Here is a 54,913-nt window from a genome sequence, read left to right on the forward strand (position 1 = left end):
ACAAGCCCCCGCGTGACACAGGCAAGCCCGCAAAAAACAAACCCATAAACGCGGACAATCGCCACAAAGCAAAAGCTTAAAAAACAAACCCGCCGGAAATCGACGGGTTTGTCAGCAGTCTGAAAAGGCCCTGAACACAGTTCAGGGCCTTTTGTCATTGCGTCGACGCTGCGCCACCGGGACGCTTGCGCACGATCTATTTTTTTCCGCTCAATGCCATGAGTTGCGCCTGCATGGCAGCCATCTGCTTTTTCATCTCATCCAGATCGGATGAAGTATCGGCTTTTGGCGCAGGCTTTTGCTGCGCTTCCTCACCGCCGGCAGCAGCCCCGCTCTCTGCCTGTGCAAACGGCATGAACATCTTCATCGCCCGCTCGAACATCTCGGCATTGCGCTTGACCTGATCTTCAATCGCTTCAAACGCACCACCGCCGAAGGTATCGCTCATCTGCGAGCGCATCTTCTCCTGCTCCTGGGTCAGCGACGTCATGGAGTATTCCAGAAAGCTCGGAACCATCCCCTGCATGCTATCGCCGTAGAACCCGATCAGCTGGCGCAAGAAAGGGATTGGCAGAAGGTTCTGCCCCTTGCCCTCTTGTTCGAATATAATCTGCGTCAGCACCGAGCGGGTAATTTCATCTCCCGACTTTGCGTCAAAGACAACAAAGTCCTCCTGCCCCTTCACCATCACCGCCAGGTCCTCCAGCGTCACATAGGTGCTGGTGCCCGTATTGTAGAGACGGCGGTTGGCGTATTTCTTGATGATTGTCGGCTCGTCGGTCTTGGCCATTCCCATCTTCCGTCACAATTGCCATCACGCGCCTTTTCTGCGCCTGAGGTATGTTCCAGTTCGGCAGCGCACCAAGTAGCGCACCACCAACTCCTCCGACTTTCAGACTATGCCAAGAACCGGGAGGCTGGCCAGTCTTTTCATACGCCTACAGGATCTTAGCCAACTGCATCGACCGCAATGCAGCACAGCCAAATGGATGAATTGCTGCAGTCCGAACAACGGTTGACATCCACTTAACCACGTCTTCTAGTCGTTGCAGACGAGGGCACGCGGATCGCAGGGAGGAACAATCCTGCCGACTGCTTGCCCTTCCAGGAGGACGAACCCGGAGTAGATCATGAGTGCTTCCAACGATGTCGTGATAGTCAGTGCCACCCGGACCCCTGTCGGGTCTTTCAATGGCGCCTTTGCCTCAGTCGCAGCCCATGAGCTTGGCGCGACAGCCATCAAGGCCGCCATCGAGAAGGCAGGCGTATCCCCTTCAGAGATCGACGAAGTTGTCTTCGGCCAGGTCCTGACAGGTGGTCAGGGGCAGAACCCGGCCCGCCAGGCCGCAATCGGCGCCGGTATTTCCGAAGGTGCGACGGCCTGGGTCCTGAACCAGGTCTGCGGTTCCGGTCTGCGTACCGTTGCGATCGCCGCCCAGCAGATCATGTGTGGCGATGCCACCATCATGATCGCCGGTGGTCAGGAAAACATGTCCCAGTCGCCGCATTGCGCGCATATGCGCTCCGGCTACAAGATGGGCGATTTCAAGATGATCGACACGATGATCAAGGATGGCCTGTGGGACGCCTTCAACGGCTACCACATGGGTCAGACCGCCGAGAATGTCGCCAGCAAGTGGGACATCTCCCGCGATCAGCAGGACGCTTTCGCCGTCGCCTCGCAAAACAAGGCCGAAGCAGCCCAGAAAGCCGGCAAGTTCAAGGCCGAGATCACCCCCGTGACCGTCAAGGGACGCAAGGGCGACACTATCGTGGAAGACGATGAATACATCCGCCACGGTGCCACCCTCGACAGCGTTGCCAAGTTGCGCCCCGCCTTTACCAAGGAAGGCTCCGTCACAGCGGGCAACGCCTCCGGCATCAACGATGGCGCTGCTGCTCTGGTAGTCATGAGTGCCGCTGAAGCCGAGCGTCGAGGCCTGACACCGCTGGCCCGCATTGCCTCCTGGGCGACCGCTGGCGTCGATCCTGCAATCATGGGCTCCGGTCCGATCCCCGCTTCCCGCAAGGCTCTGGAGAAGGCCGGCTGGGCCGCCTCCGATCTCGACCTCGTGGAAGCCAACGAAGCCTTTGCCGCTCAGGCCTGTGCCGTCAACAAGGACATGGGCTGGAACCCGGATGTGGTCAACGTCAACGGTGGCGCCATTGCGATCGGTCATCCGATCGGCGCCTCTGGCGCCCGCATCCTGACCACCCTGTTACACGAAATGGGGCGTCGCGACGCCAGGAAGGGCCTTGCGACCCTGTGCATCGGCGGTGGCATGGGTGTCGCCATGTGCCTCGAGCGCTGATCAACAGGCGTTGCCGGTTGCGCGGGACACCACTCTCGCCGCGCCAATGAGACACGCAGGACGGGGTCACCGGGAACGTCCCCGGCTCCGTCCTGGACCAAAAACACAAGGGGAACGACCGGAACAGGTCACCATGAAAATCCGAGGAGGGTAGAATGAGTAAGGTCGCACTGGTCACTGGCGGCACGCGCGGAATTGGCGAAGCGATTTCCAGGGGATTGCAGGCAGCAGGCTATACCGTCGCTGCAACCTATGCCGGCAACACCGAAAAAGCCGAGGCTTTCAAGGCGGAAACCGGCATTCATGTCTACAAGTGGGACGTCGCCAATCCGGATGAATGCGCCGATGGCATTGCCAAGGTCGAGGCCGAACTCGGCCCGGTCGAAGTGCTGGTCAACAACGCCGGCATCACCCGCGACGGCATGTTCCACAAGATGAGCTTCGACCAGTGGCGCGCCGTACTCTCCACCAATCTGGACAGCATGTTCACCATGACCCGCCCGGTCATCGAAGGCATGCGTGCCCGCGCTTCCGGGCGCATCATCAACATCTCCTCGATCAACGGCCAGAAGGGCCAGATGGGTCAGGCCAACTACTCTGCTGCCAAGGCCGGCGTGATCGGCTTCACCAAGGCGCTGGCCCAGGAAAACGCCTTCAAGGGCGTGACAGTCAACTGCATCTGCCCGGGCTATATCAACACCGACATGGTCGCTGCGATGCCGGAAAAGGTGCTGGAGAAGATCGTCGCCGGCATTCCGGTCGGTCGCCTCGGCCATCCGGAGGAAATCGCCCAGACGGTGGTCTACATCGCCTCTGACGCCGCCGCCTTCATGACCGGCTCGGTCATGACCGTCAACGGCGGCCAGTACATCGCCAACGGCTGATCAGCGTCTCGTACGCCCAAGATCTCGGCTTCAAACGAAAGGCGCCACAATGGGCGCCTTTCTGCATTTGGCATCATTCTGCCGTTTTCATGACCCATCAGAGCTTGACCCCGCCCCTCCCGGCTGCCTATCTCCGGGACGAAAGCTGACTGAACCGATCCGGAGCCGCACCAGACCATGGAATTTGAACACGCGCCGAACGACCCGACCCGCAAAGAGATCTCGCCGCTTTTGAAGCTGGCACTGGAGCTCGGCCCGCTGGGGGTCTTCTTCCTGTTCAATGCCAAGGGTGCGCAGATTGCAGAGCTGTTTCCCGTCCTTCAGACACTCGGCAAGCCGATTTTCCTGGCGACAGCCGCCTTCATGGTGGCGATCACCGTCTCGCTGGCCGTCTCGCTGTGGCTGACCCGGCGTCTGCCGATCATGCCACTCGTCACCGGCGTCGTGGTGCTGGTGTTCGGCGCGCTGACGCTCTGGCTGCACGACGATCTCTTCATCAAACTGAAGCCGACCATCGTCAACGTGTTGTTCGGCTCGGTACTGCTCGGCGGTTTGCTTTTCGGCAAGTCGCTGCTCGGGTACGTCTTTGACGGAGCGTTCCGTCTGTCGGAACAGGGCTGGCGCATTCTGACGTTTCGCTGGGGCATCTTCTTTTTCGTTCTCGCCATCATCAACGAGATCATCTGGCGCAATTTTTCGACCGATTTCTGGGTCAACTTCAAGGTTTTCGGCGTCATGCCCCTAACCTTGCTGTTCACCATGACCCAGCTGCCGCTGATTCAGCGCCACGCGCTCGCAGACGAAAAAACCGAAGCCTGAGAAGGCTTCGGTCGCTTTGGTTTCAGCAGATGATGTCTTTTACCGCTCAGTAAGGGCCTTCGCCAGAACCGAAGGTCACGTCGCGCCGCGCGCCTGTAATGGAAATTGAGAACCCGGCGATCACATCGACGAGGGAAATCACCATCAGGATGAAGAACAGCGACGTTGCTGCCTGAGGCAGGATCAGGAATTCCACCAGATAGGCGACAAACACCAGAACCGACAGGATGTGGTCGATCAGCGCTGCCTTGCCGATCTTTGTCGCCTTCAGAATTTCAAAGAACAGCAGGATCAGCGACCCCGCGACCAGAAGGTCGGCAAAGGTCATGGCGAAAATCGCCCCCGATACCATCGGAATGGAGAACATTTCCGATTGGAACGACAGGCCCGGCCCGCCGAACAAGGCCAGCACATTGTAGATGAGAAACGGGATAACCGTCAGCGGCAGGGCGGCAAGAAGGGCCATGGACATTCCTTGATCTTGAAGTCGGTAGCGGCAATTTACCGCCAGTCTACAGATAAACCGAAAGGATGACAGTCGGTTGCGCGCTGGACCCGCCCAGGAAACGCCCGCAAGCAACGGACAAAGAAAAAGGCCGCCCGAACCGGACGGCCTTGAACTTATTGAGAAGTCACCATCCAGCGACCCATCAGCTTTGGCAGACGATTAGTCTTCCTTCGGCGTCAGAATCTGACGGCCCCGGTACATGCCGGACTTCAGGTCGACGTGGTGCGGGCGACGCAGTTCGCCCGAATCCTTGTCTTCCACATAAGCCTGCTGCTTCAGGGCGTCCGCGGAACGGCGAAAACCGCGCTTCATGCGCGACGTTTTCCTCTTTGGTACGGCCATTTTATTCTTCTCCGTGGTCCATAGTTGCGCGGCCCGGACCGGGGTAAGCCCGGGGCGTGGCGTCACGCAGCGTGTTGGAATGGGCGGCGTTATACAGGTTAGATCCGTACTTTGCCAGTCCATCGACTAAAATTTCTTCTGTGCGTCTTTTATCTGGAATTGAGCTGAGGTCAACCGTCCAGAACACAGGAAAATATCGGACCGGCCTGCGCGACCCTCGCAACGTTGGTCGCAGACAATTTTCGATGCCCTGGCGAAGGTTTGGCCGGGTTTCTTCCCAACGGATCCGGCAAGGCAGTCGCCAGTCTCGCTGCCTCCGTCCGGGTCAGATCTTTCGCCGGCTTGCCGAACCAGGCCTGAGCGGCTGCTTCCGCCCCGAAAATGCCCTCGCCCCATTCCGCCACGTTGAGATAAATCTCCATCATCCGCCGTTTGGTCAGGATGCCGTCGAGGACGAGCGCCAACGGCAGCTCCAGCCCTTTGCGCACATAGGAGCGCCCATTCCACAGGAACAGGTTCTTGGCAGTCTGCATGGTCAAGGTGGAGGCCCCGCGCGGCGCCTCGCCTTCGCTCAACACCTCGACCTGTTTCTGCAGCGCCCGCCAATCCACCCCGTCATGCTCGCAAAAACGCGCATCTTCGGAGGTGATGACCGCCTTCACCAGATTGGGCGAGATGTTTTCCAGCGGCTCCCACTGCCGGTCGACCCACAGCAGCTGCGCCCAGCGCCCGACCATCAATGTGCTGATCGGCGGCACGATGGAATAAACGATCGTCAGAAAGATCGGGGCGGCAACGATCAACGCCAACACAAAAGCACTGAGCTTCGCCCATCCACCCTTCGATGAAGGAAGTCTCATGCCACGTCGCCGCGTTCCCGAGCTTGCGGTCGCGCCGCCCCGGTTTGTCCTTGCCTGCCCCATATAGGCCCCGACCCCTTGCCCAGGCGGACCGGCCACACTTGCCGTCCGCACGCCATTTTCACCTGTTCCAAAACCTTCGCCAAGGCTGGATCGCGAGCCTACACGAGCTCTTCGTTCCAGCCTAGAGAGGCAAATGGCAAAGCCCGCAGCGTGGTTTCCATCACGGCACGAAGGCTTCGCGAGAGACTCAGGCTTGACCCGAACCGTATTTCGGGTGAGGGAACACAGGAAACTCAGCTCCAGTCGACCACTGGGCGAAAGCTTGCACCGAACTGGACTGATCTTGACTGAAATCCTCACTCTTCGCCTGCCGCGTTTGGGCGCCCGCATGGAGCCGGTGCTCGAATCCCTGCTTGCCGACGCACCCCTGTCCCAGGAAAACGAGCGTCCGCCACGTCTCATGGCGGCGATGCGCCATGCGGTCCTGGCTGGAGGCAAACGCCTGCGACCGATCCTCGTCATGGAAGTCGCTGAGCTCTTCGGCCGTCAGGACGATGGGGTGCTGACAGCAGCTGCGGCGCTGGAATTCATCCATTGTTACTCACTGGTGCATGACGACCTGCCAGCCATGGATGATGACGATCTGCGACGTGGCCGCCCCACTGTTCACAAGGCGTTTGACGAAGCAACAGCCATTCTGGCTGGCGATGCCTTGTTGACCCTCGCCTTCGACGCCATCACCGCTGACCCGGTGCATGAAGACCCTGCGGTGCGACTGGTTCTGACGCGCGAGCTGTCCCGCGCCGCTGGTATCGGCGGCATGGCGGGCGGTCAGATGCTCGATCTGGAATCTGAAAGCCGGGCACGCTCCGAACAGGAGATCCGTACGCTGCAAGCGATGAAAACCGGCGCCTTGTTGCGCTATGCCTGTCGCGCCGGCGCTCTGCTGGCCAACGCACACGAAGGCGACGTCGACCGCCTGACACGTTTTGGCGAAATCATAGGTCTGGCGTTTCAGCTCGCCGACGATCTGCTGGATGTGGAAGCCAGCGCGGAAACGACAGGCAAGGCAACCGGCAAGGATGCTGCTGCCGGCAAGGCAACCCTCGTCGGCCTGCACGGGGTGGACGCAACCCGCGCGGAACTGGCGAAGCTTCAGGCAGAAGCCACAGCCCTGCTGCAGCCGTTTGGTGAGAAAGCCAAGCCCTTGATCGAGCTGGCAGACTTCATCTCCAACCGCAACCACTAGGGCGTGGGTGCAGCGTCTCAGTCTTTCGGGTGATGGCGCCCGAAATCCGGCTCGTCGGTTTCCTGGCCCGCCTCGATGATCGAACGGCGAATGCCGCGCGTGCGGGTGAAAAGGTCAAACAGCTGATCGCCATCGCCCCAGCGCACAGCCCGCTGCAAGGCGGCCAGATCTTCCGAAAACCGGCCCAGCATTTCCAGGATGGCATCCTTGTTGTGCAGGCACACGTCTCGCCACATGGTCGGATCAGAGGCCGCCAGGCGAGTAAAGTCACGAAAACCCGACGCGGAATATTTGATCACTTCCGACTTTGTCACTGTTTCCAGATCATCTGCCGTGCCGACGATGTTGTAGGCAATCAGATGCGGCAGATGCGACACGATGGCCAGAACCCGGTCGTGATGATCCGGGTCCATGATGTCGACGGTCGAGCCCAGGCCCTCCCAGAAGCGGCTGAGCGCAGCAATTGCTGCTGCATCGGCGTCGGGCTGGTCCGGCGTCAGAATGCACCAGCGGCTCTCAAACAGGCTGGAGAAGCCCGCATCTGGGCCGGACTGCTCAGTCCCTGCCAATGGGTGACCGGCGATGAAATGCACGCCTTCGGGAACATGTGGGCGCACTTCACCGACAACAGTGGCCTTCGTCGATCCGACGTCCGACAGAATGGCACCGGGCTTCAGGAAAGCCCCCATCCGCTTCGTCAGGGCACCACTGACGCCAACCGGCGTGCACAACAGCACCAGATCAGCCCCCTCGGCAGCCTCTCCCGCGTCGCCACAATATCGATCTCCGAGCTCGAGCTCTTCGGCCCGGGCCAGATGCACCGCAGACTCATCGCAGATGGTGATATGGCGCACGACACCCCGAACCTTCGCGGCCCGGGCAATGGAGGACCCGATCAGACCAATGCCGATCAGGGTCAAACGTTCAAACAGGGGCTCGGACATAGACTGGCTGATGCTGCCTTATTTCTTCAGGAAATCGCTCAGAAGGGCGACAATCTCGCGATTGGCCTCTTCCGAGCCGATGGACATGCGCAGGGCGTTCGGCAGGCCGTAGTTGGTCACACGACGCAGCACGCAACCACGCTCCAGAAGCCATTCGTCTGCAGCGTCCGCGCCCTTGCCCGCTTCATCAGGGAAGTGAATCAAGACAAAATTGCCGACACTCGGCGTCACTTTCAGGCCAAGACCTTCCAGCTCGTTCGTCACCCATGGCAACCAGGTTTCATTGTGCTGCACGGCGGCTTCAACGAAGGCCTTGTCTTTCACCGCCTCGATACCGGCAACAAGCGCCGGACCGTTGACGTTGAACGGACCGCGGATCCGGTTGAGCGTGTCGATGACATGGTCCGGACCGAAACACCAGCCAAGGCGCAGGCTGGCAAGACCGTAGATCTTGGAAAAGGTGCGCGACATCACGACGTTTTCCGAGGTGGCGGCCAGCTCCATGCCGCTGTCGTAATCATTGCGGCGCACGTATTCCGCATAAGCCGCGTCAAGCACCAGCAGAACGGTCGACGGCAGGCCCGCGTGCAGGCGGCGCACTTCGTCAAACGGCAGATAGGTGCCTGTCGGATTATTCGGATTGGCGATAAAGACCATCTTGGTCTTGTCGGTAACCCGCGCCAGGATCGCATCAACGTCGGTGGTCAGATCTTTTTCCGGCGCAATCACCGGCGTCGCACCGGCGGCCTTGATGGCAATGTCATAAACCAGAAAGCCGTGCTCGGAGTAGATCGCCTCGTCACCCGGCTCCAGATAGCCATAGGCCAGCAGCGACAGCACCTCATCCGATCCGGCACCGCAAATGATGCGGTTCGGGTTCAGACCGTGCACCGTGGCAATTGCATCGCGTAGCGCCGTGGAAGACCCGTCAGGATAAAGCTCCAGCGCACCGGCCAGATCAATCAAGGCAGCCTGCGCCTTGGGACTGGCGCCAAGCGGTGTTTCATTCGACGAAAGCTTATGCCGGGTGACACCATGGCTGCCTTTGGATTTTCCCGGCACATAGGCGGCAATTTCCATCACGCTGGCACGCGGCTGCGGACGGTTTGTGGTCACATCGGCAAGAGCACTGGATGTCTCGGTCATCAACGAAATCCCCGGGAACGAAGACCGGAGACGCCGGCCTTCTGCAAAACTGGACGAACCGGCCCAACACCCGCTCCGTGACGGGATTTAACAAGCCAACCGTTTCGGGGTCTATACCCCGCAGCTTGCTCTGTAAAAAGAAAAACTTCGCGTCACCAGCTCCTGAGCTTCTAAAATTGCCGCTGCACGGTAGAGATCAAACTCCGGCGAGACCCGCAGCAAACCATTGACTTGCGCTCCCCCTCCCCCTAGGTGCTGATAGCTTGCCCATCCCGTTGCAGCCTGCACCCAGGACCTGTCGGCGAAAACGGCATCGAACTTCGGAAACCAGAATTGGCAGACCATGGCCGACGAGACATCCGCACCTACACTTCACGCCCTCTCCATCGCCGAGGTTGATCGACCGAGCAGCCAACTCGCCAAGTTCGGCGTCGACGATCCTCTGCATCTCGACAGCGGCAAGAGCATCGCCCCCTGGCAGATCGCCTATGAGACCTACGGCGAGCTGAATGCGGACAAGTCCAACGCCGTTCTGATCTGTCATGCCCTGACCGGCGATCAATATGTCGCTTCCAACAACCCGGTCACCGGCAAGCCCGGCTGGTGGGAGCGCATGGTTGGTCCGGGGCGGCCGATTGATACGGACAAGTATTTCGTCCTTTGCGCCAATGTTCTTGGCGGCTGTCTTGGCACCACCGGTCCTGCTTCCATCAACCCGGCCACCGGCAAGGCCTATGCCGTGAGCATGCCCGTCGTGACGATCCGCGACATGGTGCGGGCTCAGGCCAAGCTGGTTGATCGTTTCGGCATCGATACGTTGTTTGCCGTGGTCGGCGGCTCGATGGGCGGCATGCAGGTGTTGCAATGGGCGGCAAGCTATCCGGAGCGGGTGTTCGCTGCCGTGCCGATTGCCACCGGCGCCCGCCATTCGTCCCAGAACATCGCCTTCCACGAAGTCGGGCGCCAGGCCATCATGGCAGATCCGGACTGGTGCGAGGGCGCATATATTGCAGAAGACAAGCGGCCGCTGAAGGGCCTGGCGGTGGCCCGGATGGCGGCGCATATCACCTATATGTCCGACAGTTCGCTGCATCAGAAATTTGGCAGAAACCTGCAGGACCGGGAAGATCTGACCTTTGGTTTCGATGCCGATTTCCAGATCGAGAGCTATCTCCGCCACCAGGGCATGACCTTCGTCGACCGGTTCGACGCCAATTCCTATCTCTATGTCACCCGTGCCATGGACTACTTCGATCTGGCGGCCGAATTCGGCTCGTTGCCGCTGGCGTTCACCGGCACAACCACACGGTTCTGCGTCATGAGCTTCACCTCCGACTGGCTGTTCCCGACATCCGAGAGCCGCAATATCGTCAAGGCGCTGAACGCAGCCGCCGCCAACGTTTCCTTCGTCGAAGTCGACAGCGACCGTGGCCACGACGCATTTCTGCTGGATGTGCCGGAGATGTTCTCCACCATTCGCGGCTTCATCACCGGGGCGGCGCGGGCCCGGGGCATTCCTGCGCCCGGAGGAGCAAACTGAGATGGTTGAAGTGTCCCTGAACTACAATGGCACAGCCATTCGCGGCGATCATCACGTGGTTGCCAGTCTGGTGCCCGAAGGCTCCCGCGTGCTCGACATTGGCTGCGGTGATGGTGGACTGCTGGCGCTGCTTCAAGCCGAGCGCAAGGTCGACGGACGTGGCATCGAGTTGTCACAGCAGGGCGTAAACAAGTGCGTCGAGCAGGGCTTGTCCGCCATTCAGGGCGATGCCGATACCGATCTGGAAGACTATCCGGACAACGCTTTCGACGTGGTGGTGATGAGCCAGACGCTGCAGGCGACCCGTGACCCGGAACAAGTGATGAACGAGCTGCTGCGCATCGGCAAGCAGGTGATCATCTCGATTCCGAATTTCGCCCATTGGCGCAACCGGATGCAGCTTGGGTTGCTTGGCCACATGCCGGTGACCAAATACTTGCCTTACGAGTGGTACAACACGCCGAACATCCACTTTTGCTCGCTCAAGGACTTCGGCAGTCTCTGCGATCAGCTGAATGCGACCGTGGAGCAGGCCATTCCGCTGAATTCAGGCGGCACCCGAATCAACTTTCCCGCCCCATGGAAAGTCTGGAATCTGCTGGCCAATCAGGCGGTCTACGTACTGCGGCGCTAGGTTTCAGGTGTCGGAAGCGCGGTATTCCGCCTTCATGCCGATGGCCGTGCCTTCCGGAATGAACACCGGGCGCAGCACCCGCAGCGGATTCTTGCCCTTTTCCGCCGGAATGCCCCGGTAGACCTTCTTTTCCGCCTCGGCGATCAACAGCCCACTGAAGGCCGGCCAAAGCCGACGCCCGACGCCTTCCCAGGTTCGCGCCGAGCGCAGCACGAAAGGCGCCTTCGTTGGCGGCAGGAACAACGCTTCACGATCTGCCACCACATCGAACTGGCAGGACCGCAACAGCCCCTTGAGCTGCGAGCGGGAGTAAGGACGGGCATAACCGAAGGGCGAGATCTCCGACTGCGACCACAGGCCCCGCCGGTTGGGAACCACCGCGATCAGCCGCCCACCGGGCGCCAGCACACGCCGCGCTTCTTCCAGCAGATCGGTCGGGTGCGAGGAATGATCCAGCGCATGGACCATGATGACCTTGTCGAAAAACGCGTCGGAGAAGGGCAACCGTGCCTCTTCCACCAGGGTCGCGGCATTCACGGTCTCACGTGGCCAGCCGACAGCGCCTTGTTGCGCCGGCATAGCCGCAATGCACCGTTCCGCCGATCCAAGATAGGGACGCATGAACGGCCCGGCATACCCCAGCCCGAGCAGCGTTTGTCCCTCCAGGGTCGGCCACAGGGTTCGGATCTGCCCCCCGATAAGCACCCGTAGCAGGCGCCCGATCGGCAAATCGTAGAAGGTTCTTAAGTCCGCAACGTCCAGATACATGAAGAGCCCATCGAAACTGAGCCGCGATTGAACCTTGATTGCCCGTCCGGCGCAAGGCCCTTGCGGGAAGCGGAACCCTTTGCCACTCTCCCTGTTGACTACATGCAATTCCCTCAGGACCGAGGTTGTCCATGTCCGACGAAAATACCATTGAAATCCGCCAGTTTTCCTGCCTTTCCGACAATTTCGGCCTGCTGATCCGCGACCACGCGAAAGACATCACCATTGCCGTCGACGTGCCCGAGGCCGCGCCTTATTTGAACATCCTTCAGGAAACCGGCTGGAAACTGACCGAAATCCTGATCACCCACCACCATTGGGACCATGTGCAGGGGCTCAGCGAGCTGAAAGAGAAGACCGGCGCCCATGTCACGGGCCCCGCCCGGTCCTTCAACAAGATCCAGGGCATGGACCGGATGATCGAAGACGGCGACAGCATCCGCGTTGGTGAATACGAAGTGCGGGCAATCTCCACCCCGGGCCATACGATTGATCAGATCTCCTGGTACATTCCGGAGCTGCAACTCGCCCACACCGGCGACACCTTGTTTTCGCTTGGATGCGGCCGGGTGTTTGAAGGCGACCTGGAGATGATGTGGTCGTCTCTCGACAAGCTGAAGCGCAAGCTGCCGCCTGAAACAACCATCTATTGCGGCCATGAGTACACCCAGGCCAACGCCAAGTTTTCCCTGACCATCGAGCCGGACAACGAGGCCCTGCAGAAGCGCGTCCGCGAAGTGTCAGCCCTGCGCGCCGATGGCAAACCGACCTTGCCGACGACCATGAGCCAGGAACTGGCAACCAATCCGTTCCTGCGGGCCAGCGAGCAAAGCGTCAAGGATGCGCTTGGTATGAGCAATGCGAGTGATGCGGAGGCCTTCGCCGAAATCCGCACCCGCAAGGACCAGGCCTGAGCCGATGCCCGAAACCACCATTGCTCTGCACTCCAGCCTGACCGCAGATGAAGTGGTGCAACTGCTGCAGATGTCTCCACATCCGGAAGGGGGTTTTTATGCCGAGACCTTTCGCGATGAGATGACCGACGCTAAGGGGCGTGCCGCCTCGACCCTGATCTACTTCCTGTTGCCGGCGGGGATCGTTTCCCGCTGGCACCGGGTGGATGCGGTGGAGACCTGGCACTTCTATGCGGGAAGTCCGCTGGAACTGTCGCTCAGTCGGGATGGAAAAGAGCTGACCGTGATCCGGCTGGGTGCCGATCTTCTGCAGGGCGAACGTCCTCAGGGAATCGTTCCGCGCAACGCCTGGCAACAAGCCCGTTCGCTCGGTCCCTGGACGCTGGTCGGCTGTACCGTCGCACCCGGATTCCAGTTTGAGGGTTTCGAGATGGCACCACCGGGCTGGCAGCCCGGATAAACGCCCTCAACCTGGAAATCGCCAGAGCTTAGCCAGCGAATTATCTACCCTGAGGTACGGCTGAACTCTGACCGATCCAAAGATCCAGAAAAGAATTTAGCCAGCTTCGCACCGAGCCATCATAGACAAACCGACCGGCAAAATGGTCATGGCGCTGCTGTGCGCCCGGCTGCGCCATGCGCGGTGCGCCCCTGGTCGTCCAGCGCACCATCATGGAATGGGTCAGCTCCGGATGAAATTGTATTCCGAAAGCATTTTTGCCGTAGCGGATGGCCTGATTCGGATAGGTTGGTCCGCCTGCCAGAAGCGTCGCGCCGTCGGGCAGGGAAAACCCCTCGTTATGCCACTGATAGACCTTTTTCGGCCAGTCCATCAGGTCCTTGCCGGCTTGCGTCGGGACAATCGGATAATAGCCGATCTCAACATGACCATCGTCCGCCGCAGCGACCTTGCCGCCCAGCTGCTTGGCCATCATCTGCGCGCCCAGACAAATGCCGAGAAACGGCTTTTCCTCACGCAAAGGCACCTTGATCCAGTCGATTTCCTTGCGCAGGAAGCCATCCGGATCATTGGCACTCATCGGCCCGCCGAAAATCACGGCCCCGGCGTGATTATCCATCGTGTCCGGTAGTGGATCACCAAAGCGCGGCTTGCGAATATCCAGATGAAAACCACGCGCCTGCAAAGCCTGTCCGACCCGACCGGCAGAGGAGTTTTCCTGATGCAGAATGACAAGGATACGCGGCTGGTCGGAAAGGAAGTGCTCGTGTCTCATGAAGCCAGTCTACCGCAATAAAATCGCCCGTCGAGAGGCCTACTTCCGGCGCTGCGCCGTGAGAAACAGAAAATCGTCGCCAAACCTGTACCAGCCTTCAAAATCAATTGGCGTTGTCTTCGTTTTGCGTGCCTTCAAGACCCAGACTGTCGGCGACCTTCTGGCGCAACAGCATACGATCCCGTGAGGAAATGCCCAGCAACTCGGCCACCCGCCAGATCGTGTTGTCTTCGAACTCGTGGACATAACCGTCCGCATAAACGATCTGCCACATCATTTCGACAATCGCCAGGCGCTCGGCCTCATCCGTGCTGCGCTTCAAAACGGAGGTAAAGCCGTACAGGTCGACGGCTTCCTGATCACGCTGCTTGGCGGCATCGATCAGCTTCGTCGTTTCCGCCTCGGAGAGCCCGTAGTGCGACTTCAGGATCTCCCGCAGCGTGTTGCTCTCGTTGTCGTCAACGACGCCATCGACATCCACCAGGTGGAAAAGCAGGGCCGCAGCAGCAAGCCGGGTCTCATCCTCAGCAAGACCGGCCTTGCGTTCTTCGCCGACGGTGATCTCGCGGATGAATTGTTTCAGAGCGTTGAGCATAGGGTCCTTCCTGACAAACGCTGGCGATGGCGCACTTCACCAAACCTCATCGCATAAACCTAGTGTCTTGCGACGCCAACGGCAATGCGCCTGATTGATCAAACGCTTGCAGATGCAGCGGGGTTCCTTGCCCGCTTCCAACCCCGCATGTCCATGCTTTCGAATGATTCTAAACTATTGAAATATCGGCATTTATTACTTGACTTAAAGACTAAGGTATTTAATTCGTGCCGCAAGGGCGCTTTAATGTCCGCAGGGGGGATCACGTGCAAACCGGTCTGAAGGCCAATCGGGCCACCACGGCCGCGATCGTTTGCACAACGATCAGAGCTCCCCTTGAAAACCAAGATCATTACGTGGTTTGGCCACATGACCGTTCTCCTGTCGTCCAGTTGTCCGGACACTCCGCTAGAGGAAACGACCCAATGAAAACTGTAAAATATGCTCTTCTGGGCGCCACCGCCCTCTTCTCCCTCCCGGCACTTGCTGCCACTCCGGCTGAAGTTCTCGATACTTACGGCGATGTCGCCCAGGCCGGTTACACGGATTCCCTGGAGACTGCGAAGTCTCTGCAGAGCGCCATCGAAGCTCTCGTCGCAACCCCGACCGCTGAAACTCTCGACGCTGCACGCGCCGCATGGATCGCATCCCGCGCGCCTTACCAGCAGACCGAAGCCTACCGTTTCGGCAACGCCGTTGTTGATGACTGGGAAGGCAAGGTAAACGCCTGGCCGCTCGACGAAGGCCTGATCGACTATGTCGATGTTTCCTACGGTGAAGAATCTGAAGAAAACGCCTTCTACAGCGCCAACGTGATTGCCAACCCGACGCTGGAAATCGCCGGCGAAACCATTGATGCCACCAACATCACCGCCGATTTCCTCGCCAACCAGCTGCAGGAAGCCGGCGGCGTTGAAAGCAACGTGGCAACCGGTTACCACGCCATCGAGTTCCTGCTTTGGGGCCAGGACCTCAATGGCACCGACGCAGGCGCCGGCAACCGTGCCGCAACCGACTTCGATCCGGCAAACTGCACCAACGGCAACTGCGAACGTCGCGTCGCCTACCTGCAGGCCGCAACCGAACTGCTGATCAGCGATCTTCAGGAAATGGTCGACGCATGGTCCGAAGGCGGTGCTGCCCGTGAAGACCTCGCCTCCAAGGGCGAAACCGGCGGTCTGGCCACCATTCTCACTGGCATGGGCTCCCTGTCCTACGGCGAGCTGGCAGGCGAACGCATCAAGCTTGGCCTGATGCTGCATGACCCGGAAGAAGAGCATGACTGCTTCTCCGACAACACCCATGCGTCGCATTACAACGACATCGTCGGCATCCGGAATGTCTACTTCGGCTCCTACGCCAGCGTTGGCGGCAATGACGTCGATGGCGCCAGCGTTGCCGACATGGTCGCCGAAAAAGATCCGGCTCTGGCAGAAGAGCTGAAGGCCAAACTCGACGCGACCCTAGCTGCAGCTGAAGCCATGAAGGCCCGCGCCGAAGGTGGTGAGTCCTACGATCAGATGATCGGCGAAGGCAATGACGAGGGCAACGCCGTCGTTCAGGCTGTCGTTGATGCACTGGTTGATCAGACCCAGTCGATCGAACGCGCCGTGAAGGCTCTCGGCCTGGAAGACATCGCGTTTGAAGGCTCCGACAGCCTCGACAACCCGAACTCCGTCTTCGAATAAGACCTTTGAGGCCGGCGTGGCCGACCCGGACACGAACCCCGTGACGGATCGCCACGCCGGCCTTTTCTCCCTTGGCAACTCCACCCGCAGTTTGTTCTAACGGGCGGACCCACCCCGGGACCGAATTCAGTCTGCTTTCTCCGGACGATCCGGCAACGGCAGCCCCTGCGAAGATCACGAAACGTGCCTTTTTCAGCACTCTCTTCCGTTTCCGCCCATCGCATGACGCCACTTGGACGCATGATCGCACTTGGTTGGCTGGCGCTTCTGCTGCCGCTGACAGGCGGCCGTGCTGAGCCGTTGCAGCACCGGGACGATCTCAGCCAGGAAGACCGAGCCCGCGTTGAAAAGATCATCGCGCCAACGACTGATTTTTCCAGACCCGAGAGCTTTGAACGCAATTCCGGTGGCGCCGGAACGCCGCACAAGCGGGTCAACCGCGATTCCTTTTCCCATCCGAATGCCAACCTGTCGTTTGAAGACGAGCAGACGTTTCGCATCGGCAATGGCCTGTTCAAGAAGCTCTGGGCGTCGTCCCCCTCCTCGACGCAAGCCTCCGACGGGCTGGGCCCCCTCTACAATGCGCGCTCCTGTCAGGCCTGCCATCTGAAGGATGGGCGCGGACGCCCGCCCCTCCCCGGCGATCGCGCTGTGTCGTTGTTCCTGCGGCTCTCCATTCCTCCTCAGAATGACGCCGACCGACAAGCACTTGCCGACAAGACGCTTCTGGCTATTCCCGAACCCACTTACGGTCAGCAGCTGCAAAGCTTTGCCGTGCCGGGCCTGCATGGCGAGGCCCAACTGCAGATCGACACTCGTGAGATTCCCGTCCAGCTTGCCGATAGCAAGATCATCATGCTGGAGGCACCGACCTACCGGTTGACGAACCTCTCCGACGGCCCGATGCACCCGGACGTGCAGATGTCGCCGCGTGTCACCCCACCCATGCCCGGCCTTGGCCTGCTGGAGGCCATTCACCCGGACGATATTCTGGCGTGGGAAGACAGCGGCGATGCGGATGGCGACGGCATTTCCGGCAAGGCCAACCGGGTGCGCAACAAGGAAACCGGCGCGCTTACGCTGGGCCGATTCGGTTGGAAGGCCACCAATCCGACGATCCGTCAGCAGACCGCCGATGCGTTTTCCGGCGATATCGGCATTGCAACGCCCGTCAACATGGCCCCCTGGGGCGATTGCACCGAAGCCCAGGCCCGCTGCCGCGACATGCCCCATGGCGATCAGGCCCGGCTCGGGCCCAGCGAAGCCCCCGACCCGGTACTGGATCTCGTGGCCTTCTACTCGTCCAATCTGGCGGTCCCGACACGCCGCGACATTGACGATGCGAGCGTGCTCAAAGGCAAACAGGTGTTTTATGAAACCGGCTGCGTGGCGTGCCATCGGCCGAAATATGTCACCAGCCGCAAGGCGGAAAATCCCGCTCACCGGTTCCAGTTGATCTGGCCCTATTCCGACCTTCTGCTGCATGACATGGGCGATGGCCTGTCCGACGATCGCCCCATCGGCGATGCCACAGGACGGGAATGGCGAACCCCGCCGCTTTGGGGTATCGGGCTGACTCAAACCGTCAATGGCCACACCCGCTTCCTCCACGATGGCCGAGCCCGCAACCTTCTCGAAGCCATTCTTTGGCATGGTGGCGAGGCAAAAGCTGCCCGCGATGCCGTGGTGGAAATGTCCAAACAGGATCGGCTCGCGCTGATCGAATTTCTGAGGTCCCTATGATGCGCACCCTTCTTATGGCCGGCTTGCTTGTTGTTGCCGCCGCCGCGTCGCCTGCTGCCGCTCAGGCGCAGGCCTACGCGACCTATGTGACCAACAGCATCGACGGCTATATCCGCCCCCGAACAGAAGCATTTGCCGCTGCAACCACCAAACTTCCCGCCGCCGTTGAGCAGCTTTGCAAGGCTCCGGGCGAGGACACCCGCGCTGCCTTTGCCGACAGCTACCGCGATGTCCTAACCAGCTTTGCCGCCGTGTCCTTCCTGCGCTTTGGGCCGGTGATTGACGACAACCGGCTGGATGCACTGGCCTTCATGCCCGACCCGCGCGGCATCGCCCAGCGCCAAATCCGACGTGCATTTGCCAAGCGGGACGAAACCCTGACACAAGCTGAAACGCTGAAGGACAAGAGCGTCGCCTTGCAGGGGCTGACAGCTCTCCAATTGATCGCCTTCAGCAAGGACGCCAAGGTCGTTCTCGGCAACCCCGGTGAAGGAAGTGATTTCCTCTGTGGTTATGCCGGGGCCATAGCCGCAAATGTCGAGCGCATCGCCGCCGACATTGCCAGCGACTGGGCCGATGCGAATGGCTATGCCGCAACCCTGCAAACGCCGGATCCCGACAGCCATCAGGTCCGCACCTCAAAAGACGCCATCGAAACGATCTTCAATGCGGTGGTGACAGGCTTGATCGTGGTGAAGGATCAGGATCTGCTGCCTGCTCTCGGCGATAAACGTGAGGAGGCGCGGCCACACCGTCTGCCGTTCAGCCGCTCTGGCGACGCCACCGCCTATATGCAGGCGGAGCTGGACGGGATCGAGGCAGCCTTAACGGCAGCCGGCTTCACCCCCGACCTGCCGAAGGAATTCAGCTGGGTGCCCGGGTCTCTGGCCTTTGAATTCAGCAACGCCCGCAACATTCTGTCCGCCGCTGACACACCCTTGCGCCACTCCATGGAAGACCCGGAGACCTATCAGAAGCTCGAGCTGCTGATCATCACAATCGACTCTCTGCGCGACACCGCCGCCCTGAGCCTGGCTGGTGCGATGGAACTCTCCGGCGGCTTCAACGCCCTCGATGGAGATTGATATGACTGACAAGGCACCACGCACCGAAATTTCCCGCCGCGCCTTGCTCGCCGGTCTTGGCGGCATGGCAGCACTCTCCCTTCAAGGCTTCTCTGCCTCAGCCGCGGCAGCGCCCTTGCTGGAAACAGCCCTGCTCGACACACCACTGTTTGCTTCCGCCCGACGCGAGACGGACGGACGGTATGCGCTGGCCATCGTCGACGACGCCGGGCAACTGCTGGCCAAGGTCGGTCTGCCGGATAGAGGTCACGGCATGGCGATTTCGCCCGACCGTCGCCGCATCATGGCTTTTGCCCGTCGTCCCGGCACCTTTGCACTGCTGATTGATCCGTTTGAGGCTCGCGAACCGCAGATCCTGGCCGCAGCCGAAGGTCGACACTTCTATGGCCACGGCTGTTTTTCACCAGACGGGCGTCTCGTCTACGCACCCGAGAACGACTATGAAAACGTCCGGGGCGTCGTCGGTGTTTATGATGTCAGCGGTCGCACCATCCGCCGTCTCGGCGAGATCGAGACCCATGGTGTCGGGCCCCATGACCTTCTGCTGATGGACGACGGCAAGACCATGGTCGTCGCCAATGGCGGCATCCAGACCCATCCGGGCCGCCCCCGCGAGAAACTCAACATCGCCACGATGAAACCCTCGGTGGTCTATCTCGACATGCAGACCGGCGACCTGCTGGCCCGCCACGAACTTGACACAGACCTGCATCAGCTTTCCCTGCGCCATATGGCCAAGGACGCCAAAGGCCAGATCTGGGTCGGAGGGCAATTTGAGGGCGATCTCGCTCTGGCACCGCCTCTGGTCGCCCGCATGACGCGCGACAGTGCCCCAACGCTGACCCAGCTGCCAGACACATTGGCAACGGGTCTGGAGAGCTACATCGGCTCGGTCGTTGCCAATGCAGACGGCGATGTTATCGCTACCTCGGCCCCACGCGGCAACAAGGTGCTGTTCTGGTCCGCCACATCCGGCGAGCTACTGGCAACCAAAGACATTCAGGACGGGTGCGGCGTGGCACCCATCGACGCCCACAGCTTCCTGATTTCCGACGGCACCGGCGCCCTGACCTACCTGGAGGACGTCACCCGCCCGGCAGACATCCTGTCACGCGCCAACGGCATCGCCTGGGACAACCACATGTTCCGGATTTGACCGAGCGCTGAGCTGAAAACAGAAAAGCCCCGCAACTCCTGACCGGAGGCGGGGCTTTCGGCATTTTATAAGTCGGCTTAATAAGCGCCGAGTTTCATGTCCGGGCTGTAGTCCTCGCCCTCGACATCCTTGACCACAGCCTGTCCGCATATAGTGCGACCGCGTTCCGCGTCAAACGACAGGGACGGCGATCCGGAGAGTTCCCAGCCCTTGTTCAGTGCCTGGGTGACCCGATGACAGAACTCGCTGTCGTCCGGTCCGGTGATGAAGCGATAAAGTTTCATGGGCCTTCAAACCTTTTAAGCGCGAGCTGCAATGGCATCGGCAATGGCGATGACCCGCAGCCCCATGTCCGCATGTAACCGTTCGACCATCTTTCCGTCCACCTGAATGGCGCCCTTATCGGCATTTTCAGGCAAATCAAACAGATCGTTGATCCGCCGCGCCCACGCGACCTCCTCTTCAGACGGGGAAAATGCCGCGTGGCAAGCCTCGATCTGCTTCGGATGGATCAACGTCTTGCCGTCCATTCCCATCTCGGCGCCCTGGGCACATTCCGCCGCAAAACCTTCCCCATCCTGAAAGGCATTGAAGACACCATCCAGAATGTCGATGCCGCCGGCGCGCGCGGCCGCCACACATGTCATCAGCCAGGGCAGCATCACCGCGCGACCGGGGTTCAGCGCGGCGCGGGTTTCCTTGGCAATGTCGTTGGTGCCGAGCACCAGACACGACAGGCGCACCTCCGGGTCCCGACCACAGGCGGCAATCGCCGGAGCGTTGAGAATGGCTTGCGGCGTTTCCATCATCGCCCAGATCGCCAGGTCCGTCGGAGCGTTCAAAACCGCCAGCTTGTGCGCCAGCCGCTGCAGATCACCCGGCGTGTTGACTTTCGGCAACAGCACCGCATGCGGTCTGGCGGCAACCACCGCCTTCAGGTCCTCATCAATGTAAGGCGTGTCGAGGCCATTGCTGCGGATGATCAGTTCGCGGTCGCCATAGCCACCGCCCGTCAGCGCATCGATGATCGCCTGACGCGCCGCAGGCTTTTGATCCGGCGTCACGGCATCTTCCAGATCGAAGATCACACAATCCACATCCAGACTTTTCGCCTTTTCCAGCGCCCGTGCATTCGATCCGGGCATGTAAAGCGCCGAGCGGCGCGGCTTCAATGGATGTTGCGTCATCGTTCAATCCTCTCGGCGGCTCAAGGCCTTGTCGTCTCGTCTGAAAATAGCCAGCAGCCCACCCGCTGACCAGCTCGCCTTTGGGTGAAGGTGCTTCAGGCCCCTTCAGATCCGGCGCTTGCGAAAAATCATGTCCTTGGCGGCGATCACCGCGCCCAGGGTGATAGCCAGGCAGGCAAAGGCCACAGCGGCGGTAAAAGCTCCGAAACCGAAAGCGATCAACAACAAGGTGGACAGCAGAGGCGCCGAATAGGCCGCCGCCCCGAGAACCTGAATATCGCCCCGCTTGACCCCGATGTCCCAGGTGAAGAACGCCAACCCGACTGGAAACAGCCCGAGGGCGGCAACGCTGCCCCACTCGACGAGTGACGCAGGCCAGACCGTCTGCTCCAGCCCCATATGACAAAGCGCCGAGAACAGCGAGGTCACCAGACAAAACCCTGCAACCGCCTCCGTCGGCACATTTTCAAGCCGCCGCGACACAACAGAATAGGTCGACCAGAACAGAGATGAGGCCACGGCAGCGCCATAGCCTAGCAAGGCCGTGCCTTCCAGCGACACGGAGAGCCCGCCCGCCCCGGCAATCAGAACCGCGGCCCCGGCGAGCCCCAGAACCGTTCCCACCACGTGGTGCGCCCGCAATCGCTCGCCCGGCAAGAAGGCGGAAAACACCACGATCAGCAATGGCCATGTGTAGTTGATCAGATTGGCATCGACCGGAGGAGCGTTGCGGATGGCGGTGAAATAGAAAAAGTGGAAGCCGAACAATCCGATGGTGCCGAAGGCCCAGACCCGCCACGGCTGGCGCAACAAATGCAGCCGGCCGCGCACAATCAGATAGATCAGCGCCAGACCTCCGGAAAGGCCAAAGCACAAAGCGTTGAGGAGGAACGGCGGAACAGCACCGGAACCCGCGCCGAAAAGCCCGAGCGTGGCCCACATCAAGACGGCGGAAAGACCAATGAGCGTTGCTCGCAGCCGCTGGTCGACAACACTTTCGGCAGCAGCCATGGGGAACTTCCTTGCGTGGGGAGACAGCTCATGGAAAATCATCAGCGTTCCCTGTATAATTGACGGGATCTGCCTTGGGAAGCAGTGCGCAGCCTGTTGATTTTATCAGGAGTTTCAGCGTTATCTGGGGTCCTCGACCCCATCCCGCCTCCGGCCGCCCCGGAGAACCACCGGAGTAGCAATGAGCACCATCGAGATCAGAGTCCTCGGCCCCGACGACGCCCAAGACCTGGCCCCCCTGATTGCGGAAAACGCACAAGCCTTGAAACGCGGAGCACCGCGCCGCCCCGACGTGTTTTATGCAGAACGCATCCTCAGCGACAGAACCGCAGAAGTCCTTGGCGCCTTTGAGGGCGACGAGCTGATCGGCTTTTCTGTCTTCATGGATCTGCCCGACCTGACTACCGGCTTGCGCATCGGCCAGATCGACGAGATCTACGTGCATCCCGACCACCGCAACAAGGGCATCGGCCGCAAGATGATCGAAAGTCTGGTCATTGAGGGCCAGAGCCGAAGCTGGCTGCAGCTGCGCTGGTTGGTCCGCGACAAGACCGCTCCGGAAATCGCGCTTTACGACAAGATTGCCCAGCCCGACGAATTGCGCAGCTACATCATCCCGATTGCCAACTAGAGGCCGTTCCAGGCGGCACCAAGGCCCATCGAGAACGTTTAGAGCACCACAGGCGGCAGTTGACCGAGAGGCAGAATGCCGATGCTCAGGCGGCCTCTTCTCAAGCTGAGCGGCACGTCCACCCGGCTTTCGCCGCTTTCCGCGTCCTTGACCATGAAACCGGCTAGCAGCCCGTTGAGAAGGCCGGCATTCGCCTTCACGTCAGGCGAAATCTCGCCCAGACGCTGCAGCAGCAGCTCCGGGCTGGCACTGCTGATCATCATGTTGCCGCTCAGCAATCCATCCGGATGCAGGGTCAGGTCGCCGTCAGCTGCGACGTCGAGATTCTCCAGGCTGACGCGCAGCGCCATTGTCTGCAGTTGCACACCTTCAGGCGACGTGGCGAGCAATTGGGCCAGGCTTGCGCCGTCGATGACATCTGCCCCCCCGATCAGACGGCCGTAAACGCTAATATCCGAGCCGCGCAGCGACGGCAGCAAGAGTGCACTCTCAACACTCGAAAGAGAAAAAGCCACGTCGAGATCACGGCTGGCTTCACCTGTGCGGCGCAGGTGAGCCTGGGCATTGGACGCCGAAAACTCGGTCGGCTCGGGACTGAACCTGCTGCGGAGTAGTGTCTTGGGATCAACCAGCTCGACATCCAGATCGGTCAGGCGCTGACCGTCGGTCTGAAAACTGCTGTGGGCCATGGTCCAGTCGAGATTCGCCGAGATGCCCTGGCCCGGCAATTCAATGATGCCCGGCGCCGTGAACTCACCAATGACATGCCCCGGCTTGTAAATCAGCGCCGCCGTGCGCAGGCCCGCCGTCCTGACGCTCCATCCCTGCTCGGCATCCACCGAGAGATCTCCGCAGTTCACCTCGTAGCGGAACGGAAAGCCCTGAATGCTCCGGTCATCACAGCCGATGCGATAGCCCTGGCCGGACAGCCGGGTGAGGCTTGTATCAAGGACACTGACGAACCGGTCCTTCAGGACAAACCAGCCGGCTGTCCACCCGGCCATCACCACGAAGACGACCGTGCCGAGAGCAATATAGGACCGGCGGCGGGGTTGGTAAGGAACACTAGACACTCAGATCTCCTGTAGGCCGAACACCTGGAATTTCGATTGCCGCCTTCATACAGCGAGGAAGATACGCATTGAAACCGCATAATGGTCTTGTTATGCGGATCGCAACACGAGCGAGGCGAGCCGGTACATGGAAAATTTTTGGGTTTTTGGCTACGGGTCCCTGATGTGGAACCCCGGATTTGCCACCCTCTCCGCAGAACCCGCCCTGCTGCGCGGCGCCCACAGGTCCCTCTGCGTCTATTCCTGGGTCCACCGGGGCACGCAAGAGCGCCCCGGACTGGTCTTCGGTCTCGATCGGGGTGGAGCCTGCCGCGGCATGGCCTTCGAGGTTTCCGGCGAGAACCGGGACGCGACCATCGAGTATCTGCGCGCCCGCGAACAAGTGACGATGGTCTATCAGGAGCATTGGCGTCGCGTAAAACTCGCCTCCGGCCGCACTGTGGATGCACTCACCTACATGGTCGACCGCAAGCACCTGCAATATGCCGGCGCTCTGCCGCTTGAAGATCAATTGCACATCGTCTCAGGCGCCCATGGGCGCTCCGGCCCGAACCCGGACTATGTGCTGAGCACGGCCAATCATCTGCTTGAGTTGAAAATCCGCGATCACAATCTGGAGTGGCTGACCACGCAACTGCGCGAGGCTGGTGTCGACAAGTCCTAGACGCGAGACAGCAACGGAGAGGGCCTGGGCTCCTTGCGTGCATCCTCGTACAACTGGCTGCACGACCCTTCGATGGACCCGACCAGACGCCGATGGAACTCGGTCGGCTCAAGACCGGGCGGCAGCGGCGGCAAAAACTCGACGATGACCGTACCCGGATACAGCATCCAGGATTGCCGCGGCCAATAGAGCCCGGCGTTCAGCGCCACAGGCAGCACCGGACACTGCAGATCCTTGTAGAGATGGGAGATACCAAACTTGTACTTCGGATCGCCACCGACCGGCCGGCGTGTGCCTTCCGGGAAAATCAGGATCTGACGGCCTTCGTCGATGGCCTCGCGCGCATCTTCCATCATTTTCGCCAAAGCGACCGCCCGCTGGCCCCGGTTGATCGGTATCTGGCGGAATTTCGCCGTGTACCAGCCGAAAATCGGAATCCAGCGCAGCTCGCGCTTCAGAATGAAGGTCGGGTCCGGGAACGATCCGATCAACGCGAAGGTCTCCCAGACCGACTGATGTTTCGAGGCAACGATATAGCCCGTCTTGCCTTTCGGGATGTTTTCCCGGCCACGCAGCTCGACCTTCAGCCCAACAATATAGCGCAGCAGCAGCAGGTTCATCCGTGACCACATCGGAACAACCCACCATCCCCACTTGCGCGGCAACACCAGCACCGGCGAGCAGATAACCATCATCAGGAAGGTGCCGACGTAAAACAGGATCTGAAACAGGGAGGAGCGTATGAACAGCATGATAAGGGCGCGTCTACCGTCAGTTGAAAAAGAATGAGCAAGTATCCGCCACCCGTCCGATGGCGCGGAAACTTCAAGGTCGAAATCGCCCAGCTTAGATCTAGAAAACCGTCCGGAAGGCGATCCGGATGCGGGCGACTGTATACTTCACATATTCCCGCAGGAGAAGTTTGATCGTAACGCCGTGCATGTACCAGCGCTTCAGATCAAGGTCCTGTGCAAACACCGGATAGGGGATCAGCTCCACATCCGGCAGCATTTCCCGCAGTTCCAGTTGTGCCCGCGGCAGATGGTAGGCACTGGTCACGACCAGCAGGGAGGAATAGCTGTTGTCGCGCACCCATTGCGCCGTTTCCACCGCATTGCCCTCTGTATTGAGAGCAATGCGGTCCAGATCGACGCAGCAATCAAAAAGCTTCTGGTCGGCCGACGTCAGCGAAATGATCTGCTTGCGCGTCGTGCCCGGATGCACACCGGAAATCAGCAAGCGCCGACCGCGACCTTCCGCCAACAGTCCGACAGCGCGTTGCACACGCTCTGCACCGCCCGTCAGCACAACCACCCCGTCGGCCCGCGCCTCGGGACGTGCGACCGCACCGACAACGCTTTCGGTAAAGCGTGCGAAATGCCACGTCAGACCGATGATCAGCAAGCAAACGACCGCACTCGCCGTGTAGAACCGCCAGCCACCTCGCCCCCTGCGGCGCGCCCCCTGCGGCGCAGGCGGACCCTCTGTCGGGCCGGCAGCAGGCTGCACCGCATCATTCCCCGGTTCATGCGCCTGGGTTTCAGCCGGATTGGCCTTCTCCGTGTCTGTCGTCTGGCTGTGTAATGTCATGCCCACCGGCGCGTTCGTCCTATGCCAGGCATCCCGTTCCGCCCACCGGAACCGGAAAAATACCACGCTTCGATCTTGCGGCAGTTTGCCAAGCTTCTCAATCCACTCGCCTCAAATGGGCTTTGACCGCCAATCCTGAGGTGATCGCCGTCAGAACCGCCACCAGAAACACCACGCCGATCACGCCGAGATAGCCCGGCAGACTGACCGATACGGTTCCAAAAAGCGCTGACAGCTGGTCCGAACCGGCGCCGCCGTCTGCATCCCGCGTGAAGAGGTCCAGCAGGAAAAACGTGACGGATGCGGTCACGCCACCAAAAATGCCGCCCTTCAGACCGAGCAACAAGAAGTGGCGCTGGAATTCCCGCGCGATGAAACTGTCTTCAGCGCCAACGAAATGCAACACGGAAACAACATCCTTGTTGCCCGCCATCGCCGCCTGAGTGGCGAAAACCACGCTGAGAACCATCGATCCGAGCATCAGCAACATGATCCCCACCCCGCCGACAACGACCGCCCCCGCCATCGCCGACAGCCGCGACGTCCAGATCGAATGGTCGTCGAGGCTCGCCCCCGTCACCTGTTCCGTCAACGACAGCCTGAGACCTTCCAGATCCAGCGCTTCCGGAGCATTGACGTTGACCTGAATGAGCCGCGGCACCGGCAGGGCTTCCAGCTCCAGCCCGTCCCCAAGCCACGGTTGAAGCAGGCTGCGGGTTTCCTCGTCCGACAGGGCATGGACGGATTCAACACCGTTGAATTCCTGGGTCAGGGCAATCGCCTTGTCGATTTCCCGCAGGGTATCGATACCGTCCACCGGGCGGATCTGAATGGTCACTTCGCGCACAAGATCGTTTTGCCAATCATCGGCGGCATCCCAGACCACCGACACGGCACCGACCGTCAGACAGGCAAGAAAGCTCATGATCGCAACCACCAGCGTCAGCGCCCGACCTGTCACCGACTGCGGGGGCACGATGGCGGCTGCCGGACGCAGCTTTGACTCTTCGCCTGTCCGCGCCGCAGCCGTCGCCTTCTTGCGTGGCTTTTTAGGCCGCGCTGGCTTCGCCCGCCCGCGCCCTTTCGGCGCAGCAGCCTTCCGCTTGCCCGGCTTCGAGCCGCCAGGCGGCTGAACCTGAACCGTCTCGGGTTTGGTGTCTTCCGTCATTGCCATCCAAACTTAATCAAAGACCGAGAGCCGTCCATCAGCCAGCACCAGACGCCGCGCGTCCACCTGCTCCAGAAGCGCGATATCGTGGGTGGCGATCACCACGGAGGTTCCCAGCTTGTTCAGCTCCAGAAACAACCGCAAAAGACGGCGCGCCAATGGCGGATCGACGTTTCCTGTCGGCTCATCCGCCAGAAGCACCTCCGGCCGGGTGATCAGGGCCCGCGCAATGGCCGCACGCTGTTTTTCCCCACCGGAGAGCACCGGCGGCATAACATGCATGCGCTCACCCAGGCCGACCCACTTCAGCAGTTCCATCACATCCGAGCGGTACTCGCTTTCTTCCTTGCCCGCCACCCGCAGGGGCAAACCCACGTTTTCATAGGTGGTCAGATGATCGAGCAAGCGAAAATCCTGAAACACCACGCCGATCCTGCGGCGAAGCATTGGCAGCTTCTGCTTGTCCAGCGTCGACAGATCATGACCAAACACCTGGATCAGCCCACGGGTCTGGCGCAGCGACATGAACAGCAGACGGATCAGGCTTGTCTTGCCTGATCCGGACGGACCCGTGAGGAACTGAAAGGACTGTGGCTCGAGATGAAACGAGAGATCCTTCAGGATCTCCGGTCCCATGCCATACCTCAACCCGACGTTTTCAAAACGGATCACCGCATCCTCCTTGCTTGGACGCGCAAGCTACTCTCGCCCAATTAACGCTTCATTAAACATATAAATGTCCTGTAGGGGACTAATGGACCTTCGGCTTTTGACACCGGTCCACAGCGCTATCACATGGTGAGCTGCCCATCCGGTCAGGCTTTCGCTTCGAAACCATTCTACCACATAGGTAAAGGGTCTTCTGACATGAAGATCAAATGTCCGGATTGCGGAACCTCCTACGACATCAAGGCCGAGGCTCTCGGCAGTGAAGGGAGAAGTGTGAAATGCGCCCGCTGCTCAAACCGCTGGCATGTTTCACCGCCCAAAGCCCCGGAACCGGACGCCTCCGACATCGATGAGGAAGAGTGGGCGCGCGACCAGGAAGCCGAAGCACGCGCCGAAGATGTCCCACCAGCCGCAGCAAACCCCGACATCAAGTCCGCAGCGGCCCCTGCGCCTGCCGCAAAAGCCGCGACGGCCACTGCCTCTCCGCCAGATCCGGATGAAGACCTCGACGAGAACGGCGAAACATCGTCCAACAAGTCCACCGACATCGAGAGCCAGGCAACCCGGACCAAGATCAAGGTCAATCCCTACAAACACCGCAAGGACACCATCGGCGCCATTATCAATTGGCTTTTGCGTCGCAACTTCCGCCGCATCTCCGGTGTCGCCCTGTTCGGCGCCTCAGTGGTAATTTGCCTGTTCTTCCTGCTGATCCGCGATGAACTCGTCAAAAAATCGCCTGATCTTGCCAGTTTGTTTGAAACAATAGGCCTTGAGATCAATTTGCGCGGGCTGGAGTTCCGGGATTTACGAACTTTCAAAGATATAGCGGATGGACGGCCTGCGCTTGTGATAGAGGGCACCATCCATAACATTAAGGCGGAAACCATCACCGTTCCCGCTGTCCGCCTCTCACTGCGGGATGCTGAACTTCAGGAAATCTACGCCTGGACGATTGAGCCTCACGCAAAAAGATTGAATGCGCTCGACGAAGCCCGCTTCCGAACTATCCTGACCGAAGTGCCCTCCGGTGTCGCCGACATCCAGGTCCGGTTCGTGGATCGCAGCCTAGCAAAGACCAGCCAATAGACATGACCCCACAGATCAATACCCTTTTCGATGAAAGCGCCATTGCCAGCCGGGTGGAATCCCTGGCCCGGGAAATCGCGGCTTCCCGCCCGGAAAATCTCCTGGTGGTCGCAGTTCTAAAAGGCAGCTTCATTTTTGCGGCCGACCTTGTACGCGCCATGCACCGCGTCGGTTTGGAACCAGAAATGGAGTTTCTGCATTTGTCCAGTTATGGGGCAGGAACCGTAAGTTCTGAAAATATTCGTATTTTACGCGATGTCGAAAGTGACGTTAACGGTCGGGATATATTCCTGGTCGATGATATCCTTGAATCAGGACGCACTCTGGCCTTTGCCAAGGAGCGTCTGCTCAAGCGGGCCGCCAAATCCGTCCAGGTGGTGGCCTTGCTGGACAAACCGGAACGTCGTGTCGCACCAATCGCGGCCGATTACACCGGCTTCGCCTGCCCGGACAAATTCGTTGTCGGCTACGGCATGGACATGGGTCACGCATGGCGGCAATTGCCGTTCATCGGTTACGTGGTTTCCGATCAGGAAGCCGGAGAGACAACGGAAGGAGTCTGATCCTTGGGTCGCATTCTTCTCGCCGAAGATGATGAAGCCGTTCGCAGCTTCGTCAAGAGAGCGCTGGAATTGGACGGCCATTCGGTCGTTGCCACGGAGGACGGTGGGGAAGCCCTTGAGGTGTTGACCCGCAACCAGGGGCACTATGACCTGGTTCTGTCCGACATCAAAATGCCGATCATGGACGGGATCGCTCTCGCCTTGAAGTCGGCGCATGACTATCCGGACCTGCCCATTGTTCTGATGACCGGCTTCGCCGATCAGCGCGAGCGGGCAAATGGCCTGGATGCGTTGGTCTATGAGGTGATCACCAAGCCGTTCTCCCTGGCGGACATTCGCAAGATGGTGCGCAACGCCATTGCGGGTGTCACAATGGTTGAAGAACGACGATACGCTTGCTGAAGCTGAACCACGCTGTTCCTCAGACAACATCAAAGGCGGGCCTTCCACTTCGGAGCCCGCCTTTTTTCTCGCCTCAAGACAGAAAGAACTCACAAATAATTAGTATGGACTAATACTTAACTTTACATATGATTAAGACATTCAAAGCATTACTGCATTAGTAAAATGTACAATTCCGGGAAATTTGACCATGAAATTGCCTAAACTCGGGTGGGACTCTGTCATTTATGGCGTGCTCGCGCTCGCAACCTGGCTGTTCATGATCATGATCGATGGCTTCGATCTTTTCGTTGATTTTGCTGCGAACCACGAAAGCTGGGAGCTGGATGAAGCCTTTCTGGGGCTCCTCACCCTCGGGCTTTTCGGTTTCCTGTTCGCCACGCAGCGGCATCGGCAGGCGCGCCTCGAAATCAAGAGGCGCGAGATCGCCGAAAGCAACATCTCCTGGATTGCCAAGCACGATGTGCTCACCCGCTTGCCCAACCGGCGCTTTCTCCAGAATTTCACCAAGCAGAAATCCAAAGCCATTCTTCATCAAAATCCCAAGGGATTTTTCGTCTATTCGATAGACCTGGACGGCTTCAAAAAAGTCAACGATCTGTTGGGCCATGCCGGTGGTGATGAGCTGCTCATCGAATGCGGCAGGCGCCTCAAGGATCTATATGACGATGCATTGGTCATCCGGCTTGGCGGTGACGAGTTTCTGATGCTGATCGAGCCGGAAGGCAACGCAGACCCGCTCAAGCAGGCAGATTTCATCCATGAGGCGCTGTGCCAGCCAATGCAGATCTCCAATCTACAGCGCCACATCGATGCCAGTATCGGCATCTCCGTTTTCCCCGACGATACGGGTGACCTGGAAGAAGCGATCCGCTACGCCGACATTGCGATGTATGTCGCCAAGAAGAATGGCGAGCCATTTACCCAGTTCCGATCCGGAATGCTATCGCTCTTGAAAGAAAAAGCCGATCTGGAAGAGGCCTTCCGGTCTGCCTTGAAAAACGATGAGATCGTACCGCATTACCAACCGCTGATTGATCTGGGAACTGGCAGGATCCAGGGCTTTGAGGCTTTAGCGCGCTGGACACACAACAGTCTCGGCAGCATCCCTCCGACAGTCTTCATTCCCCTGGCGGAAGAGATCGGATTGATCGGCGAGCTGTCCAACCGGCTGTTTGAACGCGCCTGTCTGGATGCCACACAGTGGCCGGCAGACATCACGCTCTCCTTCAACTTGTCGCCGACCGAATTGACGGACAAGGCACTAAGCAACCGCTTGCTTCAGACCTTGAGCAAGACCGGCCTCGACGCCCGCCGTCTTGAGATCGAAATCACGGAAAACGTCCTGATACAGGATCTTGCTACAGCGACCAGCATCCTGGCAGACATCCACGCGGCAGGGATCCGAATTGCTCTGGATGATTTCGGTACGGGATACTCCAACCTTGCCCAGGTCTCCAATCTGCAGTTCGACCGGATCAAGATCGATCGCAGCCTGCTGGCCGGCTTTGTCGAAAACGAGCGTCAGAAAAAGGTCGTCGAGGCGATCATTACCTTCGGCAAGGGCCTCGGTGTTCCGATGACTGCAGAGGGCATCGAAACCGTTGGCCAGGCGACACAGCTGCAAAATATCGGCTGTGCCTGCGGCCAGGGGTTCTACTTCGGCAGAGCCATTCCGGCCGAAGACGCCTTCAAGCTTTTGCCTCTACGCGACAGCGAGTTGAGCAACCGCCTGGACCTCATCTCGGAAGCTTGAACCACGCATGTGAAGGCGCATTTCGACCCGTCGTCAATAGCGCTTCAACAACCGCTCCAGATAGTCCAACTCCAGCTTCGGCCGCGATGGATCGGCAAAGCGCTTGCGCAGCTCGTCAAGAATGCGCCGGGCGCGCTGCACGTCGATTTCATCAGGTACCTTCACCTGATTGCCGAAGTCCGGGCCTTGCGAGCGTCGCGGGCGGCCCAGTGGATCCTCATCCAGCGGTGAGCGACCCTGCGCCATGCCGGGGCCTTCGCCCTGGCCCATCATCTGTTCTGCCATGCCCTGAGCCCCACGACGCAGCGCATCCAGCGCGCTGCCCTGCTGACCAACCGCGCTCTGGCCTTCGCCCTGACCGAGGGATTGCTGTGCTTCGCCCATGGATTTCCCGGCTTCGCCCAGCTCACCGCTTTCGCCCATGCCATTCTGAGCCAGTTGCTCCATCAGCTGCTGCAGTTGCTGCTCCAGGCCGCCCTGACCCTCCTGCAGCTGCTTGAGCATTTCGGCCAGCTGCTCCTGGGTCATTTGTCCGCCCGGCTGCTGCTGACCCTGCTGGCCGGGCTGTCGCTGGCCCTGCTGCTGTTGCTGCTGGTTGAACTGATGGGTTTGATCCATCAGCTCCTGCTGTTTGCGGATCATCTCACCCAGTTCGTTGAGCATCTCCATCATTTCGCCGGACATGTTGTTCTGCGGCATCATCTGCGGCCGCCCGGCCTGCAAGTTCTCCAGCATGCGCTGCATTTCCGCCAGAAGCTCCCGCGCCGCATCGCGGCTGCCGGTCTGGGCCAGCTCTTCGATCCGGTCGAGCATTTCCGACAGATCCTGCTGACTGAGGCTTTGTTGCTGCTGCGGACTGAAAGGCTGCATCGCCTGCGGATTGCGCTGCATCTGTTCAGCCAGTGCCTGCATGTATTCATCCAGCGCTTGACGCAGTTCTTCGGTCAGCCGGGCAATTTCCTCATCGCTCGCACCGTCCTCCAGCGCCTTGCGAAGGTTTTCCTGCGCCTGACGCAGCGCCCGTTCCGCCAGAGAGAGATCCCCATCCTCGATGGTCAGCGCCAGATCCCAGAGCAACGGCAGCAGCTCCTTCAGCTCCTCATCTGACTTCGCCCGGTAGAGCCGCGTATAGGCAAATCGAAGTCCGAGGTAATTTTTCGGCACCATGTTGAAACTGTCGGGCGCCAGAAGCAGGGCATCAAACGCCATGATCGCCCGATCCTGCGACCGCGCATCCATCGCCAGCAAGCGGCGCTGTTCGACAACCGCCTTCGCCAAAGGCTTGCGGAACCGGCGTTGCGGCAAGGTCAGCTCATAAGTCGGCGACACGCCCTCCTGACCGGCTTCATCCATGGCATGAAGCGTCAGCTGGACTTCAGAGCCCGCCCATGGGTGCGAGGTCAGGTCGCGGATGGTTTCGGCCGCCCCATCAGTGCCGGCTGCCGAGGGCAGCGACAACGGAAACTGCGGTGCCTCTGCCAGAGGCCGTGGATCGCCTTGTGGCAGGGCCAACCCGCCCGTGCCGCTCATCGGCGCAGCCGGTGCTGCAATCCGCGCCTCGGCGGACAGCACCCGGTAATCGTCCTGCACGGTGTAGGCAAGCTTCAGCGCGCCACTCAGCTGCGCCTCCGGTTCGCCGGAAAGCCGGATTACCGGGGTCTCGTCAGGCAGAACCTCGAAGTGCCAGCCCATCAGCAGGCTGTCGTTGTAATAAAGATCGATCCGTCCGGTCTGTTCCAGCACTGCCTGGCGTTCCAGAACGGCATCCGGGGCGGCGGTCTCGTCGACATCCTCCAGACGAATGCCGTCATCAGCCTCGATACGAAACCCTTCCGTGCCCTGGCTGCGGACGACGAACCGCGCGCCCTCGGGGACGGTCAGTGCCTGAGCCGGATCGCGCAGCGCAGCGCTTTCGCCGGTCAGGTAGATCGGCGGCAGATTTGTGTATATCGGAGGCGTGACCCAGGCATCCAGCCGGCTGGCGATCTCCTGGGGATCAGCGCCAAAACGCAGCGTCGAGGCCAGCCTGTCCATCCGCATGCCCGTGCTCGATACCAGCCCAAGCACCACCAGCATCACCACCGCCACACGCAAGGCAAAGGGATCTTGTCGGTAGCTTCGCGGATCCGGCAGGGGAGACTTGAGCCCGGCAAGCAGGCTCGCCATCCGGCGCTTGTGCAGCAGCCAGAGCGTCCGCGTTTCGGCACTCTCACCGGAAATGGCAAGGTCGTCCTCAAACGCTGTCAGCGGACGATGCAGGCCGGGGCTGGCTGCTTCAATGCGATGCTGAGCCTCTTCGCGGCTGGGCCAGCGCAGCGCATAAAACCCGCACAAGCTCCACAAAAAGGCCAGAGCAAAGCCCGCAAGTCCAAGAACATGCAACCACAACGGAGCGACAACCCAGCCGCCCAACAGGGTGACAGCGAGGAACAAGACAACGACGACAAATGGATAAAAGGCCGCCCGGACCAGACGCTCCAGGAAGAGCGCCAGCCGGCTGCGACTAATCAGGGCATTCAGACGCTGGGAAACACCAGGCGTCTCTGGGCCCGTGGAATGCGAGGGTTTGTCGCCGTGCTGCAATGCCGATCCTCCATCACTGCCTGCTCTCGCAGGGTGAGGGAAAATCGATAGCACCGCAAGTTGTCGAAATAACGGAAAGACCCATCAACTGATCACGAACCCTTGAGACTGCTGAAAAACAGCTCTCAAAGACCATTTTCCGGTGCAGCCGCGACCAGGATCAGTCCTGCAGCCAGTCCGGAACCTGGTCCAGCCCGATCAGCTCTTCATAGGACTGACGCGGACGGATCACCGCAAACTTGCCGTCCTTGACCATGACTTCCGGTACCAGCAAACGGGTGTTGTAGGTGCTCGCCTGGGTCGCGCCATAAGCTCCGGCAGAATAGACTGCCAGAAGATCACCCGGCGCCACCTCGGGCAGATCCCGGCCCAGGCCGAGATAATCCCCGGTTTCGCACACTGGCCCGACCACATCGGCGACAATCCGCTTGTCGTCAGAACCCGGCTCCTGCACCGGGCCGATCTCGTGATAGGCCTCATACAAGGTTGGACGGATAAGGTCGTTCATCGCGCCATCGACAATGACGAAGTTCTTCGCCTCGCCAGTCTTCACGTAGACCACCTTGGTCACCAGAATTCCGGCATTGCCGGCAATCAGACGACCCGGCTCGAAGACGATGCGGCAATCCAGCTTTTCAACGTGGCGCTTGACCACTTGCGCATAGGCATCCGGATGCGGTGGCGGATTATTGTCAGCCACATAGGGAATTCCCAGGCCGCCCCCCAGATCGACGTGCTCGATCGTGTGACCATCGGCGCGCAAGTCGGCGATCAGGTCGCCCAGCCGTGCAAAGGCATCGTCAAAAGGCTGCAGCTGCGTAATCTGCGAACCGATGTGCATGTCAATACCGGCCACTTCTATGCCCGGCAGCTTGGCAGCAACCGCATAGACCTCACGGGCCTTCTGCCACGGAATACCGAACTTGTTCTCCGCCTTGCCCGTGGAGATCTTCGCGTGTGTCTTGGCATCGACGTCCGGATTAATGCGCAGCGACACCCGCGCAACCTTGCCCAGGCCGGAAGCGACCCGCGACAGCTGATGCAGCTCCGGTTCGGATTCCACGTTGAAACAAAGAATATCTTCCTGCAGCGCGTAGGTCTGCTCGGCTTCCGACTTGCCAACGCCGGAGAACAGGATCCGCTCTCCGGGAACGCCTGCCGCCCGCGCCCGGCGCAATTCGCCTTCAGACACCACATCCATCCCGGCGCCAAGGTCGCCGAGGGTTTTCAGCACCGCCTGATTGGAGTTCGCCTTCATCGCGTAGCAAACCAGCGTATCGATGCCCTGCAAAGCGTCCTTGAACACTTTGTAGTGACGCTCCAGCGTGGCGCTTGAATAGCAATAAAACGGCGTCCCGACCGCCTCGGCGATCTCGGAAACCGGCACATCCTCAGCATAAAGGGTGCCCTGACGGTACTGGAAATGGTGCACGATAAGTCCTTGAAAGCTTTACGCCGGCGAGTGCCCGAGGGCCTCGAGCCGGATCAGATCAGGTAGTCGAGAAAGAAGCGGGGCTGGGCCGTTTCAGTGGCGGGCACTGCCGGAACAACTTGCGAGCCTGTGGCCGTCTCGGTCTGGACCACCGGGGCAACGTCATAAGCCGCCGGGGCCGCAGGCGATTCCAGGGATCCCTTGCGGCCACAACCGGCCAGAACCACGGACAGGCAGAGAACGCCGGCGACAAGTCCGCGTTTGACCAGGGTAACGGATCTCCCCTCGACAGACTTGCTCACAGTTTCAGACACTTGCCCCATAATCATCGCCTCATGGTGATGCAGTTTGCCGCGTTGTCATTCTTCCTCGCATGGAAGACGGGGGACGGCAACCCTCCAGCAGGTCTGCCGTCCTCCAATTTCCTGCTTGGCCTTAGCCCCGTGCCAGCTCTTTGAGCCAGCGGCGGGCCTGCTTGCGCACATTGACCGGCGCGGTGCCGCCGTAGCTGACGCGCGAGCGCACGGATTTGTCGACGGACAGCACCGAGAAGACTTCCTCGGTAATCGTCGCATCAACTTCCTGCATGGCTTCCAGCGGAACCTTGTGCAGCTCGCAATTGCGCTCAACGGCGATGCCGACAATCCGGCCCGTCACATGGTGCGCATCGCGGAAAGGCATGCCAAGCACTCGCACCAGCCAATCGGCCAAATCCGTTGCCGTGGAGTAGCCCGAACCGGCGGCTTTTTTCAAAACCTTGGTGTTCGGCTCCAGATCCTTGACCATCCCGGTCATCGCAGCCAAGGCAAGAGAGATGCTGGAAAGGCCGTCAAAAGCCTGTTCCTTGTCTTCCTGCATGTCCTTGGAATAGGCCAGCGGCAGACCTTTCATGACCACCAGAAGCCCCTGTAGGGAGCCGAAGATCCGGCCGGTCTTGGCACGGATCAGCTCCGCAGCGTCCGGGTTCTTCTTCTGCGGCATGATCGAAGAGCCGGTCGAGAATTTGTCCGACAGCTTGATGAAACCGAACTGGGCGGAACACCAAATGACAATTTCCTCGGCAAACCGCGACAGATGCACCGCGCAGATCGAGGAGGCCGCCAGGGCTTCAATCACGAAGTCGCGATCCGAGACTGCATCAAGTGAATTGGCCGTTGGGCGATCGAAACCAAGCGCCTCGGCAGTCGCCTTGCGGTCGATCGGGAAGGATGTTCCCGCCAACGCGGCAGCGCCCAGCGGGCTTTCGTTCATCCGAGCGCGCGCGTCGCGAACACGCGAGCGGTCGCGGGCGAACATTTCCACATAGGCCAGCAAATGATGACCAAACGTCACCGGCTGCGCCGACTGCAGATGGGTAAAGCCCGGCATCACGTCGGCAGCATGGATCTCGGCCTTTTCAGCCAGAGCCTGCATCAGCTCGCTCAGCTGCTGGTCCAGAGTGTCGAGCGTATCGCGCACCCACAGACGGAAATCGGTAGCAACCTGATCGTTACGCGAACGACCGGTGTGCAGACGACCAGCCGTCGGCCCGATCAATTCGGCCAGCCGCGCTTCGATATTCATATGAATATCTTCCAGCGCCCGGGAGAAGGTGAATTTGCCCTCTTCGATCTCTGACAGGATCGTGTCTAGACCGTCAGCGATCTTCGCGGCATCTTCCGCCGTGACAATCTGTTGCGCCGCGAGCATGCGCACATGGGCTTTCGAGCCCGCAATATCCTGCCTATATAGCTTGCGGTCATAGTCGATGGAGGCATTGATCTCCTCCATGATGGCATCCGGTCCTTCCGCAAACCGGCCGCCCCACATGCGATTGCTCATGCTTAAGTCCTTGAGATTACCCCATTCAGAGGTCTGGAAGAATGTCGAACCCTACCGCCAAAAACCCAAAGCGCCTGCGTCAGTTATTGATGACCGGAGGCGCTGGTCTGGCAGCTGTAACTGTTGCGGTATACGGGATCTGGGGGGGCAATGGCAACTCGGGCACGGCTGAAACCTGCCAGATTGCCCAATCGATGGCCGAAAGCGTTCAACCGCATGTCGGCGGCGAGGTTGCAGCCTTCATTCCGGCCACCAGCCCGCTGGATCTCTCCACGCTCGCCTTCAAGCAGGCAGACGGCAGCGATGCGACGATGGCCGACTTCTCCGGCAAGACGGTGCTGTTGAACCTTTGGGCAACCTGGTGCGCCCCGTGTCGCAAGGAAATGCCGGCACTGGACACGCTTCAATCGGAAATGGGGGGAGAAGACTTTGAGGTCGTCGCCGTCAACGTCGATCGTGGTGGTACGGAAAAGCCGGAGGCCTTCCTCAGCGAAATCAACGTCGAGAACCTATCGTTGCGCCATGACGGCAGCAACAAGATCATCACGGACCTGCGCAAGCTGGCCAAGGCACCCGGCCTGCCGACAACCATACTGATCGGGCCGGACGGATGCGAAGCCGGAACCATGTTCGGTCCGGCAGAATGGGCGTCCAAAGAAGCCAAGGCGCTCATCACGAGCGCCTTGCAGGCTGTCAAACCTCAGGGGTAAAGCTGACGTCACCAACAAGCCGGGAGGGCGCTACCGCGCCAATCCCTGGACTGGGGCCGTGCGAGACCGTGTCAGGCGGTAATATCGACCGCATTGCCGAGACCCGGAATTTGCCGGGCTTGGCGACGGTCCTGACCCTGAGTTGTTTCCTGCTGTTCCTGCAGGCGATTTGCCACCTGACGCTCCTGCTGGTTGTTGTCGCGTATGGCGTTGGTCGCCAGCTCGCTCCGAACATTCGCAGCGCCATAGGCCGCTGATGTCTCACCAATTGGGGGCATACTCACTACTCCTCTTTACGAACTCAGTGCATCACGTCACGCCGTGATGTCGATCCGCCCGCCCAGGGATGTATCCGAAGGGGCTGGCCGAGATTCTGATCGATTTTCAAGCTGCTCGGCGACACGCTCGAGCGATTCCGCCCGACGGCTGCTGGAATTCGCCTGACGCTGTACAGTCTCTGCAACGGATTGTTCCTGGCGTGTTTCCAACTCGCGCACTTGTTGAGCGGTGCGTTCCGGGGTGGACTCTCCAGCCCGTGGAAGGAAGGGCGTGGAAGAGCCGTAACCAATTGCCTCGGGCATATCAGGCTCCTACGACTAGAAAACTCTGTCGTGAATATAGGGCGCCAGATAGATGAAATCATTAAAACCGAAAATAACCTTAGGTCATCATCGCCGCAAAATTACGTATACTAGGACAATTTGTCTAAAATTTTAAATATCAATCTGATCAATGCTTCAGTCGCCGAACGAACAACGCGCCTCAGGCGCTAACATCGACGGCGGTACCCAGCCCGGGAGGGGCCGCAGCCGGAGCAGATGTCTGGCTAAGGTTCTGGGCCCCTTCCTGCAACAGAGCAACAAGGTTGGCATCTGCCTGCACCGCCTGCTTGAGCATGGCAGTCTGAAGCGCCTGTCCGGTCTCTGCCTGGGTAAAGGCGACATATGTCGACGCCAAAGCTGCGGTATCCATAGAGATCTCCTTTGAGGTCAACCTCGTTAAAACAATTTAAGCAAAACTTAACGCAGAGTTTATCACTTTAATTCAAATAGATAGATCGGTCGAAAAGTTTCGAATCAGGAAATTATCCTCCAAAATGCAAAAAGACCGGATCAAACATTGATCCGGTCCCTAGGGAATATTGACGATATGACTTTAAATCAGCGGGTCGGAACCGGTACATCACCGCGATAGTCATAGAAGCCGCGCTGGGTCTTGCGGCCAAGCCAACCGGCCTCGACGTATTTTACCAGCAACGGGCACGGACGATACTTGGAGTCCGCCAGACCTTCATACAGCACCTGCATGATCGACAGGCAGGTGTCCAGACCGATGAAATCGGCCAGCTGCAGCGGCCCCATCGGATGGTTTGCGCCGAGCTTCATCGCCGTATCGATGGATTCCACCGAGCCGACACCCTCATACAGGGTGTAGATCGCCTCGTTGATCATCGGCAGCAGGATGCGATTGACCATGAAGGCCGGGAAGTCTTCCGCAACGGCCATTTTCTTGCCGATGCGGTTGACGAAGCCCTTGGCGGCTTCATAGGTCTCATCTTCAGTCGCTATTCCGCGAACCAGCTCCACCAATTCCATGATCGGCACCGGGTTCATGAAATGAATGCCGATGAAGCGCTCCGGACGGTCCGTGGAGGCGGCCAGACGGGTGATGGAAATGGAGGAGGTGTTGGTTGCCAAAATGGCTTCCGGCTTCAACAGCGGGCACAGCTGCGAATAGATCTTGCGTTTGATCTGCTCGTTCTCGACGGCAGATTCAATCACCAGATCCGCATCGCTGAGCATGTCGAGATCGCCGGCTGCGGAAATCCGCGCCAGAGCCGCGTCGCGCTCAGCTTCGGTGATCTGTTCTTTTTGCACCTGGCGCACCAGATTGCCGTTGATCGAGGCAAGTCCGGATTCAATCTTGTCCTTGGAGATGTCGCTGAGCACAACGTCAAACCCGGCGACGGCGCAGACATGGGCGATACCGCTGCCCATTTGTCCGGCGCCGATCACGCCGATTTTCTTCAATTCAATCCCCATCGTCCAATCCGATCCAAATATCTTGAGCCCAACCGGAAACGCTGCCGGCATCCTTGAAAACGAGTATTGCCGCCGCAGGGCCTGCTCGGCAAGCGTCCGGACGATGAAGCACCGCCCGGACGCATTGTTCATATCTGTCGATTTACTCGACGGCTGCCTTCAATTCCGGCAGAGCTTCGAACAGATCGGCAACCAGACCGTAGTCGGCCACCTGGAAGATCGGTGCTTCCTCATCCTTGTTGATCGCCACGATCACCTTGGAGTCCTTCATGCCGGCCAGGTGCTGGATGGCACCGGAAATGCCACAGGCAATGTAGAGATCCGGGGCGACGACCTTGCCGGTCTGACCCACCTGCCAGTCGTTCGGAGCATAGCCTGCGTCAACCGCAGCGCGCGATGCACCAACAGCCGCACCAAGCGCATCCGCAACCGGCATGATGACTTCCTGGAATTTCTCTTCGGAGCCCAGCGCACGACCACCGGAGATGATGATCTTGGCAGAGGTCAGTTCCGGACGGTCCGACTTGGACAGTTCTTCGCCGACGAATTCCGACTTGCCATTGGCCGCATCGCCACTCACGGCTTCCACCGGAGCAGAGCCACCGGCCTCAGCCGAAGCAAACGTCGATGTCCGCACGGTGATGACCTTCTTGGCATCGGAAGATTTCACGGTCTGGATCGCGTTGCCGGCATAGATCGGTCGTTCGAACGTATCGGCATCGATCACCGCCAGAACATCCGAGATCTGCATCACGTCGAGCAGAGCTGCGACGCGCGGCAAAGTGTTCTTGCCGTTGGCCGTCGCCGGAGCAACGATGGCATCATAGTCGCCAGCCAGCGAAACGATCAGGTTGGCAACAGGCTCAGCCAGCTGATGCGCCAGCTCGGCGCTCTCAGCCGTCAGAACCTTGGCAACACCGGCCAGCTTGGAAGCCGTGTCGGCGGCAGCAGCTGCCCCTTCGCCAACAACCAGCACATGCACATCGCCACCGATCTGGGTGGCGGCTGTCAGCGCCTTGGCAGTTGCATCATTCAGCACGCCAGCAGCGTGTTCGGCCACAAGAAGTGTCGTCATGTGTCGTAATCCTTCTTCTTGGGGTCCTTAAAGGACGCCGGCCTCGTTTTTCAGCTTGTCGACCAGTTCGGCGACGGAAGCCACCTTGACGCCAGCCTGCCGGGCTGCCGGCTCGCTTGTCTTCAGCACGGAGAGACGCGGAGTGACGTCGACGCCATAATCCTCGACGGTTTTCATGTCGATCGGCTTCTTCTTCGCCTTCATGATGTTCGGCAAGGAAGCGTAACGTGGCTCGTTCAGACGCAGGTCGGTGGTGACGATTGCCGGCATCGCCAGCTTCACGGTCTGCAGACCGCCATCAACTTCACGGGTGACCGAAACAGAGCTGTCATCCAGGTCGACCTTGGAAGCAAACGTGCCCTGACCCCAACCGAGCAGAGCGGCCAGCATCTGACCTGTCTGGTTGCAGTCATCGTCGATGGCCTGCTTGCCCAGAATCACCAGACCAGGCTCTTCAGATTCGACAATGGCTTTCAGGATCTTTGCAACGGCCAACGGCTCGACGGTTTCGTCGGTTTTTACCAGGATGCCGCGATCGGCGCCCATGGCTAGACCGGTGCGGATGGTTTCCTGGGCCTGCTGCGGACCAACGGAGACCACGATGATCTCGCTCGCCTTGCCAGCTTCCTTGAGACGCAGAGCCTCTTCGACGGCGATCTCGTCGAACGGGTTCATGGACATCTTGACGTTGGCCAGATCGACGCCGGACCCGTCCGACTTCACACGAACCTTAACGTTGTAATCAATCACCCGCTTAACGGGCACAAGGATTTTCATTGAGTTCAACCTCCGCTCGGGTGTCCCACCCCGGTTTGAGACAAATTGCGTTTCAACGGCGAAACTTCTGGCCGCTACGGCTGGCAGAATTGCGCCATTCCTCTCGCTCGGGCCGGGACGGTAAAGACACCGCTTCCAGCTGTCAACGATAGCGCAAGGGAACCCTCGACCATCGTCGAAGACGACATGCCGCACCGCAATAAATCTATCAGACCCTAGCTCTTAAGCCGCTCGCCCGTGTTTCTCAAGAGAATGCTTGTCGGGGCCCCATGCTCAGACGGAATAACCCTGCATCCGCCGCAAGCACGCAGAAGGCCACACTGGAGACTTTTAGCGGTTCTTGCCCGGCACCCAGAGAACGTCTCCCTGCGCCCGCTTGTTGCAGGCGCGTGCCGCCACAAAAAAGAAGTCGGACAGCCGGTTGATGTACTTGATCGACGCTTCGCTGACCGGTTCTTCCTGTTGGAGAGCCACCATCAGGCGCTCGGCCCGGCGCGAGACGGTGCGGGCCAGGTGCAAATGCGCAGATGCAGCTGTTCCTCCCGGCAGCACGAAGGAGCGCAGCGGGTCGAGATCTGCGTTGACCCGGTCGATCTCCTTTTCCAGTGCACTCACCTGGGCATCAATGATGCGCAGCGGCTCATACCCCAGATCCTCCCCGGTATCCGGCGTTGCCAGATCGGCACCCAGGTCAAACAGATCATTCTGTATCCGGCTCAGCACATCATCCAGCAGCTTGTCGTCCTCGATCAGATGCAACCGAGCCATCCCGACAATCGAGTTGGTCTCATCCACAGTGCCATAAGCGTCGATCCGCAGATCCGACTTCAACCGGCGCTCGCCCGACCCCAGTGCCGTGGTGCCCTGATCGCCGGTGCGCGTGTAGATCTTGTTCAGAACAACCATTTCAGTCTTCCCATGTCGCGAAGCACGTAGAGACGGTCACTTTCCGCCGAAGAAATAAAGCCCGCCCATCACCAGAATGATGACGAGAAATTGCAGCAGGACGCGCCAGCGCATCAGTTGCTGAGAGCGGTTGGCCGAGCCACCCCGCATCATGTTCCACAGTCCGGCAAGCAGAACCAGCGCCACGGCCACCATGCCCACCCGAACAACAATATCCCAAGTGTATTCCATCACGCCTTACCTTGTTTCAGCCGGAGTACACCATGAACCCGGATGCAGGTCGACGGAAAACCGAAGGGCCGCAACAGCCACTTGATCGACATTTCCATCCTTCATTTTCCTGCATATGTGTCCAATTTGGTGCCCTCGGCAAGGCCGGACAGCGGGACAATTGACCGCACAGGACAGGCAAAGGGCGGGCAAGCTCAGTGCCACCAAACTCAAAACACAAAAGGCCGGGCAGCGAACTGCCCGGCCTTTCAGTCAGAATACACCACCGGATCAGGCAGCTTTTTCGTTCAACCGGTCTTCACCCAGACGCAGCAGCTTGTTGTCAGCTTCCTTTTCCTCCGCCAACGTCTGACGCAGGATGGTTGCAGCTTCCGTGTGGCCAAGCTCGGTCGCCCAGGAGACCAATGTACCATAGCGGGTAATTTCGTAATGCTCGACCGCCTGCGCCGAAGCAATCAGTGCGGCGTCTGTCGTTTTGGCATCATCGACTTCATCCAGCAGCTCTTCGGCTTCGCTGACAATGCCTTCAATCGCCGGACATTCCTCGCCTTCAGCCTTGATGCCAAGGGAAGCGAAGACCTCTTCAAGCCGCTTTACGTGGGTACGCGTCTCTTCCAGATGAGCGTCGAACAGGTTCTTGAGCAGCTTGGAATTGGCTGCTTTCGACATTACCGGAATTTTCTTCGTCAAGAAGTTCTCTGCGAAGTAAACATCCTGCAGAGTGTGAACAAACAGATCCTGAAGACTACTGATAGACATCATATGGCTCCCATTGGTGCAGTTGCGACCTATTAAGTCCTGCAAGCACCACTGGTTCCCGCGCCAAACATTACAAATTGAATGCTATTCTTCCGACTTGGCCGCCCGCAACAGGAAACGGTCCAGAAGTGCTGTCGGCAGAAGCCTTTTCAGCCCTCCAAGCAGATGCGTCGGGATGGTGACATAGTAGCGGGCCTTGGGCTTTTTTGCCTCCAGAGCATGCAGCAGCTGCTTCACAACCGCCGTCGCCGGCAACTTGAAGGGCCCAGGTTCACCCGCTTCCATCCGCTTGCGGCGTTTTTTATAGGCCGAGAGATGTACCGAAGACTGCATGCCCTCGTCGCCAATCCAGCGGTCGAAATTGTCCAGCGCATTAGCCGTGAAGGCCGTGTCGATCGGGCCCGGCTCAATCAGGCTGACATGAATGCCCGTGCCCGCCAGCTCCATCCGCAGGGTGTCGGTATATCCCTCCAGCGCAAACTTGGACGCGGTATAGGCCCCTCGAAACGGCATGGCGATAAAGCCCAGAATCGAGGAACACTGAACGATCCGGCCGCTGCCCTGCGCCCGCATCACCGGCACGACGAGCCGCGTCAGCTCATGCCATCCGAAGAAGTTGGCCTGAAACAGCGTCTGCAGCGCTTCCGGGGAAATATCCTCAAGGGCGCCTGGGATGGCATAGGCACCATTGTTAAACAGCGCGTCCAGCCGTCCATCCGTGCGCTCCAGAACCGCCATGAGCACCGTCTTCAGGCTTTCCGGCTCTTCATAGTCGAGCCGAAAGGCCTCAAACCCCTGGGCGGCCAGCTCATCCACGTCCTGCTGCTTGCGGGCGGTTGCGAAGACCCGCCAGTCGCGACCGCGCAAAAGGCGGGCAGCATTCAACCCGATCCCGGAAGAACATCCCGTGATCAGCACGGTCCGCTTGGCAACGGCCATATCAATTGTCTCAGTCATCGTGTCTTACGCAAAGAATTCAAATGGGTTTGCCGGAGAGCAGCTTGGGAGCCGGACCAGTCAGCCCTGCCGCCTCGGAAATGAACCTGGTTTTAAGAAACGGCATTCGATCAACCAGCCCGAGACCAAAATCACGCGCCGCCCGAAGAACATCGTTATCATTTGAAAACAATCGGTTAAGAACGTCTGTGACAACGCCCATCTGCCATGCGTCAAACCGTCGCCAGCGCTGATAGCGCTCCAGCACATCCAGAGCACCGATGTCCTGACCCAGCCGATTGGCCTCGATCAGCACCTCCGCCAGCGCCGCAACATCCTTGAACCCCATGTTGAGACCCTGTCCGGCAATTGGGTGAATGCCATGCGCTGCATCTCCGGCGAGCGCGAAGCGCGGCCTGACGAAATCACGCGCAAGCGTCAGCCCAAGCGGATAGGCATTGCGCGGCCCGGCCAATTCCAGCGTACCCAGGTGATGACCAAACCGGCGTTGCAGCTCGATCTCAAAGGTGAAGTCGTCACTTGCAACCAGTCGCCGCGCATCATCGGTGCGCTCGGTCCACACCAGCGACGACCGGTTGCCGGGCAGCGGCAGAATGGCAAAGGGCCCAGCCGGCAGGAAATGTTCCTCTGCACGACCATTGTGCGGCCGCTCATGAGCAACCGTAGTGACGATTCCGGATTGTCCGTAGTCCCAATGCACAGTGCGGATGCCAGCCAGATCGCGCAGCCGCGACCGCACACCATCGGCAGCCACCAGCAGGCGGGTGGATACGGATTTGCCGCTGGCCAGGGTCAGACGCACATCAGAAGCCGTCGTGGTGAAGGAGGCAGCTGAATCGGGCGCGTCAAACTCCACTCCCAACGCCTTGGCCTTTTCATACAGCGCCGGCAACATCTTGCCATTGGGCATCATGTTGGCAAAAGGCTCGTTTTCGCCCGCCTTTCCAGTCTCGCCACCAAAGGTCAGGAACACAGGACGCACCTTGTCGCGCAGCTTGCTGTCGGTGACGATCATCTCGGTGATCGGCTGGGCGCTGTCCTTGATGTCGTCCCAGATGCCGAGCTGGGTCAACATCCGCGAGGCAGCTGCGGCAATGGCAGAGGCGCGCGGGTCCCGGTCCAGAACGGCCATCGGTTTCGGGTCGATGACCACGACCTTCAACCCGGAATCACCAGACTTCAAAGCCACCGCAAGCGACAGGCCGACATAGCCGCCACCGGCAATTGCCACATCAAAATCGGCGCCTTTGTGCGGAGCCTCAGCCATCATGATCTCCCAGGATCTCGCTGTTTCGTTTCCCTAGAGGCACCTTGACTTCGCTTCCCGCTGCGTTCAAGTGAGCCTCGATGCGTCCCCAACGACCGGCGACGCGCTATGTTCCTTATGTAGCAGGGATCTCGCCGATGACCACGGCCATAGAAGCACTTCTTGAAACTTTGGACCTGGAACCGCTGGAGCACAATCTGTTCCGGGGTCGCAGCCCCCAGGTTGGTTGGCAGCGGGTTTTCGGCGGTCAGGTCATCGGTCAGGCGCTGATGGCTGCCTCTCGAACCGTGGTGGAAGACCGACTGGTTCATTCCCTGCATGGCTATTTTCTCCGACCTGGCGACCCTGCCGTGCCGATCATCTATGACGTTGATCGTATCCGCGACGGCGGTAGTTTCACCACCCGCCGGGTCGTCGCGATCCAGCACGGCAAGCCGATTTTCTCAATGTCTGCCTCGTTTCAGGTGCATGAAGAGGGCCTCGAACACCAGATCGACATGGGCGATGTTCCCATGCCGGAAGATCTCCCGAGCGAGCGCGACCTGAAGGAAAAATATCTCTCTGTCGCACCGGAGCATGTTCGCAAATATTGGGAGCGGGAGCGCCCGATTGAATTGCGCCCGGTCGATCTGACTCACTACTTTTCCGACACGCCGCTGCCGCCGGAACAGAAGTGCTGGGTGCGGGCCACGGGCACTTTGCCGCAGGACACGCTGGTCCATTCCTGCGTGCTGGCCTACGCCTCTGACATGACGCTGCTCGACACCTCGTTGTTTCCGCATGGCCGCTCGGTCTTCTCGCCCGACATCCAGGCGGCGAGCCTCGACCACGCCATGTGGTTTCACCGCCCGTTCAAAGCCGACGAGTGGCTGCTGTATCTGGAAGATTCGCCTTCTGCCTCAGGATCACGCGGCATGAACCGCGGCTCGCTGTTCACCCGCGAGGGCATTCTGGTTGCTTCAACAGCGCAGGAAGGCCTAATCCGCCGGGTGGCAAAAGACGGCTACTCCGGTCCGAAGCCGTCTCTTTGATCAGGGCCTTAGCCCCTGATCGGGCTGGTAAAACCGGAAATCGCCAGCGGATTGTCAACCATCGTCTGCGGATCCGGGGTGTCTGTCTTCAAGGCGCCGGAAAAAGCGTCAAACAGCTGGGAGACAAAACTCTCCGGCAGATCATGGGTGATGAACACCATCCGCGTGCGATGATCCGCGTCCGGCCAGGCATCAAGCGTCGCCGGCGGATGGAACACGTGCTGCACACCGTGGATCACCACCGGGCGGGAGGGGTCTTCGGCAATCTGCACGATGCCCTTCACCCGCAGCAACTTCGGACCATGGGCCGAGCGCAGAAGATCCAGAAACATTTCCAGCGCTGATGCCGGGATCGCTCTGTCGGTGGCCAGAGTGAAGGCGCGAATGCGGTCATCGTGCCGGTTCACATCGTGCGTATGGCCGTGGCTGTGGCCGTGAGCATGGCCCTTATGATGACCATGGTCATTTTCTGAATCGTGGTGGTGATGATGCGAATGACCATGGTCAATATAAGCTTCGTCGTTCAGCCACTTCGCCACATCCGGGATCTTCGTCGCCGGGTCGTAGAGCCCTGCATCGAACAGCCGCTGCGGGGTTGCGTCGCCAGTTTGAGCTGACAGAACCCGCGCGCCGGGGTTCAGACCCTTCAGCCGCGCCTTCAGCTCTTCAAATTCGGCAGAGACTTCCGCACTCTCGATGAGATCGGTCTTGGTCAGCACCAGCCGATCGGCAACGGCAACCTGACGGCGGGCTTCCTCGTGGGTCGCCAGTGTCTCCAGACCATTCACCCCATCGACCAGCGTCACGACGCTTTCCAGGCGGTAGCGCAGGACCAGGTAGGGATGCAGCATGATCGTGTGCAGGATCGGGCCGGGATCCGCCAGCCCGGTGGTCTCGATCACCACCCGGGCCAACTTGTCGCGACGACCATTGTCGATCTGTCGCAGCAAATTTTCCAGGGTCGTCACCAGATCACCGCGAATAGTGCAGCACAAACAGCCGGAGGAAAGCTCCAGAATGCCGTCCTCGGCCTGTTCCACCAACAGGTGATCCAGTCCGATATCGCCAAATTCATTGATGATGACAGCCGTATCCGCCATCGCCGGGTCTTTTAGGATCCGGTTCAGCAGCGTGGTCTTTCCCGAGCCGAGAAAGCCGGTGATCACCGACATCGGGATCGGCGGCTTCGGTCCGCGAACGGGAGCGGAAACGGTGGGGGAGGCAGTGTCGGACCCGGCCATGGTCAAACCTCGTGTCAGAGCGAGAGGTCGAAATAGGCAGGCCGCGATCGCGGGCCGCCCTATGCTGCCCGAGACCTAGGATAGGCTGGAGGAAAAATCCAGTGGGGAGATCGTCTGCACGAAGGCACGCGATCTGAAATCAGGCGGAAAAGTCGGCAATCTTGGACGTTTCGTCTTCGGCACCGGAAGCCTCGGCCAATTCTTCTGCTGCAGTCTTCGCTTCATCGTCCTTGACGACATTGCGAACCGAAACAGCCGCCTTGCGCAAGGTTTCGATGACCTCTTCGATGGAGCAGCCGTCTTCCAGCTGTTTGGCAGACAAATCAGCCAGATCGGCCAGCGCCAGGATTGTCGCAGAGCTGCGAGGTTCCACGATCATTTCTCAATTCTCCTTTAGCCCGTCACGAATAAATGACGTCGCCTTCAACAAAGGAAGTTCCTTTCAAACAAACTGGACCGCGTATGGTTATCTACTAGTTAATTTGGATAAGAAATTTTGCAAAAAGCAAAATTTTACTTCTTCGTCAGGACTTCGGGCTGGGAGCCGGCACGGGGATCCCTGGACGCAATTGGACAGGAGCAAGCGCTTCTGCCGGCGGAATGTCCCCAACCGGATCTGCGGTGACAATCCCCTGCTCCACGACCATCGCGGCACGAGAGGGGTGGGCCCGTGGCAGCGGAATGTCGATTGGCATCTGGCCCTCCGCCCATTGGCTGGCACGCGGTGGTTCCGCGCCAGAAGGCGCCCCGACCCCGATGCGCACCGGGGCATAGGCCACACGCTCGACACCCAGTGTCCGGTCCAGCACCAGTGACCAGTCGGTCTTGCCATTCGGCAGTTTGAACTCTGACAGGTCGGAAGCCTTGGGAGCGGCGGATTTCTGCGTCAGCACAGGCATAAGCACTGCGCCAGGCTTCGACTTGGCATAAGACAGCACCGACGGCTTTTCGCTGCTGCCCAGATCATATTGAGCAATAATGCCCTTCAGGCCGGGCTTTGGATTGCGCTTGCAATAGCCATCGGCCGGCGGCTGCCCGCCACCATCACGCAGGCTGGTGAGGCTCTTGTTGCCGCCACGCTTTTCGAACGCCTGATCCAGCGCATCCCGCGCAAAAGCGGTCCGCTCCAATCCGGACGCAGCGCCCAGCACCACCACAAGGATGGTGCGGCCACGCCGTGTTGCCGAAGCAGCAACATTGTAGCCCGCATTGCAAATATAGCCGGTCTTCATGCCATTCGCGCCGGGCACCCGCAGCAGGAACTCCTTGTTGGCAGAGCGCAGGGTCTTCTTGCCGAACTGCAACGCCGGGTGATTGTAATAGGTCCGGCTTTCCGGAAAGTCCCGTCGCAGCGCCAACGCCAGAATGGCCATGTCGCGCGCCGTGGTCACCTGCCTGTTGTCAGGCAATCCATGCGGATTGACGAAAACCGTGTCGGCCATGCCTAGTCGCTTGGCTTCGGCGTTCATCATCTCGATAAACGCTTCTTCCGATCCGGCAATCGCCTCGCCAAGCGCCACTGCAACGTCGTTGGCGGACTTGACCAGAATGATCTTCAAGGCCGTATCGATCGTGAACTTGGTGCCGACCTTGAACCCCATCTTGCTGGGCGGTTCAGCGCGGGAATTCGGCGATTGCATCACGATGGACGTCAGCTTGGCCCGACCCTGATGAACCGCCTTGAACGTCACATAGGCCGTCATCATCTTGGTCAGGCTGGCGGGATACCACAGCCGCGTGGCGTCCTTGGAATCCATCACCGCACCGCTGCCAGCATCAACCACCACATAGGCGCCGATGTCGGCCTTGGCAGCCGATGACAGGGTCACCAGCATCAGCAGCCCCATCAGCAGCCTTACCCCGGCAACCATTCTTTGCTGAAATCGACTTGATACAAATTCAATCACGGCATTCCTCGCTCGCGTCGTTTCGGCCCGGAAGAGGCCAAACAGGTCAGAAAACAGACCAGACCCGTGCTGCTTGCCCGCTACCCTTAGCCGAAAACCCGCCAGAGATGCAAAGGCTCCCTCTGCCCTTAGGGAAATCAGCATAAACACGAATATCGTTACAGCACAAAAATTAAGCATCTGCTGAATTTTCGGGCTAGGCCATCCAGATCGCCGCAACGCCGGCCTTGTACAGCACCAGCCGATCCACTTGGCCCCGGCCTTGCTTGGACTACAGGTCGGATCCGGTGCGTCCTGCGGGCCTGAAAATGCCGCGGGAGACGCCGTAGACGCAGAACATGGCACGGAACACAAAACGCAAAGCGGAGAACGACTTGCCAGCAACGCCCCGGCGGTCACACACTCCCCGCCTTGAAAGCTTGAACACCTGACCACGGACTTTCACCCGGACACCTGATGCTGCAAATCGTGAACACCCCGACCTCACCGATCAACCTGCCCGACATGCAGCGGGCGAGGGGTATTGCGCATGTCTCGTTCAAGCTGTCCGGAGGCCGCAGTCGGCTCGACGACCTCTATCAGGCCGGATCGAGCAAGGTGCGCTTGCCGCGCGTTTACGATCCACGCCCCATCGCAGTCCTGATCAACACGGCCGGTGGCATCACCGGCGGCGACAGCGTCACCTATGAAGGCCGCACCGGCGCCGGGTCCGAAGCCACAATCACCACTCAGGCCGCCGAGCGTGCCTACCGCCGCAGTCAGGGCACCGGCCTGATCGACACATCTCTCATCGCAGAGACTGGCAGCACGCTGGAATGGCTGCCTCAGGAAACCATCATTTTCGACCACTCGGCCCTGGCCCGCCGCCTGCGCGTGGATCTGCTCGGCGACGCCCGGTTTCTTGGACTTGAAACCACCGTCCTGGGGCGTACGGCCATGGGCGAAACCGTCGAGCAAGCAACATTCCGCGACAGCTGGCGCATTCACCGCGACGGCCGGTTGATTTTCGCCGACGACATCCGATTGTCGGGCAACACCCGCGAGATCCTGTCGGGGGCAGCCACGGGACAAGGCGCCATTGCCTTTGCCACGCTGGTGGACTGTTGCCCCAATGCCGAAGATCATCTGCCCAGAGCCCGTCAGCTCCTCGACGCCTCCCTGCAGCCGGGCGTCAAGGCTGGTGCGAGCGCCTGGAACGGTGTGCTGAGCGCACGCTTCGTCGCGCCCAGCGGCCGTGCCTTGCGTGAAACGTTGATGAGCTTTCTGGAAAGCTATCGCGACCGGGATCTGCCCAGAGTGTGGCGATGCTAGGCCGCTAAAGAATTGCATTGAGACAAAAGATCCGAGACCACGGATCCTGTTAAAGAAACAAGGGGAGGCTGTCTTGAACCTGACGCCGCGCGAAAAAGACAAACTGCTGATTGCCACCGCTGCCATGGTGGCCCGCCGACGCCTGGAGCGCGGTGTGAAATTGAATTACCCCGAAGCCATTGCGCTGATTTCCGATTTTGTCGTCGAAGGTGCCCGCGACGGCCGCAGTGTCGCTGATCTGATGCAGGCGGGTGCCCAGGTCATCACCCGCGATCAGGTGATGGAGGGCATCCCCGAGATGATCCACGACGTCCAGGTTGAGGCGACCTTTCCGGACGGGACCAAGCTTGTCACCGTTCATGAACCGATCCGCTGAGTATTCACCTCTTTCAAGGAGATTTTGATGTCCAAGCATTTTGCCTGTTTCGCCGTTGCCACGCTCTGCGGTCTGAGCACTGCCATGGCCCATCCGGACGCAATTGCCCATGCCCACCCGCATGAAGCCGTCAGCCTGACGTCGCCGGCAACCCTGGTCGTCGCTCTCATCGGCCTCGCCATCGGCGGCGCCTTCGCCTACGTCCGCCTCTCCAAGGGGAAGTAAGATCGGTCAGTCAGATGACCTACTTCGTTTACATCCTGGCTTCTGGCCGAAACGGAACGCTCTACACCGGCGTGACCAATGATTTGGCCAGGCGTGTTTACGAACATAAAACCCAAGTGATGCAAGGCTTTACCTCAAAATATGCCTGCAAGAGCCTGGTTTGGTACGAAGCTCATGAAACGATCGTCAGCGCGATCCAGAGAGAAAAGTCGGTCAAGCGCTACTATCGAAAATGGAAACTCAATCTGATCGAAGAGCTCAATCCCGAATGGAACGATCTCTACGACCAACTTAATCAATGACTGGATTCTCGGGACGAGCCCGAGAATGACGGATGAGAAAAAGGCCCAGCCCCCTCCGCAGTCATCCTCGGGCTTGTCCCGAGGATCCAGAAAACAGTTTTCGCGCAAAAACTGAAAAGAGGAGCAAAGAACATGATTCCGGGAGAACTCTTTCCGGCTGAAGGTGAGATCGAGCTGAATTCCGGTCTGGAAACCTTGACGCTGGATGTCACCAACACCGGCGACAGGCCGATCCAGGTGGGCAGCCATTATCACTTTGCTGAAACCAACGCCGGGCTCGACTTCGACCGCAAGGCGGCCACCGGCATGCGTCTGGACATTCCATCCGGCACCGCCGTGCGGTTTGAGCCCGGACAAAGCCGCTCTGTCACCCTTGTCGGCTACCGTGGTGATCGCAAGGTCTATGGCTTCAACCAGAAGGTCATGGGCGACCTCTGACAAAGAGCTCGTCCGGGAGAGCATAATGCGTCTGAACCCGACTGGATTGCTGATGATCGCGCTTGTCGCCTGCGGGAGTTTCGGTCCCGGTCATGCCATGGCCCAAAGCCAGAGCGAACCGGAAAAGATCGACTGCGGCTATCCGCTGACGCAGATGGAAATGACCTATTGCGCCGGAGAAGCCTTCAAGCAGGCCGATGCGGAGCTGAACCAGGTCTACAGCGAGGCCATGCGCGCCATGCAGTCCCTGGATGAAGGTTTGACGGGCAGCGGCCTGGAAGGTGCAGCAGACGCCCTGAGGGAGGCCCAGCGCGCCTGGGTCCCGTTTCGCGACAAGGCCTGCATCTCGCAGGGTTTCATGGCCCGCGGCGGTAGCATGGAGCCGATGCTCGTCGTCGGCTGCAAGGCAACGCTGACGCAACAGCGGATCGAGGATCTGAAAAATCTCGCCGAAGGTCTCGGCAACTGAACACGCACCGCGCGATGGATCCTCAACGGTAACGGATCTCGCTGCGAACTGGAGGACTGACAAGATGGCCTACAAGATGCCCCGCGCCGCCTATGCGGATATGTTCGGACCGACGACCGGCGACAAGCTGCGTCTGGCGGATACGGATCTCATCATCGAGGTAGAACGCGACCTGACGGCGGAAAGCATCGTCGGCGGCTCCAACACCCTGCTGTATGGCGAAGAGGTCAAATTCGGTGGCGGAAAGGTGATCCGCGACGGCATGGGCCAGAGCCAGCACCCTCGCTCTGCCGGCGCCGTCGATACGGTCATCACCAACGTACTGATCGTCGACCACTGGGGCATCGTCAAGGCGGATGTCGGCCTGAAGGACGGGCGCATCCACGCCATTGGCAAGGCCGGAAACCCGGATGTTCAGCCGGGCGTCAACATCATCATCGGCCCGGGCACGGAAGCCATCGCCGGCGAAGGCCGGATCCTCACCGCCGGCGCGCTGGACGTCCACATTCACTTCATCTGTCCGCAACAGATTGATGACGCGCTGATGTCCGGCGTCACCACCATGCTCGGCGGCGGCACCGGCCCGGCCACCGGCACCAACGCCACCACCTGCACGCCGGGCCCCTGGCACATCACCCGGATGCTGCAGGCCGCCGACAGTTTTCCGATGAATCTGGCGTTTGCCGGCAAGGGCAATGCCTCGCTGCCCGCCGGTCTGGAAGAACAGATCCTGGCAGGCGCCTGCGCCCTCAAGCTGCATGAAGACTGGGGCACCACACCGGCGGCCATCGACACCTGTCTTTCCGTGGCTGACGAATACGATGT

62 protein-coding genes (1 of these 62 cut by a window edge) are annotated in these 54,913 nt (G+C 59.8%); 27 read left to right on the plus strand and 35 right to left on the minus strand.

What is annotated here, in order from left to right; all coding sequences use genetic code 11:
• Positions 1–196 precede the first annotated feature (196 nt).
• A complete protein-coding gene (phaR, locus tag J0X15_RS17685; protein ID WP_206943676.1) occupies positions 197–790 on the minus strand; it encodes a polyhydroxyalkanoate synthesis repressor PhaR in 594 nt (197 codons plus the stop codon).
• Positions 791–1,130: 340 nt separating this feature from the next.
• On the opposite strand from phaR, the gene J0X15_RS17690 reads away from it, so the two are divergent.
• From J0X15_RS17690 to J0X15_RS17700, 3 genes are all read left to right on the plus strand, one after another.
• Positions 1,131–2,312, plus strand: coding sequence for an acetyl-CoA C-acetyltransferase (locus J0X15_RS17690; RefSeq protein ID WP_206943679.1), 1,182 nt, complete (start codon positions 1,131–1,133; stop codon positions 2,310–2,312).
• Positions 2,313–2,467: 155 nt separating this feature from the next.
• Positions 2,468–3,196 carry an acetoacetyl-CoA reductase gene (gene phbB / locus J0X15_RS17695; protein WP_206943680.1) on the plus strand — a complete coding sequence of 243 codons (729 nt, stop codon included), beginning with the start codon at positions 2,468–2,470 and terminating at the stop codon, positions 3,194–3,196.
• Between the two features lie 177 nt (positions 3,197–3,373).
• On the plus strand, positions 3,374–4,015 hold the full coding sequence (locus J0X15_RS17700; protein ID WP_206943682.1) for a septation protein A: 642 nt from the start codon (positions 3,374–3,376) through the stop codon (positions 4,013–4,015).
• Positions 4,016–4,061: 46 nt separating this feature from the next.
• Here J0X15_RS17700 and J0X15_RS17705 read toward each other — a convergent pair whose 3' ends face one another.
• The 3 genes from J0X15_RS17705 to mtgA form a co-directional block, all read right to left on the minus strand.
• Positions 4,062–4,481 (minus strand): hypothetical protein, encoded by a 420-nt coding sequence (locus J0X15_RS17705; RefSeq protein WP_206943684.1) that lies wholly within the window; start codon positions 4,479–4,481, stop codon positions 4,062–4,064.
• A 201-nt stretch (positions 4,482–4,682) separates the two neighbouring features.
• On the minus strand, positions 4,683–4,865 hold the full coding sequence (gene rpmF, locus J0X15_RS17710) for a 50S ribosomal protein L32 (RefSeq protein WP_206943686.1): 183 nt from the start codon (positions 4,863–4,865) through the stop codon (positions 4,683–4,685).
• Positions 4,866–5,035: 170 nt separating this feature from the next.
• The gene (gene mtgA, locus J0X15_RS17715) at positions 5,036–5,725 is read right to left on the minus strand and encodes a monofunctional biosynthetic peptidoglycan transglycosylase (RefSeq protein ID WP_206943688.1); all 690 of its coding nucleotides are present in this window, start codon (positions 5,723–5,725) and stop codon (positions 5,036–5,038) included.
• Positions 5,726–6,116: 391 nt separating this feature from the next.
• Between mtgA and J0X15_RS17720 the strand changes: the two genes are divergently transcribed.
• Positions 6,117–6,977, plus strand: coding sequence for a polyprenyl synthetase family protein (locus tag J0X15_RS17720; RefSeq protein WP_206944153.1), 861 nt, complete (start codon positions 6,117–6,119; stop codon positions 6,975–6,977).
• A 17-nt stretch (positions 6,978–6,994) separates the two neighbouring features.
• Here the strand turns inward: J0X15_RS17720 and J0X15_RS17725 are convergent, their stop codons facing one another.
• Together J0X15_RS17725 and J0X15_RS17730 are read right to left on the minus strand one after the other, a co-directional pair.
• A complete protein-coding gene (locus J0X15_RS17725; RefSeq protein ID WP_206943690.1) occupies positions 6,995–7,921 on the minus strand; it encodes a prephenate/arogenate dehydrogenase family protein in 927 nt (308 codons plus the stop codon).
• Between the two features lie 18 nt (positions 7,922–7,939).
• Positions 7,940–9,067: a pyridoxal phosphate-dependent aminotransferase gene (locus J0X15_RS17730; RefSeq protein ID WP_206943692.1), complete on the minus strand. Its 1,128-nt coding sequence runs from the start codon at positions 9,065–9,067 to the stop codon at positions 7,940–7,942.
• Between the two features lie 343 nt (positions 9,068–9,410).
• Between J0X15_RS17730 and metX the strand changes: the two genes are divergently transcribed.
• Together metX and metW are read left to right on the plus strand one after the other, a co-directional pair.
• A complete protein-coding gene (metX, locus tag J0X15_RS17735) occupies positions 9,411–10,607 on the plus strand; it encodes a homoserine O-acetyltransferase MetX (RefSeq protein WP_206943694.1) in 1,197 nt (398 codons plus the stop codon).
• 1 nt (position 10,608) lies between these two features.
• On the plus strand, positions 10,609–11,241 hold the full coding sequence (metW, locus tag J0X15_RS17740) for a methionine biosynthesis protein MetW (RefSeq protein WP_206943696.1): 633 nt from the start codon (positions 10,609–10,611) through the stop codon (positions 11,239–11,241).
• Positions 11,242–11,244: 3 nt separating this feature from the next.
• Here the strand turns inward: metW and J0X15_RS17745 are convergent, their stop codons facing one another.
• Positions 11,245–12,009, minus strand: coding sequence for a class I SAM-dependent methyltransferase (locus J0X15_RS17745; RefSeq protein ID WP_206943698.1), 765 nt, complete (start codon positions 12,007–12,009; stop codon positions 11,245–11,247).
• Between the two features lie 131 nt (positions 12,010–12,140).
• Here J0X15_RS17745 and gloB point away from each other — a divergent pair, with 131 nt between their 5' ends.
• Together gloB and J0X15_RS17755 are read left to right on the plus strand one after the other, a co-directional pair.
• Complete coding sequence (gloB, locus tag J0X15_RS17750; RefSeq protein ID WP_206943707.1) at positions 12,141–12,923, plus strand: hydroxyacylglutathione hydrolase; 783 nt, start codon at positions 12,141–12,143, stop codon at positions 12,921–12,923.
• Positions 12,924–12,927: 4 nt separating this feature from the next.
• Entirely contained in the window at positions 12,928–13,383 is a 456-nt protein-coding gene (locus J0X15_RS17755) for a cupin domain-containing protein (RefSeq protein ID WP_206943710.1), read from the plus strand.
• Positions 13,384–13,423: 40 nt separating this feature from the next.
• Here J0X15_RS17755 and J0X15_RS17760 read toward each other — a convergent pair whose 3' ends face one another.
• Together J0X15_RS17760 and J0X15_RS17765 are read right to left on the minus strand one after the other, a co-directional pair.
• On the minus strand, positions 13,424–14,158 hold the full coding sequence (locus J0X15_RS17760) for a glutamine amidotransferase (protein ID WP_206943712.1): 735 nt from the start codon (positions 14,156–14,158) through the stop codon (positions 13,424–13,426).
• Positions 14,159–14,261: 103 nt separating this feature from the next.
• Positions 14,262–14,753, minus strand: coding sequence for a tellurite resistance TerB family protein (locus J0X15_RS17765; protein ID WP_206943714.1), 492 nt, complete (start codon positions 14,751–14,753; stop codon positions 14,262–14,264).
• A 425-nt stretch (positions 14,754–15,178) separates the two neighbouring features.
• On the opposite strand from J0X15_RS17765, the gene J0X15_RS17770 reads away from it, so the two are divergent.
• From J0X15_RS17770 to J0X15_RS17785, 4 genes are all read left to right on the plus strand, one after another.
• Positions 15,179–16,441 (plus strand): imelysin family protein, encoded by a 1,263-nt coding sequence (locus tag J0X15_RS17770; protein WP_206943716.1) that lies wholly within the window; start codon positions 15,179–15,181, stop codon positions 16,439–16,441.
• Positions 16,442–16,681: 240 nt separating this feature from the next.
• On the plus strand, positions 16,682–18,184 hold the full coding sequence (locus J0X15_RS17775) for a di-heme oxidoreductase family protein (RefSeq protein WP_231710492.1): 1,503 nt from the start codon (positions 16,682–16,684) through the stop codon (positions 18,182–18,184).
• The gene (locus tag J0X15_RS17780) at positions 18,181–19,269 is read left to right on the plus strand and encodes an imelysin family protein (protein WP_206943718.1); all 1,089 of its coding nucleotides are present in this window, start codon (positions 18,181–18,183) and stop codon (positions 19,267–19,269) included. The genes J0X15_RS17775 and J0X15_RS17780 overlap by 4 nt, the downstream gene beginning before the upstream one ends.
• Before the next feature lies 1 nt (position 19,270).
• Positions 19,271–20,425, plus strand: coding sequence for a DUF1513 domain-containing protein (locus tag J0X15_RS17785; protein ID WP_206943720.1), 1,155 nt, complete (start codon positions 19,271–19,273; stop codon positions 20,423–20,425).
• A gap of 77 nt (positions 20,426–20,502) precedes the next feature.
• On the opposite strand, the gene J0X15_RS17790 is transcribed toward J0X15_RS17785, so the two are convergent.
• The 3 genes from J0X15_RS17790 to yddG all read right to left on the minus strand — a co-directional run bounded on the left by J0X15_RS17790 (position 20,503) and on the right by yddG (position 22,623).
• Positions 20,503–20,709, minus strand: a complete 207-nt coding sequence (locus J0X15_RS17790; protein WP_206943722.1) for a DUF1737 domain-containing protein — start codon at positions 20,707–20,709, stop codon at positions 20,503–20,505.
• Between the two features lie 15 nt (positions 20,710–20,724).
• The gene (locus tag J0X15_RS17795) at positions 20,725–21,612 is read right to left on the minus strand and encodes an HpcH/HpaI aldolase/citrate lyase family protein (protein ID WP_206943724.1); all 888 of its coding nucleotides are present in this window, start codon (positions 21,610–21,612) and stop codon (positions 20,725–20,727) included.
• Between the two features lie 105 nt (positions 21,613–21,717).
• A complete protein-coding gene (gene yddG / locus J0X15_RS17800) occupies positions 21,718–22,623 on the minus strand; it encodes an aromatic amino acid exporter YddG (RefSeq protein WP_206943726.1) in 906 nt (301 codons plus the stop codon).
• A gap of 181 nt (positions 22,624–22,804) precedes the next feature.
• Here yddG and J0X15_RS17805 point away from each other — a divergent pair, with 181 nt between their 5' ends.
• Positions 22,805–23,254, plus strand: a complete 450-nt coding sequence (locus J0X15_RS17805) for a GNAT family N-acetyltransferase (protein WP_206943729.1) — start codon at positions 22,805–22,807, stop codon at positions 23,252–23,254.
• Between the two features lie 38 nt (positions 23,255–23,292).
• Here the strand turns inward: J0X15_RS17805 and J0X15_RS17810 are convergent, their stop codons facing one another.
• The gene (locus J0X15_RS17810) at positions 23,293–24,327 is read right to left on the minus strand and encodes a DUF2125 domain-containing protein (RefSeq protein WP_206943731.1); all 1,035 of its coding nucleotides are present in this window, start codon (positions 24,325–24,327) and stop codon (positions 23,293–23,295) included.
• Between the two features lie 127 nt (positions 24,328–24,454).
• On the opposite strand from J0X15_RS17810, the gene J0X15_RS17815 reads away from it, so the two are divergent.
• Positions 24,455–24,991, plus strand: coding sequence for a gamma-glutamylcyclotransferase (locus J0X15_RS17815; RefSeq protein WP_206943733.1), 537 nt, complete (start codon positions 24,455–24,457; stop codon positions 24,989–24,991).
• On the opposite strand, the gene J0X15_RS17820 is transcribed toward J0X15_RS17815, so the two are convergent.
• From J0X15_RS17820 to ftsE, 4 genes are all read right to left on the minus strand, one after another.
• On the minus strand, positions 24,988–25,743 hold the full coding sequence (locus J0X15_RS17820; protein WP_206943735.1) for a lysophospholipid acyltransferase family protein: 756 nt from the start codon (positions 25,741–25,743) through the stop codon (positions 24,988–24,990). The genes J0X15_RS17815 and J0X15_RS17820 overlap by 4 nt on opposite strands.
• 100 nt (positions 25,744–25,843) lie before the next feature.
• On the minus strand, positions 25,844–26,581 hold the full coding sequence (locus J0X15_RS17825) for a YdcF family protein (RefSeq protein ID WP_206943737.1): 738 nt from the start codon (positions 26,579–26,581) through the stop codon (positions 25,844–25,846).
• Positions 26,582–26,678: 97 nt separating this feature from the next.
• The gene (locus J0X15_RS17830) at positions 26,679–27,749 is read right to left on the minus strand and encodes a cell division protein FtsX (RefSeq protein WP_209015442.1); all 1,071 of its coding nucleotides are present in this window, start codon (positions 27,747–27,749) and stop codon (positions 26,679–26,681) included.
• Positions 27,750–27,761: 12 nt separating this feature from the next.
• Positions 27,762–28,421 carry a cell division ATP-binding protein FtsE gene (ftsE, locus tag J0X15_RS17835; protein WP_206943739.1) on the minus strand — a complete coding sequence of 220 codons (660 nt, stop codon included), beginning with the start codon at positions 28,419–28,421 and terminating at the stop codon, positions 27,762–27,764.
• Between the two features lie 195 nt (positions 28,422–28,616).
• Here ftsE and J0X15_RS17840 point away from each other — a divergent pair, with 195 nt between their 5' ends.
• The 4 genes from J0X15_RS17840 (at position 28,617) to J0X15_RS17855 (ending at position 32,228) form a co-directional block, all read left to right on the plus strand.
• Positions 28,617–29,507, plus strand: a complete 891-nt coding sequence (locus J0X15_RS17840) for an MJ0042-type zinc finger domain-containing protein (protein ID WP_206943741.1) — start codon at positions 28,617–28,619, stop codon at positions 29,505–29,507.
• A 2-nt stretch (positions 29,508–29,509) separates the two neighbouring features.
• Positions 29,510–30,070: a hypoxanthine phosphoribosyltransferase gene (gene hpt, locus J0X15_RS17845; protein WP_206943743.1), complete on the plus strand. Its 561-nt coding sequence runs from the start codon at positions 29,510–29,512 to the stop codon at positions 30,068–30,070.
• Between the two features lie 3 nt (positions 30,071–30,073).
• Complete coding sequence (locus J0X15_RS17850) at positions 30,074–30,472, plus strand: response regulator (RefSeq protein WP_206943745.1); 399 nt, start codon at positions 30,074–30,076, stop codon at positions 30,470–30,472.
• A gap of 190 nt (positions 30,473–30,662) precedes the next feature.
• The gene (locus J0X15_RS17855; protein WP_206943747.1) at positions 30,663–32,228 is read left to right on the plus strand and encodes a putative bifunctional diguanylate cyclase/phosphodiesterase; all 1,566 of its coding nucleotides are present in this window, start codon (positions 30,663–30,665) and stop codon (positions 32,226–32,228) included.
• 33 nt (positions 32,229–32,261) lie between these two features.
• Here the strand turns inward: J0X15_RS17855 and J0X15_RS17860 are convergent, their stop codons facing one another.
• The 4 genes from J0X15_RS17860 to argH form a co-directional block, all read right to left on the minus strand.
• Complete coding sequence (locus J0X15_RS17860) at positions 32,262–34,811, minus strand: TIGR02302 family protein (protein WP_206943749.1); 2,550 nt, start codon at positions 34,809–34,811, stop codon at positions 32,262–32,264.
• Positions 34,812–34,971: 160 nt separating this feature from the next.
• Entirely contained in the window at positions 34,972–36,243 is a 1,272-nt protein-coding gene (gene lysA, locus J0X15_RS17865; protein WP_206943751.1) for a diaminopimelate decarboxylase, read from the minus strand.
• Between the two features lie 53 nt (positions 36,244–36,296).
• Positions 36,297–36,566, minus strand: coding sequence for a lipoprotein (locus J0X15_RS17870; protein WP_206943753.1), 270 nt, complete (start codon positions 36,564–36,566; stop codon positions 36,297–36,299).
• A gap of 112 nt (positions 36,567–36,678) precedes the next feature.
• Positions 36,679–38,064: an argininosuccinate lyase gene (gene argH, locus J0X15_RS17875; protein ID WP_206943755.1), complete on the minus strand. Its 1,386-nt coding sequence runs from the start codon at positions 38,062–38,064 to the stop codon at positions 36,679–36,681.
• A gap of 41 nt (positions 38,065–38,105) precedes the next feature.
• Between argH and tlpA the strand changes: the two genes are divergently transcribed.
• Complete coding sequence (tlpA, locus tag J0X15_RS17880; RefSeq protein WP_206943757.1) at positions 38,106–38,774, plus strand: thiol:disulfide interchange protein TlpA; 669 nt, start codon at positions 38,106–38,108, stop codon at positions 38,772–38,774.
• 71 nt (positions 38,775–38,845) lie between these two features.
• On the opposite strand, the gene J0X15_RS17885 is transcribed toward tlpA, so the two are convergent.
• The 11 genes from J0X15_RS17885 to J0X15_RS17935 form a co-directional block, all read right to left on the minus strand.
• Positions 38,846–39,052 carry a hypothetical protein gene (locus J0X15_RS17885; RefSeq protein WP_206943759.1) on the minus strand — a complete coding sequence of 69 codons (207 nt, stop codon included), beginning with the start codon at positions 39,050–39,052 and terminating at the stop codon, positions 38,846–38,848.
• Between the two features lie 36 nt (positions 39,053–39,088).
• A complete protein-coding gene (locus J0X15_RS17890; RefSeq protein ID WP_206943761.1) occupies positions 39,089–39,355 on the minus strand; it encodes a hypothetical protein in 267 nt (88 codons plus the stop codon).
• Between the two features lie 181 nt (positions 39,356–39,536).
• The gene (locus J0X15_RS17895) at positions 39,537–39,746 is read right to left on the minus strand and encodes a hypothetical protein (RefSeq protein ID WP_206943762.1); all 210 of its coding nucleotides are present in this window, start codon (positions 39,744–39,746) and stop codon (positions 39,537–39,539) included.
• A gap of 188 nt (positions 39,747–39,934) precedes the next feature.
• On the minus strand, positions 39,935–40,816 hold the full coding sequence (locus J0X15_RS17900) for a 3-hydroxybutyryl-CoA dehydrogenase (protein WP_206943763.1): 882 nt from the start codon (positions 40,814–40,816) through the stop codon (positions 39,935–39,937).
• Between the two features lie 142 nt (positions 40,817–40,958).
• The gene (locus tag J0X15_RS17905) at positions 40,959–41,891 is read right to left on the minus strand and encodes an electron transfer flavoprotein subunit alpha/FixB family protein (RefSeq protein WP_206943765.1); all 933 of its coding nucleotides are present in this window, start codon (positions 41,889–41,891) and stop codon (positions 40,959–40,961) included.
• 27 nt (positions 41,892–41,918) lie between these two features.
• Positions 41,919–42,668 carry an electron transfer flavoprotein subunit beta/FixA family protein gene (locus J0X15_RS17910; protein ID WP_206943767.1) on the minus strand — a complete coding sequence of 250 codons (750 nt, stop codon included), beginning with the start codon at positions 42,666–42,668 and terminating at the stop codon, positions 41,919–41,921.
• A 330-nt stretch (positions 42,669–42,998) separates the two neighbouring features.
• Positions 42,999–43,574: a cob(I)yrinic acid a,c-diamide adenosyltransferase gene (locus J0X15_RS17915; RefSeq protein WP_206943769.1), complete on the minus strand. Its 576-nt coding sequence runs from the start codon at positions 43,572–43,574 to the stop codon at positions 42,999–43,001.
• 36 nt (positions 43,575–43,610) lie between these two features.
• Positions 43,611–43,805: a twin transmembrane helix small protein gene (locus tag J0X15_RS17920; protein WP_206943771.1), complete on the minus strand. Its 195-nt coding sequence runs from the start codon at positions 43,803–43,805 to the stop codon at positions 43,611–43,613.
• Positions 43,806–44,075: 270 nt separating this feature from the next.
• Positions 44,076–44,564, minus strand: coding sequence for a YciE/YciF ferroxidase family protein (locus J0X15_RS17925; protein WP_206943773.1), 489 nt, complete (start codon positions 44,562–44,564; stop codon positions 44,076–44,078).
• 84 nt (positions 44,565–44,648) lie between these two features.
• A complete protein-coding gene (locus tag J0X15_RS17930; RefSeq protein WP_231710487.1) occupies positions 44,649–45,521 on the minus strand; it encodes an SDR family oxidoreductase in 873 nt (290 codons plus the stop codon).
• A gap of 19 nt (positions 45,522–45,540) precedes the next feature.
• Positions 45,541–46,788 carry a ubiquinone biosynthesis hydroxylase gene (locus J0X15_RS17935; RefSeq protein WP_206943775.1) on the minus strand — a complete coding sequence of 416 codons (1,248 nt, stop codon included), beginning with the start codon at positions 46,786–46,788 and terminating at the stop codon, positions 45,541–45,543.
• 137 nt (positions 46,789–46,925) lie between these two features.
• Between J0X15_RS17935 and tesB the strand changes: the two genes are divergently transcribed.
• Positions 46,926–47,819: an acyl-CoA thioesterase II gene (tesB, locus tag J0X15_RS17940; protein ID WP_206943777.1), complete on the plus strand. Its 894-nt coding sequence runs from the start codon at positions 46,926–46,928 to the stop codon at positions 47,817–47,819.
• A gap of 8 nt (positions 47,820–47,827) precedes the next feature.
• Here tesB and J0X15_RS17945 read toward each other — a convergent pair whose 3' ends face one another.
• From J0X15_RS17945 to J0X15_RS17955, 3 genes are all read right to left on the minus strand, one after another.
• The gene (locus J0X15_RS17945; protein WP_206944161.1) at positions 47,828–48,991 is read right to left on the minus strand and encodes a CobW family GTP-binding protein; all 1,164 of its coding nucleotides are present in this window, start codon (positions 48,989–48,991) and stop codon (positions 47,828–47,830) included.
• Positions 48,992–49,199: 208 nt separating this feature from the next.
• The gene (locus J0X15_RS17950) at positions 49,200–49,439 is read right to left on the minus strand and encodes a hypothetical protein (protein ID WP_206943779.1); all 240 of its coding nucleotides are present in this window, start codon (positions 49,437–49,439) and stop codon (positions 49,200–49,202) included.
• A gap of 145 nt (positions 49,440–49,584) precedes the next feature.
• Positions 49,585–50,907, minus strand: coding sequence for a D-alanyl-D-alanine carboxypeptidase family protein (locus J0X15_RS17955; RefSeq protein WP_209015445.1), 1,323 nt, complete (start codon positions 50,905–50,907; stop codon positions 49,585–49,587).
• Between the two features lie 516 nt (positions 50,908–51,423).
• Here J0X15_RS17955 and J0X15_RS17960 point away from each other — a divergent pair.
• The 7 genes from J0X15_RS17960 to ureC form a co-directional block, all read left to right on the plus strand.
• On the plus strand, positions 51,424–52,278 hold the full coding sequence (locus J0X15_RS17960; RefSeq protein WP_206943787.1) for an urease accessory protein UreD: 855 nt from the start codon (positions 51,424–51,426) through the stop codon (positions 52,276–52,278).
• Between the two features lie 73 nt (positions 52,279–52,351).
• Positions 52,352–52,654, plus strand: coding sequence for an urease subunit gamma (locus tag J0X15_RS17965; protein ID WP_206943789.1), 303 nt, complete (start codon positions 52,352–52,354; stop codon positions 52,652–52,654).
• Between the two features lie 27 nt (positions 52,655–52,681).
• Positions 52,682–52,879 carry a hypothetical protein gene (locus tag J0X15_RS17970; protein ID WP_206943791.1) on the plus strand — a complete coding sequence of 66 codons (198 nt, stop codon included), beginning with the start codon at positions 52,682–52,684 and terminating at the stop codon, positions 52,877–52,879.
• A 14-nt stretch (positions 52,880–52,893) separates the two neighbouring features.
• Positions 52,894–53,181, plus strand: coding sequence for a GIY-YIG nuclease family protein (locus J0X15_RS17975; protein ID WP_206943793.1), 288 nt, complete (start codon positions 52,894–52,896; stop codon positions 53,179–53,181).
• Positions 53,182–53,313: 132 nt separating this feature from the next.
• On the plus strand, positions 53,314–53,619 hold the full coding sequence (locus tag J0X15_RS17980) for an urease subunit beta (RefSeq protein ID WP_206943803.1): 306 nt from the start codon (positions 53,314–53,316) through the stop codon (positions 53,617–53,619).
• 25 nt (positions 53,620–53,644) lie between these two features.
• A complete protein-coding gene (locus tag J0X15_RS17985; protein ID WP_231710488.1) occupies positions 53,645–54,088 on the plus strand; it encodes a lysozyme inhibitor LprI family protein in 444 nt (147 codons plus the stop codon).
• Positions 54,089–54,152: 64 nt separating this feature from the next.
• Positions 54,153–54,913, plus strand: partial view of an urease subunit alpha gene (gene ureC, locus J0X15_RS17990; RefSeq protein ID WP_206943805.1) — the 5' end (the start) only. Its footprint extends 985 nt past the window's final position; only the first 761 of its 1,746 coding nucleotides appear in the window; it begins with the start codon at positions 54,153–54,155; the stop codon falls past the right edge of the window.

This window comes from Roseibium limicola (genome assembly GCF_017313085.1).
Classification (GTDB): Bacteria; Pseudomonadota; Alphaproteobacteria; order Rhizobiales; family Stappiaceae; genus Roseibium; species Roseibium limicola.

Excerpts from the sequence above, each read along its gene's own strand:
- phaR (WP_206943676.1), bottom strand. The coding sequence starts at position 790 with ATGGCCAAGACCGACGAGCCGACAATCATCAAGAAATACGCCAACCGC.
- J0X15_RS17690 (WP_206943679.1), top strand. The coding sequence starts at position 1,131 with ATGAGTGCTTCCAACGATGTCGTGATAGTCAGTGCCACCCGGACCCCT.
- phbB (WP_206943680.1), top strand. The coding sequence starts at position 2,468 with ATGAGTAAGGTCGCACTGGTCACTGGCGGCACGCGCGGAATTGGCGAA.
- J0X15_RS17700 (WP_206943682.1), top strand. The coding sequence starts at position 3,374 with ATGGAATTTGAACACGCGCCGAACGACCCGACCCGCAAAGAGATCTCG.
- J0X15_RS17705 (WP_206943684.1), bottom strand. The coding sequence starts at position 4,481 with ATGGCCCTTCTTGCCGCCCTGCCGCTGACGGTTATCCCGTTTCTCATC.
- rpmF (WP_206943686.1), bottom strand. The coding sequence starts at position 4,865 with ATGGCCGTACCAAAGAGGAAAACGTCGCGCATGAAGCGCGGTTTTCGC.
- mtgA (WP_206943688.1), bottom strand. The coding sequence starts at position 5,725 with ATGAGACTTCCTTCATCGAAGGGTGGATGGGCGAAGCTCAGTGCTTTT.
- J0X15_RS17720 (WP_206944153.1), top strand. The coding sequence starts at position 6,117 with ATGGAGCCGGTGCTCGAATCCCTGCTTGCCGACGCACCCCTGTCCCAG.
- J0X15_RS17725 (WP_206943690.1), bottom strand. The coding sequence starts at position 7,921 with ATGTCCGAGCCCCTGTTTGAACGTTTGACCCTGATCGGCATTGGTCTG.
- J0X15_RS17730 (WP_206943692.1), bottom strand. The coding sequence starts at position 9,067 with ATGACCGAGACATCCAGTGCTCTTGCCGATGTGACCACAAACCGTCCG.
- metX (WP_206943694.1), top strand. The coding sequence starts at position 9,411 with ATGGCCGACGAGACATCCGCACCTACACTTCACGCCCTCTCCATCGCC.
- metW (WP_206943696.1), top strand. The coding sequence starts at position 10,609 with ATGGTTGAAGTGTCCCTGAACTACAATGGCACAGCCATTCGCGGCGAT.
- J0X15_RS17745 (WP_206943698.1), bottom strand. The coding sequence starts at position 12,009 with ATGTATCTGGACGTTGCGGACTTAAGAACCTTCTACGATTTGCCGATC.
- gloB (WP_206943707.1), top strand. The coding sequence starts at position 12,141 with ATGTCCGACGAAAATACCATTGAAATCCGCCAGTTTTCCTGCCTTTCC.
- J0X15_RS17755 (WP_206943710.1), top strand. The coding sequence starts at position 12,928 with ATGCCCGAAACCACCATTGCTCTGCACTCCAGCCTGACCGCAGATGAA.
- J0X15_RS17760 (WP_206943712.1), bottom strand. The coding sequence starts at position 14,158 with ATGAGACACGAGCACTTCCTTTCCGACCAGCCGCGTATCCTTGTCATT.
- J0X15_RS17765 (WP_206943714.1), bottom strand. The coding sequence starts at position 14,753 with ATGCTCAACGCTCTGAAACAATTCATCCGCGAGATCACCGTCGGCGAA.
- J0X15_RS17770 (WP_206943716.1), top strand. The coding sequence starts at position 15,179 with ATGAAAACTGTAAAATATGCTCTTCTGGGCGCCACCGCCCTCTTCTCC.
- J0X15_RS17775 (WP_231710492.1), top strand. The coding sequence starts at position 16,682 with ATGATCGCACTTGGTTGGCTGGCGCTTCTGCTGCCGCTGACAGGCGGC.
- J0X15_RS17780 (WP_206943718.1), top strand. The coding sequence starts at position 18,181 with ATGATGCGCACCCTTCTTATGGCCGGCTTGCTTGTTGTTGCCGCCGCC.
- J0X15_RS17785 (WP_206943720.1), top strand. The coding sequence starts at position 19,271 with ATGACTGACAAGGCACCACGCACCGAAATTTCCCGCCGCGCCTTGCTC.
- J0X15_RS17790 (WP_206943722.1), bottom strand. The coding sequence starts at position 20,709 with ATGAAACTTTATCGCTTCATCACCGGACCGGACGACAGCGAGTTCTGT.
- J0X15_RS17795 (WP_206943724.1), bottom strand. The coding sequence starts at position 21,612 with ATGACGCAACATCCATTGAAGCCGCGCCGCTCGGCGCTTTACATGCCC.
- yddG (WP_206943726.1), bottom strand. The coding sequence starts at position 22,623 with ATGGCTGCTGCCGAAAGTGTTGTCGACCAGCGGCTGCGAGCAACGCTC.
- J0X15_RS17805 (WP_206943729.1), top strand. The coding sequence starts at position 22,805 with ATGAGCACCATCGAGATCAGAGTCCTCGGCCCCGACGACGCCCAAGAC.
- J0X15_RS17815 (WP_206943733.1), top strand. The coding sequence starts at position 24,455 with ATGGAAAATTTTTGGGTTTTTGGCTACGGGTCCCTGATGTGGAACCCC.
- J0X15_RS17820 (WP_206943735.1), bottom strand. The coding sequence starts at position 25,743 with ATGCTGTTCATACGCTCCTCCCTGTTTCAGATCCTGTTTTACGTCGGC.
- J0X15_RS17825 (WP_206943737.1), bottom strand. The coding sequence starts at position 26,581 with ATGACATTACACAGCCAGACGACAGACACGGAGAAGGCCAATCCGGCT.
- J0X15_RS17830 (WP_209015442.1), bottom strand. The coding sequence starts at position 27,749 with ATGACGGAAGACACCAAACCCGAGACGGTTCAGGTTCAGCCGCCTGGC.
- J0X15_RS17840 (WP_206943741.1), top strand. The coding sequence starts at position 28,617 with ATGAAGATCAAATGTCCGGATTGCGGAACCTCCTACGACATCAAGGCC.
- hpt (WP_206943743.1), top strand. The coding sequence starts at position 29,510 with ATGACCCCACAGATCAATACCCTTTTCGATGAAAGCGCCATTGCCAGC.
- J0X15_RS17855 (WP_206943747.1), top strand. The coding sequence starts at position 30,663 with ATGAAATTGCCTAAACTCGGGTGGGACTCTGTCATTTATGGCGTGCTC.
- J0X15_RS17870 (WP_206943753.1), bottom strand. The coding sequence starts at position 36,566 with ATGGGGCAAGTGTCTGAAACTGTGAGCAAGTCTGTCGAGGGGAGATCC.
- argH (WP_206943755.1), bottom strand. The coding sequence starts at position 38,064 with ATGAGCAATCGCATGTGGGGCGGCCGGTTTGCGGAAGGACCGGATGCC.
- tlpA (WP_206943757.1), top strand. The coding sequence starts at position 38,106 with ATGTCGAACCCTACCGCCAAAAACCCAAAGCGCCTGCGTCAGTTATTG.
- J0X15_RS17885 (WP_206943759.1), bottom strand. The coding sequence starts at position 39,052 with ATGCCCCCAATTGGTGAGACATCAGCGGCCTATGGCGCTGCGAATGTT.
- J0X15_RS17890 (WP_206943761.1), bottom strand. The coding sequence starts at position 39,355 with ATGCCCGAGGCAATTGGTTACGGCTCTTCCACGCCCTTCCTTCCACGG.
- J0X15_RS17895 (WP_206943762.1), bottom strand. The coding sequence starts at position 39,746 with ATGGATACCGCAGCTTTGGCGTCGACATATGTCGCCTTTACCCAGGCA.
- J0X15_RS17900 (WP_206943763.1), bottom strand. The coding sequence starts at position 40,816 with ATGGGGATTGAATTGAAGAAAATCGGCGTGATCGGCGCCGGACAAATG.
- J0X15_RS17905 (WP_206943765.1), bottom strand. The coding sequence starts at position 41,891 with ATGACGACACTTCTTGTGGCCGAACACGCTGCTGGCGTGCTGAATGAT.
- J0X15_RS17910 (WP_206943767.1), bottom strand. The coding sequence starts at position 42,668 with ATGAAAATCCTTGTGCCCGTTAAGCGGGTGATTGATTACAACGTTAAG.
- J0X15_RS17915 (WP_206943769.1), bottom strand. The coding sequence starts at position 43,574 with ATGGTTGTTCTGAACAAGATCTACACGCGCACCGGCGATCAGGGCACC.
- J0X15_RS17920 (WP_206943771.1), bottom strand. The coding sequence starts at position 43,805 with ATGGAATACACTTGGGATATTGTTGTTCGGGTGGGCATGGTGGCCGTG.
- J0X15_RS17925 (WP_206943773.1), bottom strand. The coding sequence starts at position 44,564 with ATGTCTATCAGTAGTCTTCAGGATCTGTTTGTTCACACTCTGCAGGAT.
- J0X15_RS17930 (WP_231710487.1), bottom strand. The coding sequence starts at position 45,521 with ATGACTGAGACAATTGATATGGCCGTTGCCAAGCGGACCGTGCTGATC.
- J0X15_RS17935 (WP_206943775.1), bottom strand. The coding sequence starts at position 46,788 with ATGGCTGAGGCTCCGCACAAAGGCGCCGATTTTGATGTGGCAATTGCC.
- tesB (WP_206943777.1), top strand. The coding sequence starts at position 46,926 with ATGACCACGGCCATAGAAGCACTTCTTGAAACTTTGGACCTGGAACCG.
- J0X15_RS17945 (WP_206944161.1), bottom strand. The coding sequence starts at position 48,991 with ATGTCGGTGATCACCGGCTTTCTCGGCTCGGGAAAGACCACGCTGCTG.
- J0X15_RS17950 (WP_206943779.1), bottom strand. The coding sequence starts at position 49,439 with ATGATCGTGGAACCTCGCAGCTCTGCGACAATCCTGGCGCTGGCCGAT.
- J0X15_RS17955 (WP_209015445.1), bottom strand. The coding sequence starts at position 50,907 with ATGGGGCTGCTGATGCTGGTGACCCTGTCATCGGCTGCCAAGGCCGAC.
- J0X15_RS17960 (WP_206943787.1), top strand. The coding sequence starts at position 51,424 with ATGCTGCAAATCGTGAACACCCCGACCTCACCGATCAACCTGCCCGAC.
- J0X15_RS17970 (WP_206943791.1), top strand. The coding sequence starts at position 52,682 with ATGTCCAAGCATTTTGCCTGTTTCGCCGTTGCCACGCTCTGCGGTCTG.
- J0X15_RS17975 (WP_206943793.1), top strand. The coding sequence starts at position 52,894 with ATGACCTACTTCGTTTACATCCTGGCTTCTGGCCGAAACGGAACGCTC.
- J0X15_RS17980 (WP_206943803.1), top strand. The coding sequence starts at position 53,314 with ATGATTCCGGGAGAACTCTTTCCGGCTGAAGGTGAGATCGAGCTGAAT.
- J0X15_RS17985 (WP_231710488.1), top strand. The coding sequence starts at position 53,645 with ATGCGTCTGAACCCGACTGGATTGCTGATGATCGCGCTTGTCGCCTGC.